Origin of the sequence: Lentzea albidocapillata (genome assembly GCF_000719115.1) — a bacterium.
Taxonomy (GTDB): domain Bacteria; phylum Actinomycetota; class Actinomycetes; order Mycobacteriales; family Pseudonocardiaceae; genus Lentzea; species Lentzea albidocapillata.
In genome coordinates this window covers 1-56,182 of the sequence record NZ_JOEA01000033.1, presented here as the reverse complement: position 1 = coordinate 56,182, position 56,182 = coordinate 1, and the positions used below count along the sequence as shown (strand labels likewise).

Below are 56,182 nucleotides of genomic sequence, written 5' to 3'. Positions count from 1 at the left end.
GTCGCCTACGGCAACCTCCTCCCGCAGCGCACGCTCGACGTGCCGAAGTTCGGCTGGGTCAACCTCCACTTCTCCGTGCTGCCCGCGTGGCGCGGCGCCGCGCCGGTGCAGGCATCCGTGCGCAACGGCGACGACATCACGGGCGCCTCGACGTTCCGCATCGTGAAGGAACTCGACGCGGGCCCGGTGTTCGGCGTGGTCACCGAGAAGGTGCGCGACCGCGACACCTCCGGCGACCTGCTGACCCGGCTGTCCGTCTCGGGAGCCGACCTCCTGCTGTCCACTGTGGACGGCATCGAGGACGGCACGCTGGTCGCCGTCGACCAGCCCGCCGACGGCGTCACCTACGCCGCGAAGATCGCAGTCGAGGACGCGCGCCTCGACTTCACCACGCCCGCCGTCGCCGTGGACCGCCTGGCGCGCGCCGTGACGCCGGAGCCCGGCGCGTGGGCCGAGTTCCGCGGCGAGCGGCTCAAGCTCGGCCCGGTGACGCCGGTGGCCGACGTGTCGCTGCCGCCGGGCGAGGTGCTCGTCGAGCGCAAACGCGTGCTCGTGGGCACCGCGACCACCGCCGTGGCCCTCGGTGAGGTCCAGGCACAGGGCAAGAAGCGCATGGCCGCAACCGACTGGGCACGCGGCGTGCGGATCGAAACAGGGGAGCGCATCGCATGACCAACCATTCGCGAGGCGCCTCGAAGCCTTCCCGCCCGAGCAGTCCGCACCCTCCACGCCGGCGCACCGGGCCCGCCCGGCCGCCCGTGGAGGACCCGGCCCGCCTCGCCGCACTGGAGACGCTGCGCGCGGTGCGCCAGCGCGACGCGTACGCCAACCTCGTGCTGCCGCAGCTGCTGCGCGAACGCCGTATCACCGGCCGTGACGCGGCGCTCGCCACCGAACTCACCTACGGCACGTCGCGAGCGCAGGGCCTGCTCGACGCCGTCATCGAGTCGTGCTCCGACCGGCCGCTGTCCGAAGTGGACGGTTCGGCGCTCGACGCGTTGCGGCTCGGTGCGTATCAGCTGCTGCGCACCCGCATTCCGTCACACGCGGCGGTCGCCTCGACCGTCGACCTCGTCCGGGCTGAGCGGGGCTCCGGGATCGCGGGCTTCGTCAACGCCGTCCTGCGCCGGATCGCGGCGCAGGACGAGGCGGCGTGGGTCGACGAGCTCGCACCCGACCCGGACACCGACCCGGTCGGCAACCTGGCCTTCACCCACGCCCACCCGCGCTGGATCGCGCAGGCGTTCGCGGAGGCCCTCGGCAGCCGCGAGGAACCGCTGAGGCGGGCCCTCGAGGCCGACGACGCGCGCCCGGCCGTGCACCTGGTGGCACGGCCCGGCGAGGTGAGCGCCGACGAACTCGCCGCGATCGTCGGCGGGGACGTGGCGCCTTACTCGCCGTATGGCGTGCACCTGGAGACCGGTGCGGGCGACCCGGGCGATCTCGAGCCCGTCCGGGAACGCCTCGCCCACGTCCAGGACGAAGGCAGCCAGCTGTGCGCGTTGGCCCTGACGCGCGCGCCGCTCACCGGCGGTGGCGACAGCGGTACGGACGGCGGCACGGACGACCGCTGGCTGGACCTCTGCGCGGGCCCCGGCGGCAAGGCCGCCCTGCTGGCCGCACTGGTCGGCCTCGAAGGCGGCGAACTGATCGCCGTCGAGAAGGCACCCCACCGCGCCGAGCTCGTGCGCAAGATCACCTCCGGCCTGCCGATCACCGTGGAGGTGGCCGACGGGCGTGAGACCGACTTCCGGGAAGGGGCGTTCGACCGCGTGCTGGTCGACGCGCCCTGCACCGGTCTCGGTGCCCTGCGCAGGCGCCCGGAGGCGCGGTGGAGGCGCCAGCCCGCCGACGTCGGCACGCTCACGAAGCTGCAACGCGAGCTGCTGACCGAGGCGCTGCGGCTGGTGCGCCCTGGCGGCGTGGTGGCTTATGTCGTGTGTTCACCTCATCTCTCCGAGACCGTAGGGGTGGTGACGGACGTCGCGGCGCGGACCGGGGCCGAAGTGCTGGACACGCGGGAGTTCTTCCCGGGAGTTCCGGACCTCGGGGAAGGACCGCACGTTCAGCTCTGGCCTCATCTGCACGGCACCGACGCGATGTTCTGCGTGGTGCTGCGACGCCCGGTTTGAGCGCTCGGGAACGACGTTAGCGACGGGGTCCGACAGTTCTCGGGCCTCGTCGCCCGCGGGCCGTGCAACGGGTCCGGAGTTCACCTGTCCGGGTGACGAGCGGGGTGTGGGGTGGCGGTGGTCCGGGTGACCGGCCTGTCCGGCACGGGGAAGTCGACCCTGCCGAACCTGTTGGCGCAGAACGGATATCGCACGGTCGACACCGTCCTGGAACGCGTCGCGAGCAGAACGCGCAATCCGTTCGGTAAAACCGAGGAAGAGCGGAACCGGATCATCGCGGACACACGGGAGATCGAGCCGCTGCTGCGCGAGCCGGCCACCGTCGAGATCGACACCGGCAGCCGCTGAACGCCGTGCTGGACCAGCTCGCCGCACTGGCGCTGGCGCCCGACCTAAGATCGTCCACATGACACGTGGGCTGCTCGGACTGGTCGCAAGCGGCTGCGGCGGTGTCGAAGGCTGGTTCCGCACCGACCTCGCCGAGCCGGCCGTGCGACTGGGGTGGCAGTTGGCCATCACCTTCACGCCGGCCGTCGTCCCATGGTTCGAGGAGGCCGGTGAACTGGACAGGCTGCAGGCGCTGACGGACCTCCCGATCCGCTGGGAGCCGAGGATGCCGAGCCAGCCCAAGCCCTATCCGACGCCGGACGCGTTCATCTTCGCCCCGGCCAGCGCGAACTCCGTGGCCAAGCTGGCCCTGGGCATCGGCGACAACCAGGCCCTGACCGCGCTGAACGAGGCCATCGGCGTCGAGAACTGCAAGGTCGTCGTCATGCCGCAGGCCAACGCGGACAAGCGCCGCCACCCCATGTGGGAGACGCACGTCACGACGCTCACCGATGCGGGTGTCGTCGTGGTCTCAGACGTGGCTCCCGGCAGGCTGCTCGACCTGCTGGACACCTAGACTTCACCCTTGTGGTCCACACGCCGATGATCGCCCCCAGCATCCTGTCCGCCGACTTCGCGCGCCTCGCCGACGAGCTCGCCGCGGTGCCCACGTCGGACTGGATCCATGTCGACGTCATGGACAACCACTTCGTACCGAACCTGACGCTCGGCCTGCCCGTGGTGAAGTCGCTGCTCCAGGTCACCGACATCCCGATCGACTGCCACCTGATGATCGAGGACCCGGATCGCTGGGCCATCGGCTACGCGGAGGCGGGCGCGTACAACGTGACCGTGCACGTCGAGGCGGCGAACGACCCGGTCGCGCTGGCCAGGAACCTGAAGGCCGCGGGCAGCAAGGCCGGTCTGAGCATCAAGCCCGGCACCCCGCTGGAGCCGTACGTCGAGTTGCTCAAGCACTACGACACGCTGCTGGTCATGTCGGTCGAGCCGGGCTTCGGCGGGCAGAGCTTCATGGCCGACGTGCTGGACAAGGTCCGCCAGGCCCGCCACCTCGTCGACACCGGGCACCTCAAGCTGCTGGTGGAGATCGACGGTGGCATCAACGCCGACACGATCGAACAGGCCGCCCAGGCCGGCGTGGACTGCTTCGTCGCGGGTTCCGCCGTGTACGACGCCGCGGACCCCGGCAAGGCCGTCGAGGCCCTGCGCGCCCAGGCAGCCGGTGCGAGATGACCCCCGAGGACGCGATGACGATCGCCATCGCGGAGAGCGAGCGGGTCCGGGGCACCACCAGCCCCAACCCGCCGGTCGGCTGCGTCATCCTCGACGAGGGCGGTAACGCGGTCGGGTTCGGTGGCACGCAGCCGGTCGGCGGGCCGCACGCCGAGGTGATGGCGCTCAAGGAAGCGGGCTCGAAGGCCCGTGGCGGCACCGCGGTCGTCACCCTCGAACCGTGTTCGCACTACGGCCGTACGCCGCCGTGTACCGAGACGCTCATCGAAGCCGGCATCAAGCACGTCATCCACGCCACCAGCGACCCCAACCCGAAGGCCGCGGGCGGTGTCGAGGTCCTGAGAAAAGCCGGCGTCACCGTCGAGAGCGGACTGCTGGAGCAGGAAGTCAGCCGAGGCCCCCTCAGGGCGTGGCTGCACTACGCGCGCACGGGCCGTCCGCACGTCACGTGGAAGTACGCGGCCTCGCTCGACGGGCGGATCGCGGCCCGGGACGGCACCAGTCAGTGGATCAGCTCGGAGACCTCCCGCAAGGAGGTCCACGACATGCGCGCCAAGCTCGACGCGATCGTCGTCGGCATGAACACGGTGAGGCTGGACGACCCCGCGCTGACGGCCAGGGACGCCGGTGGAATGCCGTTGCCCCGCCAGCCGTTGCCGGTGGTGGTGGGCACGAGCGACCTGCCGGAGGGAGCGAAGCTCCAGCACACCGCACTGCACCTGCGCACGCACGAGCCGGACGCCGTCCTGGCGGCGCTCGCCGAGCGGGGCGTGGTCGACGTGGTGCTGGAGGGCGGCCCGACGCTCGCCGGTGCGTTCTGGCGCGCCGGCCGGATCGACCGGGTCCTCGCCTACATCGCGCCCGCGCTGCTCGGGGCCGGTCCCGCGGCGGTGCTGGACGCGGGCGTGTCAACCATCACGGACGCTGTGAGGCTGACCGTGGAAGACGTCACCATGAGCGGACCGGACTTGCGGATCAGCGCGGTTCCGCGCACTTAGGAGGAGCGGTGTTCACCGGGATCGTCGAGGAACTCGGCCACGTCGAGGCGATTGAGGACCTGCCCGACGCGGCACGGATCCGCATCGCCGGGCCGATCGTGACCAGCGACGCGAAGCACGGCGACTCCATCGCGGTGAGCGGCGTCTGCCTCACCGTCGTGGAAGTCGAGAACGACAGCTTCACCGCGGACGTGATGCGCGAGACCCTCACGCGCAGCAGCCTCGCGAAGGTCGCCGCGGGCGACCGGGTCAACCTGGAGCGCGCGGCCGCGGTCGGCCAGCGCCTCGGTGGCCACATCGTGCAGGGCCACGTCGACGGCACTGGCACGATTCTCGCGCGGGACAAGGCGGAGCACTGGGAGATCGTCCACATCGGACTCCCGCCGAGCCTCTCCCGTTACGTCGTGGAGAAGGGCTCCATCACGGTCGACGGGGTCTCGCTGACGGTCGTGACCGTCTCCGAGGACCAGTTCACCGTGAGCCTGATCCCTACGACCCTCGAACTCACCACGCTCGGGCACCGCATTCCGGGCGACCTGGTGAACCTGGAGGTCGACGTGCTGGCGAAGTACGTCGAACGACTGGCGATCCCGCACCTGCGGGCCATCGCGGGCGAGGAGGCCCAGTGAGCACCGACTTCGCTGAGATCGAGCGTGCGATCAGAGACATCGCCGCCGGTCGTCCCGTGGTCGTCGTGGACGACGAGGACCGTGAGAACGAGGGCGACCTGATCTTCGCCGCCGAGAAGGCGACGCCGGAGCTGCTCGCGTTCATGGTCCGCTACACGTCCGGCTACATCTGCGTGCCGCTGACCGAGGAAGACTGCGACCGCCTCGACCTGCCGCCGATGTTCCACACGAACCAGGACGTCCGCGGCACCGCCTACACCGTCACGGTCGACGCGCGCGAGGGCGTCAGCACCGGCATCTCGGCCGCGGACCGCGCCCGGACGATCCGGCTGCTCGCGGATCCGACCGCGAAGGCCAGCGACTTCAACCGGCCTGGCCACGTCGTGCCGTTGCGGGCCAAGGCCGGTGGCGTGCTGCGCCGTCCCGGGCACACCGAGGCCGCCGTCGACCTGGCGCGGATGGCCGGGCTGTCGCCCGCGGGCGTGCTCTGCGAGATCGTGTCGCAGAAGGACGAGGGCGACATGGCCCGCCGCGACGAGCTGGAGGTCTTCGCCGCGGACCACGACCTCGCGATCATCACGATCGCCGATCTCATCGCGTACCGCCGCCGGGTCGAGACCCAGGTCGTGCGCGCCGCCGAGGCCCGCATCCCGACCGCGCACGGTGTGTTCACCGCGTTCGGCTACGACAGCCTGCTCGACGGCATCGAGCACGTCGCCCTCGTGTACGGCGAGATCGGCGACGGCGAGGACGTGCTGGTGCGCGTGCACTCCGAGTGCCTCACCGGCGACGTCCTGGGCTCGTTGCGCTGCGACTGCGGCCCGCAGCTCGACGCGGCGATGGAAGCCGTTGCGGCACAAGGACGTGGCGTCGTGCTGTACATGCGTGGTCACGAGGGCCGTGGCATCGGCCTGATGCACAAGCTGCAGGCGTACCAGCTGCAGGACGAGGGCGCCGACACCGTGGACGCGAACCTGGTGCAGGGCCTGCCCGCCGACGCACGCGACTATGGCACGGGTGCGCAGATCCTCGTGGAACTCGGCATCAAGTCCATGCGGCTGCTGACGAACAACCCGGCCAAGCGCGTCGGACTGGAGGCCGGATACGGTCTCCGGGTGCTCGACCGGGTGCCGCTGCCGGTCTCCCCGAACCCGGAGAACCTGCGGTACCTGCGCACCAAGCGCGACCGGATGGGTCACGAACTGCACCAGCTGGAGCAGTACGAGACCGTTGTTTCCGCTACGGAGGACCAGGAATGAGCGGCGAGGGCCGTCCAGACCAGACCAGGCTCGACGGCAAGGGCCTGAGCGTCGCGATCGCGGCGACGCGCTGGCACACCAAGATCACCGACCAGCTCGTCGAGCGTGCCCTGAAGGCCGCTGAGGACGCGGGCTGCGCCGACACGACGGTCGTGCGCGTGGCGGGGGCGATCGAGCTTCCCGTCGTGGTGCAGGAACTGGCGCGCCACCATGACGCGGTGGTCGCGCTGGGCGTGGTCATCCGCGGTGGCACCCCGCACTTCGAGTACGTGTGCGACTCGGTGACGGACGGGCTCACGCGCGTCGCGCTCGACGAGTCCACGCCCGTCGGGAACGGCGTGCTGACGACCGACACCGAGGAGCAGGCCCTGGCCCGGGCTGGCCTGCCGGACTCGGTGGAGGACAAGGGATACGAGGCGACCGTCGCCGCGATCGACACGGCACTGGTGCTGCGCGGCCTGCGCCAGCCCTGGACCGAGCGGGGTTTCGAATGATGACGGCGGAAGCGCTCGTCCTGCGTCCCAAGAAGATCCGCCGCGTCGCTTGGGCGTGCGCGGTCGGTCTGGTCGTGGTGTTCACGGTGGTGGGGCTGCTGCTGGGCAACACGCCGACCGGCGTGATCTTCCGGACCTCCGACCAGGTCGCCATGATCCTGCTGGGCTTCCTGCTCGCGGGCGGTGTGCTGCTGCTGACCCGTCCCCGCGTCACGGCCGATGCGTCGGGTGTCGACGTGCGCAACGTCGTGACGTCACACCACTACGACTGGAACGACGTGCGGTCGGTCAGCTTCCCGGACGGTGCCGCGTGGGCCCGGCTGGAGCTGCCGGACGACGAGTACATCTCGGTGATGGCCGTGCAGGCCGTGGACCGTGATTACGCCGTTTCGTCCGTGCGCGCGTTGCGTGAGCTGCACAAGGCGGCACGCGCCTAGTCTTCGTAAGAAGCCGAACGAGCCGCTACCCTCAGTGGTGGGGTGGTGGCGATGGACGAGACGCGCAACGAGGTCAAGGCGGCCACGATCGGCGCCGTCGTGCAGGCGGGGTCCATCGGGTCGGTGCATCTGCCCGCACAGTCGCGGCCGGTGCCCAAGCAGCTCCCCGCCGCACCGCGGCACTTCGTCGGCAGGACCGCCGAACTGGCGCTGCTGGACCGGGTGCTGGGCGGCGCGGCGGTGATCGGCGGTGCGGGCGGGGTCGGCAAGACCTGGCTCGCGCTGCGATGGGCGCACTCGCGGCTGGACGCGTTCCCGGACGGCAGGCTCCACGTCGACCTGCAGGGTTTCGCGCCCGGTGGCAGACCGTTGCCGCCGGCGGTGGCGGTCCGGTCGTTCCTGGACGCGCTCGGGGTCGCACCCGGGTCGATCCCGGTGAGCCTGCCTGCCCAGGCCGCCCTGTACCGCAGCCTGGTGGCGGGCAGGCGCATGCTCGTGGTGCTCGACAACGCGGCCGAGGAGGCACAGGTCGAGCCGCTGCTGCCGGGCAGCCCGTCCTGCACCGTGCTGGTGACCAGCCGTCGTTTTCTGCGCGGACTGGTGGCGAACCACAGTGCGGAGCCGGTGGGTCTGGACGTGCTGTCCGAAGAGGACTCCCGCGCGGTCCTGACCGGCAGGCTCGGGGAGGACCGGATCGGACGCCACGGCGACGCGGTGGACGAGTTGGTGAGCCGGTGCGGCGGGTTGCCGCTGGCGCTGGCGACGGTGGCCGCACGGGCGCGGCAGCACGGGAACTTCCCGTTGTCCGTCCTCGCGGAGGAGCTCCGCGAGGACCGGCTGGACGGGCTGCGTTCGGTGTTGTCCTGGTCCTGCAGACTGCTCTCGGACCGTGCGTCGACCTTGTTCGGTTTGCTCGGCCACGCACCCGGCCTGGACATCGGCTTCGACGCCGCGGTCAGTCTTGCCGGTCTGCCCGGACCGCAGGTGCGTGAAGTGTTGCGAGAGCTGGAAGACGCGCATCTGGTGCACGAACACGTGCCGCGCCGCTATCGGATGCACGACCTGGTACGCAGCTATGCCGCCGAACAAGCAGTGGACCACGAGCGGGGACTGCGCCGCCTCACCGACTTCTACCTGCACACCGCCCATGCCGCCGACCACCGCGTCTATTCGCATCGGCGACAGGTGGTGCTCGGCGAACCCGAGCCCGGATGCGCGCCGCTGAGTCCTCCTGATGACGTCGCAGCGCTGACATGGCTCGACGCGGAACATCGATGCCTGCTGGAAACGCAGCGAATCGCCCTCGCTCTGGGCTGGTACTTGCGGGTGGGGCAGCTCGCACACCTGTTGACCTCGTTTCACTACCGTCGTGGTCATCTGCGGGACCAGGTGACGTCGTGGGAGCGCGGCCTTGCCGCCGCCGAACGGCTGGGGGACGTGGACGCGCAAGCCAAGGCCCTGAGAATGCTCGGGAACGCGCACACCCAGACGGGTGACTACCCTGCTGCGACGGCGCGGCTGCGGCATGCGCTGGAGTTGGGAAACGACCTGTTCGCACAGGGACAAGCCTGCATGGCACTGGCCATGTTGCTGGAGATCGAGGGCGGTCTCGCCGAGGCGGTGGAGCACGGTGAGCGAGCCGTGCGGTCGTTCGCCGAGTTGGGAGACAGTCTCTGCGAGGCCGACGCTCTCGGTATGACGAGCTGGCTGCATGTTCTGGCCGGCAACCACGACGCGGCGCTGCCCATGGCACTGCGCGCTCTCGCCATGCATCGCGAACTCGGCAACAGGGCCGGAGAAGCGGTGGCGCACAACAGTCTTGGTCAGCTCGCTCAGGCCACCGGCCGGTACCGGGAGGCACTGGAGCACCACGAGCAGGCGCTGGCCCGGCACCGTCACGTCGGTGGTGACGCGTGGAGCGAGCCCAACACCCTCGACCTGATCGGCCAGGCGCACGCGGCGCTCGGCAACAGCGACGAGGCCCGCGCGGCCTGGCAAGGCTCGATCGCCATGTACGAGGAGCAGTTCCGGCTGGACATCGCCGCCAAGGTCAGGGCCCGGCTGGACGCGCTCTAGATCCACAGACCGAGGATCGCGCCCGCGAGCGTGAGCCCGACGATGTGATAGCCCGCCCCGATGGCCGCGAAGGTGATCGGGGCGGGCTTCGTCCTGTCGTAGGCCCCGGTCATGAGCCTGATCGGCAGCGCTATGCCGAGACCGACGACGAGCCCCAGCAGGATGCCTTCCATGATGTCGTCGGTGCGGGAGGCGTGGCCGATCATCGCGGTGGCGAGGGTGATGACGAAGCACGTGACCAGTGGGATGGCGTAGACGCCCACTCCGATCTTCTCGGGTGGGCTCAGGTCCCAGCCGGCCGCGCGTTGCCAGGCCCTGCCGAAGGCGTAGTCCGCGTACCAGACCAAGCCCAGCGCGAAGTACGCGATCGTGGCGACGACGACGGCCCACCAGTTGAGGTCACCGAGCACGGTCAAGCTCATGAGGGGTCTCCCGCGGTGATCAGGGTGCCTTGGCATCGCGGGGTGCACGCTCACCGTTACGGGTGCATTGACGCCGAAAGGGCCGCCCACCGGGTGGTGGACGGCCCTTTCGGTACGACGGGGACTAGCTGCGGACCATCTTGCGCAGCACGTACTGCATGATGCCGCCGTTGCGGTAGTAGTCGGCCTCACCGGGCGTGTCGATGCGGACGACCGCGTCGAACTCGACCTTCGAGCCGTCCGCCTTGGTGGCGGCGACGTGCACCGTCGACGGCGTGGTGCCGTTGTTCAGCTCCGTGACGCCGCTGAAGTCGAACGTCTCGGTGCCGTCCAGGCCCAGCGACGACGCGGTGTCGCCCGCCGGGAACTGCAGCGGCAGCACGCCCATGCCGATGAGGTTCGAGCGGTGGATGCGCTCGTAGGACTCGGCGATGACGGCACGGACGCCGAGCAGCGAGGTGCCCTTGGCCGCCCAGTCGCGCGACGAACCGGAGCCGTACTCCTTGCCCGCCAGCACGACCAGCGGCACGCCGGCCTCCGCGTACGATACGGACGCGTCGTAGATGGTGGTCTGCGGGGCGCCGTCGGCCAGGAAGTCGCGGGTGAAGCCGCCCTGGACGTCGTCGAGCAGCAGGTTGCGCAGGCGGATGTTCGCGAACGTGCCGCGGATCATCACCTCGTGGTTGCCGCGGCGGGAGCCGTAGGAGTTGAAGTCCTTGCGCTCCACGCCGTGCTCGGTCAGGTACTTGCCCGCGGGCGAGTCGGCCTTGATCGAACCGGCGGGGGAGATGTGGTCCGTGGTGACCGAGTCACCCAGCAGCGCCAGCACGCGGGCACCCGAGATGTCGGTGACCGGCTTCGGCTCCATCTCCATGCCCTCGAAGTACGGGGGCTTGCGCACGTAGGTGGACTCGGAGTCCCACTCGAACGTGTTGCCGGTCGGCGTGGGCAGCGACTGCCAGCGCTCGTCACCGGAGAACACGTTCTGGTAGCCCTTGGTGAAGCCCTCCGCGGAGATCGAGGTCGAGATGACCTCGGCGATCTCGGCCGGGGTCGGCCAGATCTCCGACAGGTACACCGGCTTGCCCTCGGGGTCGTACGCGAGCGGCTCGGTGGTGATGTCCTTGTCCATCGAACCGGCCAGCGCGTACGCCACGACCAGCGGCGGCGACGCGAGGTAGTTCATCTTGATGTCCGGGTTGATCCGGCCCTCGAAGTTGCGGTTGCCGGACAGCACCGAGACGACCGCGAGGTCGCCGTCCTGCACGCCCGCCGAGATCTCGTCCTGCAGCGGGCCCGAGTTGCCGATGCAGGTGGTGCAGCCGTAGCCGACCAGGTGGAAGCCGAGCTTCTCCAGGTACGGCATGAGGCCGGCGCGCTCGTAGTAGTCCATGACGACCTTGGAGCCCGGCGCCAGGGTCGTCTTGACCCACGGCTTGCGCTCGAGGCCGCGCTCGACGGCCTTCTTCGCGAGCAGGGCCGCGCCGAGCATCACGGACGGGTTCGAGGTGTTGGTGCACGACGTGATCGCGGCGATCGCGACGGCGCCGTGGTCCAGCTCGAACTCGTTGCCGTCGAGGGTGACCTTGACGGGCTTCGAGACCCGGCCGGTGGCACCCTCGGCGGCGGACTGGAAGACCTTGGGCGTGCCGGAGCCGTTCTGGCCCTCGTGGATGGCGACCGGGTCGCTGGCCGGGAACGTCTCGTCGACGGCCTCGTCCACGCCGGTCAGCGCCGGGGACTCGGTGTGCGCGACGTAGGCGCCCAGGGCCTGGCGGAACGACTCCTTGGCGTTCGTCAGCTCGATGCGGTCCTGCGGGCGCTTCGGGCCGGCGATGGACGGGACGACCGTCGCCAGGTCGAGCTCCAGCGTCTCGGAGAACACCGGCTCGCGGGACGCGTCGTGCCAGAGGCCCTGCTCCTTGGCGTAGGCCTCGACGAGCGCGATCTGCTCCTCGGTGCGGCCGGTCAGGCGCAGGTAGTCGATGGTCTCGCCGTCGATCGGGAAGATGCCGACCGTGGAGCCGAACTCCGGCGACATGTTGCCGATGGTGGCGCGGTTCGCGAGCGGCACGGCGCTGACGCCCTCGCCGTAGAACTCGACGAACTTGCCGACGACGCCCTGCTTGCGCAGCATCTCGGTGATCGTGAGCACGAGGTCGGTCGCGGTGGCGCCGGGGGGCAGCTCACCGGAGAGCTTGAAGCCCACGACCCGCGGGATCAGCATGGAGACCGGCTGGCCGAGCATCGCGGCCTCGGCCTCGATGCCACCGACGCCCCAGCCCAGCACGCCGATGCCGTTGACCATCGTGGTGTGCGAGTCGGTGCCGACGAGGGTGTCCGGGTACGCCTGGCCGTTGCGGACCATGACGACGCGGGCCAGGTGCTCGATGTTGACCTGGTGCACGATGCCGGTGCCGGGCGGGACGACCTTGAACTCGTCGAACGCCGTCTGGCCCCAGCGCAGGAACTGGTAGCGCTCGCGGTTGCGCTCGTACTCCAGGTCGACGTTCATCTCGAACGCGTCCGGGCGGCCGAAGATGTCGGCGATGACCGAGTGGTCGATCACGAGCTCGGCGGGCGCGAGCGGGTTGACCTTCTCGGCGTCGCCGCCGAGGTGGGTGACGGCCTCGCGCATGGTGGCGAGGTCGACGACGCAGGGCACACCGGTGAAGTCCTGCATCACGACGCGGGCAGGCGTGAACTGGATCTCGGTGCTCGGCTCGGCGGCCGGGTCCCAGTTGGCGAGAGCGCGCACGTGGTCGGCGGTGATGTTCGCGCCGTCCTCGGTCCGCAGCAGGTTCTCCAGCAGGATCTTCAGGCTGAACGGAAGACGCTCGGCGCCCTCCACGGCGCTCAGCCGGAACACCTCGTAAGAGGCGTCGCCGACGTTGAGCGTGCCGCGGGCGCCGAAGCTGTCCTTGCTAGCTGGTGCAGTCACGTGCAACTCCATAACTGGTGACAGCGCGGTGGTCGGTTCGGGATGGGGGAGAGTCTTCCTCACCGGGTCGGCCCCTGCCCCTCGACCCCAAACAGTACGCTTGTCCTGTAAGCCGGTTCAAGCCAGGTTGCCCTAAGTCACGATCCCGGTGCGGTACTCACACGAGAGCCGGCGGACCTGATCACAGCAGGATGATCGCGGACGCGATCAGCATCAGCACCGTCACGCCCTCCAGCGCGATGTAGACGAGATGCGCGCGGGACGAGCGCGAACGTGATCGCCGTGGCCGCCGCGAGCACGATCTCCGCCGAGTTCAGGGCAGGGTGGTTATCTTGGCGTGGTGCTCCTAGATCGTGTTTCGAAGCGGTACGGGCGCGGGCCCTGGGTGCTGCGCGACCTCACGCTGGAGGTCTCCGGCCTGACCGTGCTGACCGGCGCGAACGGCACCGGCAAGTCGACGTTGCTCAAGATCGCCGCCGGCGTCCTGAAGCCGACGTCCGGCCGTGTCGAGCGGCCTGCCTCGGTCGGCTACGTGCCTGAGCGGTTCCCTTCGGACGTCAAGATGTCCGCTTCGTCCTACCTCGCGCACATGGGGCGCGTTCGCGGCGCTGAGGCCGGCGATGCGCTGGAACGACTGGGATTCGTCGGTTCGCTGACGGCGCCGATGTCCGAGCTGTCCAAGGGCAACACGCAGAAGGTCGCGCTGGCACAGGCATTGGCGGCTTCCGGCGTGCTGGTGCTCGACGAGCCGTGGTCCGGGCTCGACCCCTCGGCGTCCGCCGAACTGGTGTCGTTGCTGGAGGGACGGACGGCGCTGGTGTCCGACCACGAGGGACACCTCGCGTCGGCGACGCGCGTGGACCTCTCCGGCGGGCACGTGACGATCGAGCTCAGCCGGGTCGCGGCGCCCGATGCGTTGGAGGCGCTGGAAGGCGTGCGGTCGGTGCAGGCGCGCGGGTCGTCGGTGCGGGTGGTCGTGGCGCCGGAGCAGAGCGATCAGGTGCTGGCCGAGGCGCTGCGCCTCGGCTGCTCGGTGCGGAGTGTGCGGTGATCGCCCTCGTCCGGTACCTCGCGGCCGATGTCCTTCGCGGGCAACGCTATCTGGCGCCGCTGCTGGTGTTCCTCGGGGTGATGGGGATGTTGTTCTCCAGCGACGCCGGGCAGCCACTGGAGGCGTATTCGGGTTCGTCGGCGTTGCTCTACCCGATCGCGGCGTGGATGGCCGTCGTGGTGGCGACGTCCGAGGACGTGGTGCGGCGCGAGATCACCGTGGTGAACGCCGGAGGCCGGCCGCGGGTGCTGACGGCGGCGGCGCTGGTCGCGGTGTTGTTCGCGATGGCCATGGCGGTGCTGGCGGCGGTGTGGCCGGTGGTGACGAACCCCCACCCGTACACGGCGGGCGAATTTTTTGTCGGACTGGCCGCGCATACTGGGTGTGCGTTGCTCGGCGTCGGGGTGGGCCTGCTGTTCGCCCGCCCTGTCCTCGACTCCATCGGACGCACTGTGCTGGCGGTGTTCACGGTGGTGGTGCTGACGTACCCGCTGGGGCGGATCACCCCGCTCGGGTGGGTGCTGGACGCGCTGGGCCACAACAGGGTGTCGCTGTCCCTGCTGGGGACGGCGGCGGCCGGCGTCGCGCTCGTGGCGGCCGCGGTGGTGGCCGGGGTCCGGCGGGCCTGATGCGGGTCAACGTGCTCGGGCCGCTGCAGGTCGTGTCCGCGGACGGCGCACCGGTCGAGGTGCGCGGCAGGCGGCTGCGGTGGCTGCTGATCCGGCTGGCGATGGAACCTGGCACCGTCGTCGCGCCGGACCGGCTGATCGCCGACCTGTGGCCGGACGAGCCGCCGGTCGACGGTGCCGCGGCGTTGCAGTCGCTCGTGTCGCGGCTGCGGCGGGTGCTCGGTGCCGCCGTGATCTCGTCGCACGCGGCGGGGTACCGGCTGGAGGCGGAGACCGACGTCGAGGCCTTCTCGCGGACGCGTGACGCGGCGTTGTGGCGTGGCGCGGCGTTCGAGGAGGCACCGTTCGCGGTGGACGAGGCCGTGCGGCTGGCGTTGCTGCGCGACGACCTCGCGGGCCTGGAGGCGCTGGCGGCGGCGCATCCGTGGCGCGAGGACGTGCAGGCCCGGTTGATGCTGGCGCTGAACGCCGCCGGACGGCGGTCGGACGCGCTGGCGGTGTTCGCGCGCGTTCGCACGGCTCTGGCCGACGAGCTGGGCGTGGATCCCGGTGAGGCGCTGGCGGCCGCCCACCTGACGGTGCTGCGCGAACGCGTCGCGCGCGGGAACCTGCCGGCGCCGGTCGGATCGTTCGTCGGGCGTGGCGCGGACCTGGCCGCGTTGGCCACGTTGTTGCGCGACAACCGGTTGGTGACGCTGACCGGGTTCGGCGGCGTGGGCAAGACACGCCTCGCGCTGACGCACGCCGCGTCGGTGCCGCAGGCGTGGTTCGTCGAGCTGGACTCGGCGGCCGAACCGCTGGCGGCACTGGACGCCGCCCTGGGCCCGAACCCGTTGGCGGCGCCGGTGTTCTCGCGGCTCGGGTCGTCGCTGGTGGTGCTCGACAACTGCGAGCACGTCGTGGACGCGGCCGCGGCGCTGTGCGTCCGGCTGCTGGCCGAGGCGCCCGACGCGCGCGTGCTGGCGACGTCCCGCGAGCCGCTCGGGATTCCGGGCGAGGTCGTGTGCCCCGTGGCGCCGCTCGACCTCGATCACGCCGTGCGGTTGTTCTCGGCACGGGTCGGGTCGGTGTTCGATCCCGACGTCGTGCGGCGGGTTTGTGCTGCCCTGGACGGGATTCCGCTCGCCCTGGAGCTCGCGGCGGCACGGGCCCGGTCGCTGTCGGCGGCGCAGCTGGAGTCGCGGGTGGACAGCCGGCTGCGGTTGCTCGACCGCGGCGCGCGGACCGGGCCGGCGCGGCACCGGACGTTGCGGGCGGTGATCGACTGGAGCTGGGAGCTGCTCCACGACGCCGAGCGCGGGTTGCTCGCGCGGCTGGCCGTGTTCGTCGGTGGGGCGACGGCCGCGGCGGTGCATTTCGTGTGCGGAGCAGGCTCGCGCAGGGGTACCCCCTTGCCGGGAACCCCTGCATCACAACGTACTCAGGAGGTCCGACAAGATCAGGACCTCTGGGACACCGAGGACCTGCTGGCCGCGCTCGTGGAGAAGTCGCTCGTCGTGCGGGTGGGCGAGCGCTACCGGCTGCTGGAGACCGTGCGCGAGTACGCGTTGGAGCAGGGCCAAGCCGATCCTGCGAAGCACGCCGCCTACTACGTGGAGCTGGCCGAGCGGAACGAACCGTTGCTGCGAGGCCCGGAGCAGCTGGACGCGTTGAAGGTCTTCGACGTGGAACGGTCCAACCTCGACGCGGCGCAGGCATGGGCGGTCCGGCACGACCTGGCCGTCGCACGGCGCATGATGGCCGCGCGTACGTGGCATTGGCTGGTGATGACCAAGCGGTTCGAGGAGATCCGCCGCTGGGCTTCGCTCACGCCGGACGACCCGTTCTCGGATGTGCTGGCCTCGCTCGGCACGCCGGCCGCCGTCGTCGCGGCGGAGCGGTTGTGGCAGGAGGACCTCCCGACGGCGCTGTGCGCGTTGATGCTGACGAGCGGCCAGGCCTGGGGTCAGACCGCACTGGCGGAACGGCTCGAGGTGCTGGCCGGTCGGCTGGAACGGTCGCCGGACGCCTGGATGCGCGCGTTCGCGGCGCTGGTCCGCGGGCTGGTGGCCGGTGAGTTCAGCGAGGGCTCCGCGCCGCGGGCGGAGGCCGCGTACCGGGAGGCGCTGCGCGGGTTCCGGGCGGTGGGAGACCGGTGGGCCGTGATGTTCGGGCTGTCCTGCCTGGTCATGGTGCTGATCAACCGGGGTGCGTTCGCCGAGGGCCTGCAGGCGGTCTCCGAGGCGAGACGGATGGCTGCCGAGCTGGGCGAGCCGGAGTCGGTGCTGGTGCCGATGTCCGTGCTCATGCAGGCGGCGCGCGTCAAGATCAGGATCGGCGACCTCGCCGGCGCCCGTGAGGATCTGGAACTGGTACCGCCCTCCCCGCTCGAGCTGGACCGGGCACGGGTCACGCAGGCCTACGGTGAGATGGCGTACTTCCGCGGTGACTTCGAGCAGGCCGTCACGTTGTACCGGCAGGTGCTCGACGCCACGGAGGACTCGCCCGCGAACCAGTTCCGCGCCACCGTCCACGCCGGACTGGGACTGGCGCTGACCCGACTCGGTCAGCTCGCCGAGGCGGGCGAGCACCACGGCCGGGCGCTCGACACCGTCAACAGGAGCGCTGACGGCCCGGCCCGCGCCATGGTGCTGGAGTGGTACGCGGACTGGCTGCTCGCCCAGGGCGATCCCGCCGGCGCGGGAAACACCCTGGACGAGGCCGAACGGCTACGCGGCGGACCGAGCAGCGACCCGGCGGTGGTGCAGCTGCGTGACCGGGTTCGCGCCGAAGTACGCGTCGATCGCTGACCGGCCGATCGCGGCGACGTAGCCGTCCGGGCGCACCAGCACGGGGCCGTCGGGGAAGTCGAGCGTCACGAAGTCGGGGCCGCGCAGCAGGTCGAAGATCCGGCCCTGCTCGGTGATCCCGTCGGGCATGCGGTCACCCGCCTGCAGCCCCTCGCCTTCTGTCGTCCGGTACGACAGCGAGAGCTGCAGCGTCTCGTCACCGCGGCGCTCGAACGGGTTGCCGGACATCATGATCGCGGTGGTCATGCCGAGCAGCCACTCGGCGACGGGCTTGCGCTCGGCCTCGTAGGTGTCGAGCAGCGTCTCCATCCCTAGCTTCCAGCCCAGGTTGTAGGCGTCCTGGATGCCGGTGTTCATGCCCTGCGCACCGGCGGGGGAGTGCACGTGCGCGGCGTCACCGGCGAGGAACACCCGGTCGGTGCGGAACCTGTCCACCATGCGGATGTTGGTGCGGTGCAACGACATCCACGTCGCGTCGTGCAGGATCACGTCGTCCAGGCCGGTGTGCTCGCGGACGATCCGCTGGTAGAGCGCCAACGACGGTTCGTCTTCACCGTCGCCGGTGGCCTGGAACTGGAAGAGGTCCGTGCCGGGCAGCGGGCACAGGGCGAGCCACCGGTCGGCACGGCTGCCCCACTGGTGCCAGTGGTCGCGGCCGAGACCGGAGACCCGGACGTCGCCGATGTACATCCGCAGGTCCGCGTGGGTCTCGCCGACGAACGGGACACCGAGTTCCTTGCGCACGAACGACTTGCCGCCGTCGCAGCCGACGAGGTACTTGGCCCGCACGGTCTGCGGGCCGACAACGGCCGTCACGCCGGAGTCGTCCTGGGTGAACGACGTCAGCGGCATCCCGTACTCGACGGGCTGCGGGAGTGCTTCCCGCAGGACCTGCTCGACCCGGAACTGCGGAATGAGCATGGTGCGGGCGTACGGGCGTTCGACCGTGGGGTGGCGGCCCTCGTGCGCGTCCCACTCGCGCAGCACCTCGCGGCCCTGGTAGACGCGCATGGTCAGGTCGAGCCGGCCGGACGCCAGCACGGGCTCGATCACGCCCAGGTCGTGGAAGACCTCCATGCTGCGCGGCTGGAGGCCCTTGCCGCGGGAGCCGGCGAAGGGCGCGGGCGCCGCGTCGACGATGCGGAACGGGACTCCGCGGCGGGAGAGGTCGAGGGCCAGGGTGAGGCCGGTCGGGCCGGCGCCGATGATCAGAACCTGAGTGTCCATGGGCACCAGGTTCGGCCCCGGAACTGCCACGCCCCTGTCACCGCGCTGTTGCGGGTGACAGGGGCGTGGCGGACCTGCGAAAACCTACTTCTTGATCAGCGCGATCAGCGCGTCGACGTCCTTGGGCTCGAAGCCGCGGAACAGCGACAGGGCCAGCTCGTAGTAGGAGCGGACCGGGCTGACGTACCACTTGCCGTCGACCTCGGTGGAGACGACGCCGACGCCGGCCTTCATGACCGACCCGGCCACCCGGCCGATGATCTCGACGGCCTCGGCGGGGATCTTCTTCTTGCCGCCCTGCTGCTGCAGCAGCTGCGTGATCTCGTCCGCGCACAGCTTCTGCGTGCCCTGGCCGGGCACGTCGGCCGCGTAGCAGTCACCCTCGCGGGTGATCGTCACCGTCTCGCCCTCGGCGGTGATCGACAGCTTCTTGACCGTGACCTGCTTGCCGCCGGCCACGTCCTTGACGTCGGTCTCCAGCGAGTTCAGCTTGGCGCCGGTCGGCTTCTGCTTGCCGGCCTCGGCCACCAGCAGCGGGCCGAGGTCCTGCAGCACACCGGCCTCGTCGGGCGGCAGCAGCGCGATGACCTTCGTCAGGTCGGCGTCGAGCGCGGCGTTCACCATCTGCTTCGCGGCGTCCTCGGCCGAGCTCGCGCCCTGCGGCGCGATGCCCTGCGCCGGCCACTTCTTCTTGTCCTCCTCCAGGACCGCGTTGGCGATCGTGTAGAAGGCGCTCGGGTACCACTTGTCGTCGACCTTGATCGACGCGATGCCGATCGGCGTGCCGCGCTTCTGCACCTCGGCGGTGATGTCGAAGGTCTCGGACTTCGACGAGGTGAGGTTCAGGTCGTCACCGAGCGCGTCGACGAGCTTGTCGGTGAGCGGGATCTTCGACGCGTCCGAGGTGATCGTGATCTTGCCCTCGACCAGCTTGTTGATGGTGAGGTGATCGTTGATCTTCTCGGCCTTGGCCTCGTCGAACTTGATGTTCTCGCTCTTGAACTCGACGCCGCTCAGCTTGTTCGGGTCGGCTTCGGGCTTGAGGATCTCGAGACGCTTCATCTCCTTCGTCATCGAGTCCATGTAGTCCTTCGACAACGCGGCCTCGGCCGGCGCCAGCGAGGCCATGATGCCGACGACGTCACCGCTGCCCAGCTGCTCGACGAGGTTCTTCGCCGCGACGGCGGGGGAGTCCTGGCCCGCGTTGGCAGCGGGATCCGCCTTCTGCATCGCGAAGAACGTGACACCGCCGCCGATCAGCAGCAGCACGGCGACGACGGCCGTGACCACCAGGCCGGTGCGCTTCTTCTTCGGCGGCTCGCCGCCCATCGGCGCGTAGCCGTACGGCTGCTGGGGAAAGCCCTGCGGGCCCGTCTGCGGGTAGCCCTGCTGCGGGAAGCCCTGCGGCCCGGTCTGGGGGTATCCACCCTGCTGGGGGTGTCCGCCCTGCTGCGGGTAGCCGCCGCCCTGCTGCGGGTAGCCACCCGGCTGCTGGGGCTGCTGCGGGTAGCCGCCCTGCTGGGGCTGCTGCCCGTACGGGTTGTTCTGCGGCTGCCACTGGTCGCCGCCACCACCTGGGTAGCTCACGGGTTCCCTCCTGAGGTTCTCACTGCGCTGCGCCTGGTCGAGGTGAGCACCGTGATCGCCCCCACGATCGTCAGTACGGCACCGGCAAGGGTCATGACTGGTCCGGAGGTGCTGATTCCGACCAACGCACCCTTGCTGTCCCCTTGGACTGTGGCAACCAGGGCCACGGTTCCCCCGATCGTGCCAAAGACAATGGCGGCGCACCCGGCAAACCGTGGAAATCGGACCACGTACAGCGCGATCGTGACCATCGCCAGCGGCGTCAGTCCCACCCAGACCGACGTGACGACGGTGCCCGCCACCCCGTCCAACCCGGCGAGATCACGCAGCGAAAGCACTTCGTAACTGTCTCTCGTGGTCGATCCGGATTTCAGCCACGGCAGGAAAGTCCCGACGATGGTGGTGACCAAGCCCACTGCCGCGATCGCGGCTCCCACAGCACTGCGCACGGGACTAGTGTGAACCGATGCCTTCCCAGGCGTGCGCAGAGGCACGCGCTCTGGTCGCGTCGGCGCACCGGATCACGGTGCTGACGGGGGCGGGCGTCTCCACCGATTCGGGCATCCCGGACTTCCGCGGACCGGACGGACTGTGGACCCGCGACGCCGACGCCGGGCGCGGGTCGTCGCTGCAGGCCTACCTCGCCGATGCGGAACTGCGCAGGCTCGCCTGGCGGGCGAAGCTGGACAGTCCCGTGTGGACGGCCAGGCCGAACGCCGCGCACAAGGCGCTGGTGGAACTGGAACGGTCCGGCCGGTTGCGCACCGTGGTCACCCAGAACATCGACGGCCTGCACCAGCGGGCGGGCTCCGATCCCCATCGCGTGCTGGAGCTGCACGGCACGTTGCACGCCACCGTATGCCTGGGATGTGGTGCCACGGGCCCGATGCGGGACGCGTTGAAGCGCGTGGCCGAGGGCGAGCAGGAGCCGGACTGCCAGCGGTGCCGGGGAATCCTCAAGTCCGCCACCGTCTCGTTCGGGCAGGAGCTCGACGGCGAGGTGCTGCGCCGCGCCCGGCTCGCCGCCCTGGATTGCGACGTGCTGCTGGTGGCGGGAACATCGCTGTCGGTGCAGCCCGCCGCGGGCCTCGTGCCGCTGGCGGCCAAAGCCGGTGCGCAGGTCATCATCTGCAACGCCGAACCGACGCCGTACGACGCCGTGGCGGCCGTTGTGCTGCACGAACCCGTCGGGGACGTGCTGCCGGACCTGAGTTCCGTTCCTCCATCCGGGGGAGGCCGATTTTCGTCCTGGGGAGATCCGAGCACCTGGTCGTAGGGTCGGATGCATGCGCGTACCGCTGATCACCACCGACTTTCTGGACCGGGCGTCGTTCGCGTTCGCGGCGACGACGGCGACCATCGACGAACCGGACCAGCCCGCGAAGCCGGTCGCGACGACGACGTACGCGGAGATGACGACCCGCGTGCGCGCGTGGCAGGCCGGGTTCGACGCACTGGGCGTCGGCGAGGGCGAACGGGTCGCCGTCGTCAGCCACAACTCCGCGCGGATGCTCGAACTGCTGCACGCGCTGCCCGGCAGCGGGCGGATCTGCGTGCCGGTGAACTTCCGCCTGCGCCCCGACGAGGTGAAGTACATCGTCGAGCACAGCGGCGCCTCGGCGTTGTTCGTCGATCCGGAACTGGAACTGGACGACGTCGTGGCGCGCCACCGGTTCACGCTCGGCGAGGAGTCGGAGTCGTTGCTTCGGTTCGATGTGGAGCCACGGCCGTGGAGCGCGCCCTCGGAGGACGCGACGGCGACGATCAACTACACGTCCGGCACGACCGCGCGCCCCAAGGGCGTGCAGTTGACGCACCGCAACATCTGGCTCAACGCGGTCACGTTCGCCATGCACACCCGTGCGTGGGAGGGCGACGTGTACATGCACGTGCTGCCGATGTTCCACTGCAACGGCTGGGGAATGCCGTTCGGGCTCGCGGGCCTCGGTGTGCCGCAGGTGGTGCTGCGCAAGGTCGACGGCGCCGAGATCCTGCGCCGTGTGCGCGACCACGGTGTCACGCTCATGTGCGGTGCACCGGCCGTGTGGAACGCCGTGCTGGACGCCGCTGCGTCGTGGGACGGCGAGATCCCCGGCCGTGACACCGTGCGGATCGTGTGCGCCGGTGCGCCGCCGCCCTCGCGGACGATCCAGCGCGTGACCGAGGAACTCGGCTGGGAGTTCCTGCAGATCTACGGCCTGACCGAGACGGCGCCGCTGCTCACCTTCAACCGCGCCCAGCCAGGGCCGCAGGGCGAGGAGAAGGCGAAGAAGCAGTCACGGGCGGGCGCGCCGGCGCTGGGCGCGCAGCTGCGGATCTCGGAGAACGGCGAGGTGATGGCGCGCTCGAACGTCGTCATGGAGGGCTACTGGGAGAACCCGGAGTCCACCGCGGACGCGATCGAGGACGGCTGGTTCCACACCGGCGACGGCGGCTTCTTCGACGAGGACGGCTACCTGACGATCTCGGACCGCAAGAAGGACGTGATCATCACCGGCGGCGAGAACGTCTCGTCCATCGAGGTCGAGGACTGCCTGTTCTCGCACCCGGCCGTCGCCGAGGTCGCGGTCATCGGCGTGCCCCACGAGAAGTGGGGTGAAACGATCAAGGCGCTGGTCGTGCTCTCCGGCGAGGTCACCGAGGCCGAGCTGATCAAGCACTGCAAGGAGCGGCTCGCCGGGTACAAGGCGCCGACGTCGATCGAGTTCCGTGACTCCATCCCGCGCACGGCGACCGGCAAGATCCAGAAGTTCAAGCTCCGCGAGCCGTACTGGACCGGCCGGGACCGGGGCGTCAACTAGTCCATACCGGCGACACGCCAGACTCCGATCGTCCCAAAAGGACCACCGCCCGTGTTCCACTGTGACACGAGTGGTTGACGGTGCGTTAGTTCCTGATGCGCCGGATGCGTCTGGTTGGTCTAATGCGGTTGGAGGTGATGTCCAGTGTTGACACGACTCTCCGCCGTCGTCGCGGTGTTGATGACGGTCGTCCTCACGGGGACGGCCGCTGCCGTGCCGCCACCGCCGCCGAACCCGAGCGACTCGGAGATCTCGGCGTCGCGGGCGGAAGCGGACGCGAAGGCGGCCCGCGTGGGCGAGCTGACCGGACGGCTCACGCAGGCCGAGTCACGCCTGCAGGAGCTGTTCGACGACGTCTCGTACAAGCGCGAGCTCGCCAACAAGGCCCGGGTCGACCTCGAGACGGCGATCTCCGAGGCCGAGGCCGCCCGTCGTGAGGCCGCCGCCGCCCGTGTCGAGGCCGACGCGGCCTCCGCGGCCGTGGAGAAGAGCCGTCTCGAACTGGACGAGTTCGCGGCTGCCTCCTATGCGCAGGGCACCACCGTCGGGTCGTTCTCCGCGTACATCGGCGCCAAGTCGCCCGAGGACCTGCTGGCCCGCGCCCAGATGCTGGAGGCGGTGTCGGCGTCCAGCCTGAACCGGCTCGACCAGGTCACCCGCGACCAGGGCACCGCCGCGAACCTCGACTCCGCCGCCCGTGCCGCGCTCAACAGGGCCGAGACGAAGCAGGCCGCCGCGGACGAGGCCAAGAAGGTCGCCGAGCAGGCCCAGCAGGTGGCCGTGGACGCGCACTCGGCGCAGACCGCGGCGACCGAGGAGTTGCAGTCAAACAAGGACGCCGTCGAACGTGAGCTGGCCGCCGCGCGAGGTGCGGTCAACGGACTGGAAGCGCAGCGCCAGCAGTACGACCAGTGGACCGAGGCGAAGAGGCGAGAGGACGAGGAGAACGCTCGCCGTGCCGCCGCCGCGGCCGCCGCTCAGGCCGCGCCGAAGCCCCAGTCGCCCCGCCCGATCGCGGCAGCGCCCGCGCCGTCCGGCAACCGCGTGCAGACCGTGATCAACCGGGCGCTGGCCCAGCGCGGTGTCATCTACGCGTGGGGCGGCGGAAACCACTACGGCCCGACGTACGGCGTGCGTGACGGCGGTGTCGCCGACTCGTACGGCGACTTCCGCAAGATCGGCTTCGACTGCTCCGGCCTGATGATGTACGCCTTCGCGGGCGCCGGCGTGTACCTGCCGCACTACAGCGGCTACCAGTACAACTCCGGCCGCAAGGTGCCGCTGTCGCAGATGGCACCCGGCGACATGATCTTCTGGGGACCGGGCGGCGGCACGCACGTGGCGTTGTACCTGGGTGGCGGAATGATGGTGGAAGCGCCGCATTCCGGTGCAGTGGTGCGGATCTCGCCCGTGCGATACGGCGGCATCATGCCGTATGTCACTCGCATGCTGTGACCGCGTCGCATTCAGGTCAGAGGTCGCGCGTCCACAACACCATGCGCTCGTAGCCCGCGCCTTGGGCGAACTCGACGCACGTGCTGACGAGCGCGTTGCCCGCGCCGTGGCCACGCGCGTCCGGATGCACGAGCAGCACACGCAACTTCGCGGTCGTGTCGTCCTCGCGAACGCAGAACACGCATCCGACGCGTTGGTCGTCGAGTTCGGCGATCCACGCGCCCTCTCTCGTGGGGTCGTGGTCCGCCGCGTAGTCGCCGACGATCTTGGCGACCATCGCCTCGAACGAGGTGTTCCAGGCGAGTTCGGACGCGTAGAGCTCGCCGTCCGCCCGCGAGACCGAACTGCTCGAAGCCGCCTACCGGTACGTGCTCACCCACGGCCTCGCCGACGTGTCACTGCGGCCGCCGTTGCTGACGTTGTGGCTGGAGGCGTACGCACGCTCTCTCGTGGAACCTGACGGGCCGTGGGCGGGCTTCGCTCGTGCGACCGTGGAGGACTGGCTGGAGGTGCTCAAGACCTCTCAGCCTGAGGACGTGCGCGACACCGCTGCCGGGCCGGCCCTGCGCACGCGTGAGCTCGCGTTGCTGCGGGGTGCGTTGCTGGATCTGCTGGCGACCGGGGACGGTGAGCGGGTCACCGCGGCGCCGGCGACTAGTTTGGTGCCGTGAAGATCGGGATGACGCTCGACGAGGCGATCCGCGAGTACCAGGAAGACGGGTACGAGGTCACGCACGTCGCCGAGTCCGTGTGCGGCGGATGTGGCGGCACGTCGTTCATGGTGCAGGTGACCGAGGACCAGGCGATGCGCCGGACCTGTCTCGGCTGCGGGCTCGCGGAGTTCATCGGCGACTCCGACGAGCACTGGAACCCCGACGACGCGGAGGAGTGCGCGTGCACGTGCGGCGGCGAGGAGTTCGCCGCCGCGCTCGGGTCGTCGTGCCTTCCGGACGGCGAGGTGCGCTGGCTGACCGTCGGGTTGCGGTGCCTGAAGTGCGGGCTGTGCGGCGTGTACGAGGACTGGAAGATCGACTACGTGCCGAGCACGCACCTGATCACGCGGGCTTGAACGCGTCCTCGGTCTTCACGACGCCCGCGCTGCGGCCGGGCGCGGTGTGGTTCTCCCAGTAGAGGTTGGTGTGGACGATGACCTTGTCCGGCGTGGGGGCGCCGTACTCCGACAGGTCCTCGGTCGTGTGCGCGTCGCTGACCAGCAGGGCGTCGTAGCCGCGCACGATGGCGCCGTGCAGCGTCGAGCGGATGCACTCGTCGGTCTGCGCGCCGGACACCACGAGGCTCCCGATTCCCTTGCCCGCCAGCACTTCCTCCAGGTCGGTCGCCTCGAACGAATCGGCGTAGGTCTTGTGCACCACCGGTTCGCCCTCGGCGAGCTTCAGCTCCGGCACGAACTGCCAGCCGTCGGACTCCCTGGGCATGTGCTCGGCGTTGCTGTGCTGCACCCACACGACGTCGACGCCGGCCGTGCGCGCCCTGTCGACGAGGGCGGCCACGTTGGCGACGACCGCATCGCGGTTGTGGGCGTGGTCCACCACGCCGTTCTGCACGTCGATCACGAGCAACGCGGTGTTGGGCCGGTTCACCAGAGTCGTCACCCGGCTCAGCTTAGGCCGGTTCCGATGGCGTGCAAGGGTGTTCGTCGACCGTGGACAGCTGCACGCGTGCGGCTCAGCGCGAACGCAGTCTGCGCAGCATCCGGGCGTCTTCGAAGCCGACGTTGCGCGCCGCCATCTCCACCGTCGCGCCTTGACCGATCAGGTGTTCGGCTCGTTCGACGCGCAACGCCTGCTGGTACTTCAACGGCGTCATGCCCGTCGCACGGCCGAACAACCGCGTCACGGTCCGTTCGCTGCATCCGGCGTGGATAGCGAGCTCCGAGAGAGAAAGGCGCTCGGCGAGCCGTGACTCGATGACGTCCTGAATGCGGTGCACCGTCTCGTTGATGTGCGACCGATGCCGCATCAGCACACTGTCTTGCTGGTCGTCGCCGTTCCTGCGCGCATAGATGACCATCGTCCGTGCGATCGCGGCGGCGACGGCGGGCCCATGACGTACGGCGACGAGATGCAACGCGAGGTCGATACCGCTCGCGATGCCCGCAGACGTCACGACCCTGTTGTCCTCAACGAACAAGACGTCACGCACGACGTGTGCGGCCGGGTAGCGCCGTGCGAGCTCCTCCTGCAGTTCGTGATGCGTGGTACAACGCCGTCCTTCGAGCAAACCGGCGCGCCCCAACGCATCCGCGCCGGCACACACACTCGCCACCGTGCCGCCGCCGTCGTAGTGCGCGCGCAGCCACGCCAACGCGCGTTCGCTCAAGTGACCAGTCCCCACGATCTTCGGTGACCGCCACCCCGGCACGAACACGAGGTCGTCCACCGAGAGAGAGGGCAACTCACGCGACGCACCGAGCGGCACGCCCTGATGACTGAGCACGGTGTCCGCGTCACCCACGTAGGACAACGCGTACCCGTTCACGAGATCGGCAGCGCTGGAGAACACCTGCGCCGGCCCCGCGAGGTCGAGCAGGTGCACTCCAGGTACGAGCAGGAAGACGACTCTGGTCACGATCCGGTCAGCGTAGCGACATCCGAGATCCGTGCGAACCGGCCGGCCAGCACGTACTCGGTGCGCTCGATGATCTCCTCGACCCCGAGCACCTTCCCGGTGCGCCAGTGCGGCAACGGCATGGTCGCGGTCGCATCCGTCACGAACGTCATGTCGAACCCCAGGTCCGACCCGACGCGCGTCGTGGTCTCGCAGCACTGCTCGGTCCGGATACCGCTGATCAGCAACTCCCGCACGCCCCGCGTCGTCAGCGTCTGCTGCAGGTTCGTCGTGGTGAACGCGTTGTGCGCGGTCTTGGTGAGCACCGGCTCGTCGTCGAGCGGCTTCAGCCCGTCGATCAGCCGCACGTGCCCGAGCGCGGGGTCGAACACGTCGCCGGAACCGGGCTCCGAGTGCAGCACCCACACGACGAGGTCACCGGCGTCGCGGCTCATGTCGACCAGCTGGTTCACCTTGCCGACGACGTCGGGGTCGGACACCTCGGCCCAGTTGGAGCGCCGGCGGAACGACTCCTGCACGTCGATGACGATCAATGCTCGCTTCATGGTCCCCAGCCTCGCGGCATCGAGAGGTGGGGGACAGGCACGACCCGGCCGGGGAGCGGACGGATCCGGTCACCGCGTGAAGATCACAGCGGGCGGCGGCCGGCGAAGCCCAGATCCGTCCGGTGGTACCAGCCCAGCTCGCGGTCACCCTCCAGCCAGCACAGCAGCACCGGCACACCGTCCATCTCCGACGGGAAGTCCACGAGCAACGGCGCGAAGCCCTTCAGCTCCGCCCCGGTCTGCTGCACCGCCTCCATCAGCTCGTCCAGCCGGGCCTGCGCGGCCTTGAACTCCGGCAGCCCGCCCAGCGCGGAACCCCCGGCGGCCAGCTCGGCGGCGTCGGCGCGCAGGCGCACGATCTCGTCGAGCACGGGCAACAGCCGTGCGAGTTCGGCCTGGGCATCGGAGAGCGTGAACAGTCCCACGGCGCCAAGGCTGGCACAGTGGGCGCCATGACGTGGCGACTGGGTGACCTCACCGTGAACCGGGTCGGGTTCGGCGCGATGCGACTGCCGCAGCGGGGGACGGCGTTCGATCGCCGGGCCGAGCCGCGCGACCGCGGGCAGGCGATCGAGGTGCTCCGCAAGGCCGTCGAGCTCGGCGTCGACCACATCGACACCGCCGCCTTCTACTTCTCCGCCACGCGGTCGGCGAACGAGCTGATCAACAGCGCGCTCGCGCCGTACCCGGAGGACCTGGTGATCGTCACCAAGGTCGGGCCCGGTCGCACGCCGCAGGGGGAGTGGCTGCCGCTCGCGACGCCGGAGCAGCTCAAAGGCCAGGTCGAGGAGAACCTGCGGCAGCTCGGCCGTGACCACCTCGACGTGGTCAACCTGCGGATCAGCGGCCTGGACGACCTCAGCGCGCACTTCGGGCGGCTCGCCGAACTGCAGCGGGACGGGCTGGTCCGGCACCTCGGGCTGTCGAACGTCAAGCCGCACCACCTCGACCAGGCGCAGCGCATCGCCGAGGTCGTGTGCGTGCAGAACTCCTATGGGCTCGGCCACCACCCCGAGCAGGACGACTTCGTCGGCGTGTGCCGGGAGCGGGGCATCGCGTACGTACCGTTCTTCGCGCTCACCGGTGCCAACCAGGAGGCCGGGACGTCGGCCGAGGACGACGTCGTCACGGAGATCGCGCACGCCCGCGGCGCCTCGCCCGCGCAGATCAGGCTGGCGTGGACGCTGGCGCGCGGGCCGCACGTGCTGGTCATCCCCGGGACGGGCGATCCGGCGCATCTGCGGCAGAACGTCGAGGCGGGCGAGATGGACCTCACCGCGGACGAGTTGACCCGCCTCGACGCCGCGCACCTCAGCGGCGGTTGATCCGGCCGAACAACCAGGTGGCCCAGCCGAACGCCGCGACCAGCAGCCCGCCGGACCACGCCAATGCGAGCCATCCCGAGGTCACGGGCTGATCGTTCAGCAACGCCCGCACGGTCTCGATGACCGGTGTGATGGGCTGGTGTTCGCTGACGGCGCGCAGAAAGGACGGCATTGTCTCCACCGGCACGAAAGCGCTGCTCAGATACGGGATGAACAGCATGAAGAACCCGAGCAGGCTGGCCGACTCGACGCTTCGCGCGACCACGCCGAAGGCTGCCGCGAGCCACGACAGCGCCAGCACGTAGAGCAGCAGCAAGCCCATCGCCAGCACCCATCCGGCCAGCGAGGCAGCGGGCCGGAAGCCCATCAGCAGCGCGACCAGCACCACGGCGAACGTCGCGAGGGCGTTGCGGGCGACCGAGGCGACGACGTGGCCGGTCAGCACGGAGAACCCGCTGATCGGCATCGAGCGGAACCGGTCGACCACGCCCTTCTTCATGTCGTCGGTCACCGACATCGCGGTGGACGTGGCGCCGTAACCCGTGCACAGCACGAGGATGCCGGGCACCACATAGTCCACATAGGACTGCGTGGAGCTGATCGCGCCGCCGAACACGTACACGAACAACGCCATCATCAGCACCGGCAGCACGATCGCCATGATCACGAGGTCGAAGTTGCGGCGGCTCAGCCGGATGCTGCGGCCGATCATGGTCAACGAAGCCGTCATGCCGCCACCGCCGCTGCGTCCGGAAGTATCAGCGAGGTGAAGACGTCGTCCAAGGTCGGGCGGTGCGTGGACACCCGCAGCACGCTCACCCGTGCGGTCAGCAGGTCGTCCAGTACTCGGTGCAGGTGGACCGCGCTGCCGTCGGACGGCACGCTCAGCGTCACCCCGTCGGCCACCCCGCCGGTCACGGACCGTGCTCGCAGCGCGTCCTCGGCGCACGAGAAGATCAGGTCCAGGCGGGTGCCGCCGACCGAGTTCTTCAGCGCGTCCGCGGTGCCGTCCGCGACGACGCCCCCGTTGTGCAGCACCAAGATCCGGTCGGCGAGGCGATCGGCCTCCTCCAGGTACTGGGTGGTGAGGAAGATCGTCACGCCGTCGCGCACCAGGTCACCGATCGCGTCCCACATCGTCGTGCGGCTGACCGGGTCGAGGCCGGTGGTCGGCTCGTCCAAGAAGAGCAGCCGCGGCCGTGCCACCAGGCTCATCGCCAGGTCCAGGCGCCGGCGCATGCCGCCGGAGTACGTGCGCACCCGCCGGTCCGCCGCGTCCACGAGCTCGAACCGCTCCAGCAGTTCGAGCGCCCGTGCGCGAGCCGCCGGCCTCGCGAAACCGCGCAGACGGGCGATCATGACCAGGTTCTCGCGCCCGGTCTGCTCCTCGTCCACCGCCGCGTACTGCCCGGTCAGGCTGATCACGCCACGCACGGCGGCGGCCTCGCGCACCACGTCGAACCCGCACACCTGTGCCGTGCCGCCATCGGGCCTGGTCAGCGTGCTCAGGATGCGGATCGTGGTGGTCTTGCCGGCGCCGTTCGGCCCGAGCAGCGCGAGCACGGACCCTTCCGCGACCTTCAGGTCCAGGCCGCTGAGCACCGTCGCGGAGCCATATCTCTTCGTCAGACCCTCTGTCTCGACGATCATCGAACCCCCTTTATGCGTACCTCATACGCAAAACCTGAATTAGCGTATGTCATACGCATCTGTTTGACTAGAGGGCATGAAGAGGGGGCGCAAGCCGACCATCGACGCCGCCGACATCACGCGGGCCGCCATCGCGGTCGCGGACGCCGAGGGGCTCGCCGCCGTGTCGATGGCACGCGTCGCGCAGGAGATGGGCAACGCCACGATGGCCCTCTATCGGCACGTGAAGAGCAAGGACGAGCTGCTCACGTTGATGGGCGACGCCGCGTTCGACGAGCCGCCCCCGCTCCCCGACGGCGAATGGCGTGACAAGCTTGAGGTCTGGGCGAAGGAGCTGCTCAAAGGCGTCCGCAAGCGTCCGTGGTTCCTGCAGATCCCGATGAGCGGCCCACCGACCGGCCCTCGGAGCCTCGCCTGGTTCGACAGCGCGCTGGGCGCGCTCGAAGGCACGCCGCTGGAGGCGGGGGAGAAGGTCGGCGTGGTCATGGGCCTGATGACGTTCGTGCACGGCGAGGCGTGGCTGAGCGTCGCGCTGACGAAGGGCTTCGAGGACGACCCGGCCCGGTTCAGCCGCCAGTACGGGCAGAGGCTGCGCGAGATCGTCGACCCGCGCCGGATGCCCGCGCTCGCGAAGATCGTCGCGGCCGGTGTCTTCGACATGGACGACCTCTTCGACGCCGACGACGTCGCCGCCGAGTTCGACTTCGGCCTGCACCTGTTCCTGGAAGGCGTCGCGGCGCACATCGGAGGCCGGTCATGACGTACGCGGTGATCATCCTCACCGGCGGCAAGGGCGAGCGGCTCGGTGGCGTCGACAAGGCCGCGCTGTCCTTTCGGGACGCGACGCTGCTCGACCACGTGCTGTCCGTTGTGGACGACGCGGCGCAGAAGGTCGTCGTGGGCCCGGAGAAGGACCTGCCCGGTGTCATCTGGGCACGCGAGGACCCGCCGGGCGGAGGCCCGCTCGCCGGTCTGGCCGCCGGACTGGCGAAGATCACCGAGGACTGGGTCGCGGTGCTCGCCGTCGACCAGCCAGGCCTCACCGCGGACACCATCGCGAGACTGCGCGCACCCGGCCGCAACGCCGTGCTCAAGGACGACAGGGTGCAGTGGCTGATCGGCTACTGGAACGCCGCCGACCTGCGCGCGGCCCTGCCCGAAGATCCACGGAACCTGCCGCTGCGCAGGACTCTTCTGCGGCTCGACCCCGTCGAGGTGTCCGCTTTGCCCGGTGAGGCGAGGGACGTCGACACACCCGCCGACCTGGACACCCTTCACAGCGGTTGAACAGGCGGGGAGTAAGACTGTTCGACGATCGGTAAACCCTGTTCCGCATGGAGGCCCGCACGTGACCGAGCCCGCCGCCGAGGCAACGCCGAACGCATCGGCGCCCGTCACCCCGGCTCGTGACGCCCAGCTGCTCGAACGCACCGTGTTCGAGGTGAAGCGGGTGATCGTCGGCCAGGACCGGCTCGTCGAGCGGATGCTCGTGGGGCTGCTGGCCAAGGGCCATCTGCTGCTCGAAGGTGTGCCGGGCGTCGCCAAGACGCTCGCCGTCGAGACGTTCGCCCGCGTGGTCGGCGGCTCGTTCTCCCGCGTGCAGTTCACGCCCGACCTGGTGCCCGCCGACATCCTCGGCACCCGCATCTACCGGCAGTCCACCGAGACGTTCGACGTCGAGCTCGGACCTGTCGTCGCGAACTTCGTGCTCGCCGACGAGATCAACCGCGCGCCCGCCAAGGTGCAGTCGGCGATGCTCGAGGTCATGGCCGAACGGCACGTGTCGATCGGTGGCCGGACGTTCCCGATGCCGAACCCGTTCCTGGTGCTGGCGACGCAGAACCCGATCGAGAACGAGGGCGTGTACCCGCTGCCGGAGGCGCAGCGCGACAGGTTCCTGTTCAAGATCCAGGTCGAGTACCCCACCGCCGAGGAAGAGCGCGAGATCGTCTACCGGATGGGCGTCGAGGCGCCCACGCCGAGCCAGGTCCTCTCGCCCGAGGAGCTGGTGCGCCTGCAGGGCGTGGCGTCGCGCGTCTTCGTCCACCACGCGCTCGTCGACTACGTGGTCCGCCTGGTGATCGCGACCCGCGCGCCCGGCGAGCACGGCCTCACCGACGTCGCCGGCTGGGTCGCCTACGGCGCCTCGCCGCGTGCGTCGCTCGGCATCATCGCCGCCGCGCGTGGCCTCGCGCTCGTGCGCGGCCGTGACTACGTGCTGCCGCAGGACGTCGTGGACGTCGTCCCGGACGTGCTGCGGCACCGCCTGGTGCTCTCGTACGACGCGCTGGCCGACGGCGTGCCGATCGACCACATCATCACCCGAGTGCTGCAGATCGTGCCGTTGCCGCAGGTGTCGGCCCGTCCGCAGCAGCCGGTTCCGGCTGGTAGGCCGTGAGCAGGGACAAGGCCGAGGAGGAGCGCCCGTCCTGGGCGCCGCCCGTCCTGCGCGGCGTCAAGATGGAAGCCGCGCTGCGCATGCTGGAGCTCGAAGTCCGGCGCCGTCTCGACGGCCTGCTGCAGGGCAACCACCTCGGCCTCGTGCCGGGGCCGGGCTCCGAACCGGGCGAGGCCCGCACCTACCAGCCCGGCGACGACGTGCGCCGGATGGACTGGGCGGTCACGGCCCGCACGACGGTCCCGCACATCCGCGAGACGGTCGCCGACCGCGAGCTGGAGACGTGGCTGGCGATCGACCTGTCGCCGTCGCTCGACTTCGGCACCGCCGCGTGCGAGAAGCGTGATCTCGCCATCGCCGCGTCGGCCGCGGTCGCCCACCTGACGCGAGGCGGCGGCAACCGGATCGGCGCCGCGGTCTCGACGGGCGCGGACAACGTCCGCATCCCGGCGCGCGGCGGCCTGGCCCACGCGCGCGGCATGATCCGCAAGATCGCCGAGATCGAGCGGGCGCCCGAGGGCACCCGCGGAGACCTGGCCGCGTTGCTCGAACAACTGCGCCGCCCGCCGCGCCGGCGCGGCCTGATCGTGGTGATCTCCGACTTCCTCGGCGAGATGGAGTGGCAACGGCCGTTGCGCGCTCTGTCCGCGCGCCACGACATCGTGGCCATCGAGATCGTCGACCCGCGTGACGTCGACCTGCCCGAGGTCGGCACCGTCGTGCTGTCCGACCCCGAAAGCGGGCGGCAGCGCGAGGTGACCGCGTCCGCGTTGCTGCGCAAGGAGTTCAACGCCGCGGCCGCGGAACACCGGGCCGATGTGGCGGCGGGGCTGCGGCGCGCGGGCGCCGGGCACCTGGTGCTGCGGACCGACTCGGACTGGATCGCCGACACGGTTCGTTTCGTGGTGGCGCGCAAGCGCCGCTGGTCTGGGGGTGTCGCGTGAGCTTCTCGAACTTCGTCGCCCCGTGGTGGTTCCTGCTGCTGCTCGTCGTGGCGCTGCTCACCGCCGGATACGTGGTGGCGCAACGGATCCGCCGCAAGCGGGTGTTGCGGTTCACGAACCTGGAACTGCTGGAGAAGGTCGCGCCCAAGCGGGAACGCTGGTCGCGCCACGTCCCGGGGGCGTTCCTGCTGGCCGCACTGGCGTTGCTGACGGTCGCGCTGGCCGGTCCGACGTCCGAGCAACGGGTGCCGCGCAACCGGGCGACCGTGATGCTCGTGGTCGACGTGTCGCTGTCGATGAAGGCCACCGACGTGAAGCCGTCGAGGCTGGAGGCCGCGCAGGTGGCCGCCAAGTCGTTCGCCGAGGGCCTCACGCCGGGCATCAACCTCGGCCTCATCTCGTTCGCCGGCTCGGCCACCGTGCTGGTCGCGCCGACCACCGACCGCGCCGCCGTCACGCAGTCGATCGACGGGCTCAAGCTCGCCCAGTCGACCGCGACCGGTGACGCACTGGTGGCCGCGATGGCGTCGATCGACTCGTTCGGCAAGGTCGTCGGCGGCGCCGAGGGCCCGCCGCCCGCCCGCATCGTGCTGATGACGGACGGCAAGGAGACCGTCGGCACCCGCAAGGCGTTCGACGCGGCCGAGGACGCGAAGAAGGCCGGGACCCCGATCTCCACGATCTCGTTCGGCACCGAGGACGGCGTGGTCGACATCGAGGGGCGGCAGCAGTCCGTGCCCGTCGACGACGACTCGATGAAGGAGATCGCGAAGATCTCCGGAGGCGAGTTCTTCAAGGCCGCCTCCGCCGAGGAACTGCGGCGCGTCTACGACACGCTCGGCGAGCAGATCGGCTACGAGAAGAAGCAGGCGGACGCGTCGAAGCCGTGGCTGTTGCTCGGCACGATGACGGCGATGTTCGCGGCCGCCGCCGCTTTGCTGCTCGGTCAACGCCTCCCGTAGATCAGTTCGACCACACCTGCCCCGAACGCCCTGGTGCTCTTGAGTGCCAGGGCGATCGGCTTCTTGAAGAACGGCGTGCCCTCGCCGATCGCGACCGGGTTCAGGTAGAGCCGGACCTCGTCGATCAGGTCGTGCTCGAAGAACGAGCCGACCAGCTGCGCGCCGCCGACCATGCTGTCGCCGGGCAGCGCCCTGATCTCGTCCGGCACGACCTCGCGCTTCACCGTGGTGTTCCACTCGGTGGTGTCGAGCGTCCGCGAGTAGACGATCTTGGGCATGTCCCGCCAGATCCGGCCGAAGTCGTGCATCGGCTGCGGCCACTCGGGGTGGTCGTCGGTGTGCGGCCACGCTTCGAGCATCGTCTCGTGGTTGCGGCGACCGTCGATGAACCTGCTCATCCGCGCGAGCCCGGTGTTGAAGTGCTCGTGCAGCTCGTCGTCGACGACGTGCCAGCTGATGTCGTGGCCGGGGCCTTCCATGAACCCGTCCAGCGAGACCGACGCCATCGTGATGATCATCCGTGGAGCCTCCGGTATTCCGCTGCCGCACCTGGGTGCAGGGGCACTTTGCCCGTGTCGATGAGACTGCGCACGTCGAGGTACTGGGTGCCGAGTGCCTGCTCCGGCACGAGCTCGGCCGCCCTGCCCACGAGCAGCCGCACGACGGCGCCCGCGTACTCGGTGCTCAGATCGGGGCGGCACACCAGCAGGTTGGGCGTGCCGATCGTGGGGATGTCGACGGGGGAGCCGTAGACGCCCATGCGGACGTCCACGCGTTCGTAGACCTTGCCGTAGTCCTGGCGCAGCCTCGGGAGGAAGCGGTCGAGCGGCAGCAGTCTGATGCCGCTGGCCTTGTCGAGTTCCGGGGTTGGGACGCCGCCGGACCACAGCAGGGCGGCGATCTCGCCGGCTTTGAGGGCGTCGACGGCGTTGCGCAACGGGTAGTGCTCCTCCCGCACGCCCAGCGCGAGTCTGGAGCCCTGCAGGGCGGCGCCGGAGCCGTCCGCGCCCAGCGACACCGGCCTGCCGATCAGGTCGGCCGCTGTCGTGTACGGCGAGGACTGCAGGACCACGAGCTGCAGGTAGTTCTCGTAGACGCGGCCGAGAGCGACCAGGCCGGGTTCCATGTGGGCGCTGTCGCTGAGGGAGAGGCCGATGTCGGCGCCGCCCTCGCGGAGGTGCTTCAGGTTGTCCGCGCTGCCGCCGGTCTCGATCGGGGTGATGGTCAGCGGGCTGGGCGCCAGGCGGGAGAACAGCCCGGCGAAGTCGTTGTAGAAGCCGCCGGGCTCGCCTCCCGCGATCCTGATCGTGCCGTCGGGTTCGCTGGTTCCGCACGCGGTGAGAGCGAGTGTCCCTAGCAGGAACGTCCGGCGCCTCACAGCAGTGGCTCCTTCGGCAGTTCCACCGTCACGACGAGGCCCTTGTCGGTGCGCAGCCGCAGGTTTCCGTCGTGCGCGGTGACGATGCGTTCCGCGATGGCCAGGCCCAGGCCGGTGCCGCGCCGGGAGTCGTCGCCGCGCCAGAACCGTTCGGTGGCGCGCTCTATGTCCTTTTTGGACAAGCCCGGGCCGTTGTCCCGGACGGTCAGGGTGGCGCGGTCGCAGATCACGGTGACCTCGGTTCCGCCGTACTTGATGGCGTTGTCCAGCAACACGTCCAGCACCTGCGCGAGGTCCGACACCGCGCACCGCACGAGTCCGGGCGCGCGGTCGTCGACGGTGATCGTGACGCCGTCGGCCTGGGCCGCCGCGCGCCAGGCGTCGACGCGGTCGTGCGCCACGACCTGGAGGTCGGCGAGTTCGGGTTCGATGCCGCCCGCGGCGCGTTCGGTGGCGGTGCTCTCGGCGGAGGCCAGCGCCAGGAGCCCGTCCAGCAACGATTCGAGGCGTTCGACCTCGGTCAGCAGCGAGCCGTTGGACGGCAGCATGTCGACGCGCAACCGGAGTGCGGCCATGGGGTTGCGCAGCTGGTGCGAGGCGTCGGCGATCAACCGTCGTTGCTGGTCGGCGGCCTCGGCGACGGCGTCGGACATGCGGTTGAACGACTCCGACAACGCCCTCAGTTCGGCCGGGCCGGCGGTGTCGGCGACGTGGGTGCGCCGTTGCCCTTCCGCGACCGCGCGGACGCCCCGATCCAGTTCTTTGAGAGGCCGCAGCAGCCAGCGGGACACGACGAGCGCCAGCAGCACGCACGCGCACGCCGCCAGCAACGCTCCGGCCAGCACCAGGGCCCACCGCCGTGCCACGTCCAGAGCGGCCACGCGCGTGGAGGCCCGCAACACCACGGCGCCCGCGACCTTCGTGCCGATGCCGACGGGCCGGGCGAACAGGACGTCCCCGCCGCTCCACGGCAGCACCGTCGGCACGGACGCGGCGGGCTGGTTGCGCAGCGCGGCGTCGATCTGCGCGGACACGTCCTGCGCCGTCATGCCCGACTCGACGACGGGCGTGCCGGACGCGTCGACGACCACTATCTCCTCGCCGTAGACCTCGGCATAACGTTCCGCCTCGGACACGACGACGTCGACCGGCAGCGTGGCGAAGCGGTCCAGGTCGGCGGTGCGGCTGATCACGAACTGCTGGGTGCGTTCCGAGGCCGTGCTCATCAGCAACGGGAAGGCGAACGCCGTGACGGCCGAGAGCGAGAACAGCAGCAGCACCAACAGAAGCCGTCGCCGCATCTATTCACCGAGCCGGTAGCCGAAACCGCGGATCGTGTGCAGCAGCCCCGGCCGGTCGAGCTTGGCGCGCAACTGCGTGAGGTGGACGTCGAGCGTGCGCGACACCGCCACGAAGGCGTTGCCCCACACCTCGTCCATCAGCTGCTGCCGGCTCACCGCCGTGCCGGGCCGGCGCGCCAGCACTGCGAGCACGTCGAACTCCTTGGTGGTCAACGAGATCTCGCGCCCGCCGACCACGACCTGACGGCTCTTCAGGTCGATCTCCACATCGGACACCCGCACGAGCTCGCCCGGTTCCTGCGACCGGGCCGCGCTGCGCCGCGCCACCGCGTCGATGCGCGCCAGCAACTCGGCCAGCCGCACCGGCTTCACCAGGTAGTCGTCCGCGCCGAGCCGTAGCCCGCGCACCACCGTGCGTTCGTCACCGCGCGCCGTCAGCACGAGCACCGGCACCGGGTCGATCTTGCGGAGCTTGCGCAGCACCTCCAGGCCGTCCTGGTCGGGCAGGCCCAGGTCGAGCAGCACGACGTCCGCGTCGCGGTGGGCGATCAGGGCGTCGGAGCCCCTGCGCACGCGGGAAGGCCGGTGCCCGTTCGCCCGCAATGCCTCCACCAGGGCGTTCGCGACACCGTCGTCGTCTTCGACCAGCAGTACCCGCATTTGAGCAGTATCGCCCCAGAAGGTCGTTTCCGGGGTGTGTCGACGCGCCTAAGTGACTGTAAAGAAGGTTCCGCTCAGGTTGTGACGGCTGCGGTGCCGTCGCGAGCCACGCGGAGGGCGGTCCTGCGGCGACCGCCCTCCGCCTTCCGCTCCTAGCAGCGTTCCGCGGTCGAACCAGAGGCGTTGTAGCCGGAACCGAACACACTGCCGGCCGCGTAGGTGCACACGCTCAGCGTGTTCGCACCGTTGGACCACAGTTCCTGCCTGCTGCCGTCGTGACCTGCGTAGTCGACCGCGCCATCACTCGTGCGCGTCCAGATGCCGGCGCGGATGTGGTTGGTCCCATGCTTGGCCATCCACGAGTCCCAGACGTAGACGTACGCCCAGTTCTTGTTGCAGCCCTTGAACTGCTTGAGCGACGCCACGGTCTCGGTGCCGTGCTTGAGATACTTGGTGGCGCCCATCTGCGTGACGCCGCTGGAACACTTCGGGTTCGTTTCGGCCTGCGCCACGCCGGTGAACGTCATGGCGATCGCCGCGGCCGCCAGCACCGCGGCACCAATCCTCTTCTGCATGTGCACGACACTGGTCGTGCCCGGTTAGTCAGCGGTTAATCACACCCAGGCGGGCCGCCAGCGCGCTGGCCAGGTGGACCGGTTCGCGTTCGGTGGTGTGGCGGATCTGCGTGCGGCAGCTGAAGCCGTCCGCGATCACCAGCGCGTCCTCGTTGTCCCGCAACGCCGGCAGGAGGTCCTGCTCGGCGCACGCGATCGAGACGTCGTAGTGGCCCTGTTCGAAACCGAAGTTGCCGGCCAGGCCGCAGCAGCCCTCGACGACCTTCGGCTGGAGACCCGCCCTGGCCATGGCCTCGCGGTCCGAGTCGAAGCCGAGTTCCGCGTACTGGTGGCAGTGGGTCTGCACGACGGCCTCGCGGGTGCCCTCCACCTCGGGCAGCATCGGCGCGACGTGCTCGGCGAAGGTCCGGGTGGCCTGCGCAAGCGCTTGTACGGCGGGTTCGTCGGACAGCTTCGGTGCCTCCACGCGGAGGAACGCCGTGCAGCTCGGTTCCAGGCCGATCACCGGAACGCCCCGGCTCGTCCACGGCAGCAGCGCCCGCGCGGTGCTTTCGACCACCCGGCGCGCCTTGCCGAGCTGGCCGGTCGAGTGCCAGGTCAGTCCACAACAGACGTTCGCGGACGGCACCTCGACGTGGTTTCCCAGATGTGCCAGCACGTTCGCGGCGTCGAGGCCGATGCCGGGCTCGAAGAAGTTCGTGAACGTGTCGGGGAACAGCAGTACCGGATCGCCCTTGCCGAGCGGGTGGAGCTGGCGGACCAGGGGAGTGGTCTGGCGCGGCAGCTCGCGTTCCGGCGTGATGCCCGCGAACCGGCCGAGGCGGGCCGTGAACCTGTTGACCAGGCCGTACTTCAGCCACGTCGGCAGCCATCCCATGGCGTAGTGCGCACGCGGCCTGATCCGGCCCTTGTAGTGCTCGTGCAGGAACTCGGCCTTGTAGCTCGCCATGTCGACGTCGACCGGACAGTCGCGCTTACAGCCCTTGCACCCCAGGCAGAGGTCCAGCGCCTCGGCGACCTCGGCCGAGCGCCAGCCGTCCTTGATCACGTCGCCGTTGAGCATCTCGAACAGCAGGTGCGCGCGGCCTCGCGTGGAGTGCTTTTCCTCCTTGGTGACGCGGTAGCTCGGGCACATGACGCCGCCCTGGGTGTTCAGGCACTTGCCGACACCGACGCACCTGCGCGTGTCGCTCGCGAACTCCGCACGTGTCGGGATCTTCGGTGGTGCGACGAGGACCCGCAGGTCGTCGTCGAGCTTCAGCGGCTCCACGATCCGGCCGGGGTTGAGCAGGTTCCGCGGGTCGAACGCGCGCTTGAACTCACCGAACGCCCTGATCGCCGCGGGCGGGTACATCCGGCCGAGCAGCTCGGACCGCGCCTGGCCGTCGCCGTGCTCGCCGGACAGGCTGCCGCCGTGGCTGACGACCAGGTCGGCCGCGTCCTGCAGGAACTCGCGGTACCCGTGGGCCAGGTCGAAGTCGATGCGGACGTGCAGGCACCCCTCGCCGTAGTGGCCGTAGGTGATGCCGCGCCGTCCGTACCTGGTCAGCAGCTGGTCGAACTCGCGCAGGTAGGTGCCGAGCCGCTCCGGCGGGACGGCCGCGTCCTCCCAGCCCGACCACGCCTCGCTGCCGTCGGCCATGCGGGTGGCGAGCCCGGCGCCGTCCTCGCGGATCCGCCACAGCGCACGCTGGTGCACCGGGTCGTGGATGATCATCGAGTTCCTGGTGATCCGGGCGACCCGCTCCGGGTGGTCCTCGACCTCGACGAACAGCCAGCTGCGGCCTTCCGGCAGGTCGGGGCGGGTACGGACACTGTGCACCAGCGCCTCGTTCAGGCCTTCGATCGCGAGCGCGTCCTCGATCTGGGTGACCTGGTCGGCGGCTTCGTAGGTGTCCGCGAACCCGAGCACGACCAGGACGCGGCGTTCCGGCCTGCGGACCAGCTTCAGTTCCGCGCCCAGCAGCACGACACAGGTGCCCTCGGTGCCGACGAGCTGCTGCGTCAGCGTCGGGGCGTCCAGCGCGTACCCGCTGACGCGGCGGCTGAGCTGGGGAAACCACGCCGGGTCGTGAGCGGGCAGGGCCAGTTCCGGCGGGTTCGTGGTGTCGAACGTGCGGCCATCGACGGTGAGGACGCTCAGGTTCGTGACGTTCTCGCTGGTCTTGCCCCACTTCACCGAGTGTGCGCCGCACGCGTTGTTACCGATCATCCCGCCGATCGTGCAGCGCGAGTGAGTCGACGGATCGGGGCCGAACAGGTAGTCGCCGGCCTGGGCGTTGATCTTGTCGAGCACCGCTCCCGGCTGGACCAGCGCCCGGTCGCCGGAGATCTCGAACGCGTTCAGATACCGGCTGAAGTCGATCACCAGGCCGGTACCGCACGCGTTGCCCGCGATGGACGTTCCCGCGCCCCGGCTGGTGATCGGCACGCCGTGCTCCGCCGCGATCGCGACGGCCGTCACCACGGCGTCCGTCGTGCGTGGACGGACGACCACCCGCGGCACGTGCCGGTAGTTCGACGCGTCGGCCGAGTACAGGGCCCGGCTCGCCGGGTCGTCGAGGACGTCACCGTCCACCTGGCGCCGGAGCTGATCCAGAAAGGCCCGCATCACCCGATCATGCCCGGATGGATGTGACATGGCTCCGCCGATGCCGGACTACCTGCCGGTAGCCGATAACCTCACCCGGTCAACCAGCAGCGATTCTCAGGAGAGCTAGTGAGTCGGTCCGTTCTGGTCACCGGAGGCAACCGCGGCATCGGCCTCGCGATCGCGCAGGCGTTCGCGGCGCAGGGCGACAAGGTCGCGGTGACGCACCGCGGGTCCGGCGCTCCCGAAGGTCTGCTCGGCGTGAAGTGCGACGTGACGAACTCTGCGGAGATCGACGCCGCGTTCACCGAGGTCGAAGCCGCGCACGGTCCCGTCGAGGTGCTCGTCTGCAACGCGGGCATGACGCAGGACACCCTGCTGCTGCGCATGAGCGAGGAGCAGTTCACCCAGGTCGTCGACGCGAACCTGACCGGCGCGTTCCGCTTCGCCCAGCGCGCCTCCCGCGGCATGCTGCGCAAGAAGTTCGGCCGCATCGTCTTCATCTCGTCCGTCGTGGGCCTGACCGGTGGCGCCGGCCAGGTGAACTACGCCGCCTCCAAGGCCGGCATGGTCGGCATGGCGCGCTCGATCGCGCTGGAGCTCGGCTCGCGCAACATCACCGCGAACGTCATCGCCCCCGGCTTCATCACCACGGACATGACCGCGGAGCTGCCCGAGGCCGTCCGCGAGGCAGCGCTCAAGCAGATCCCGGCCGGCCGTTACGGTGCGGCCGACGAGATCGCGCGCGCCGTCACGTTCCTCGCGGCGACCGAGTCGGGCTACATCAACGGTGCCGTGCTGCCCGTCGACGGCGGCCTCGGCATGGGCCACTGACTTTCTCGAACCACGGCTGGTTTCCCGTACTGCGAAAGGGTTGGATCAAGTGACCGGACTGCTCGAAGGCAAGCGACTGCTGATCACGGGTGTGATCACCGACGCGTCGATCGCCTTCCACGTCGCACGCGTCGCCCAGGAGCAGGGCGCCGAGGTCGTGCTGACCGGGTTCGGCCGGATGAGCCTCGTGACGCGCATCGCGCAGCGTCTGCCCAAGCCCGCGCCGGTCGTCGAGCTCGACGTGCAGAACCAGGAGCACCTCGACACGCTCGCCGACCGGGTGCGTGAGCACGTCGACGGTCTCGACGGCGTCGTGCACGCCATCGGCTTCGCCCCGCAGAGCTGCCTCGGCGCCCCGTTCATGGACGCGCCGTGGGAGGACGTCTCGGTCGCGATGCACGTCTCCGCGTACTCGTACAAGGCGCTCGTGCAGGCCACCCGCCCGTTGCTGTCGCACGGCTCGTCGGTCGTCGGCCTCGACTTCGACGCCCGCCAGGCATGGCCCGCCTACAACTGGATGGGCGCGGCGAAGGCGGCGTTCGAGTCGATCAACCGCTACATGGCGCGCGACCTCGGCCCGGACGGCATCCGCGTGAACCTGATCTCCGCCGGCCCGGTCCGCACCATGGCCGCGAAGTCCATCCCGGGCTTCGGCGAGCTGGAGAAGATGTGGGGCGAGAAAGCTCCGCTGAGCTGGGACGTCGACGACCCCACGCCGGTCGCGAAGTCCGTCTGCGGCCTGCTCTCCGACTGGTTCCCGGCCACCACGGGCTCGATGGTGTTCGTCGACGGCGGCGTGCACTTCCTCGGTCTCTGAGGTCACATCCGTTCGTCATGTGAGGCGTTCGGGCGTCTGATTGGATGGAGTGGTGAGTTTCGATGCGCTGCTCTGGCTGTCGTTCGGCGGCCCGGAAGGTCCTGAGGACGTCCGTCCCTTCCTCGAGAACGTGGTTCGCGGACGTGGCGTGCCGCCGGAGCGGCTGGACGAGGTCGAGGCCCACTACCAGCACTTCGGCGGCGTCTCGCCGATCAACCGCCTGAACCTCGAGGCCATCGACGCCGTGCGGGCCCGTGGCTTCGAGCTGCCGATCTACTTCGGCAACCGCAACTGGCACCCGATGGCCGAGGACGCCGTGGCGCAGATGAAGGCCGACGGCGTGCGCAGGGCGTTGGTGTTCCCGACGAGCGCGTACGGCGGCTACTCCGCGTGCCGGCAGTACGACGAGGACATCGTGCGCGCGCTGCAGGCCGTGCCCGACGGCCCCGAACTCGTGAAGCTGCGCCAGTTCTTCGACCACCCGCTCTTCATCTCCTCGTTCGCCGACGGAGTGCGCGCCGCCGCCGCGACCCTGTCCGGCCCGTACCGCCTGGTGTTCACCGCGCACTCGGTGCCGGTGTCCGCCGACAAGGCCGCCGGACCGCCCGCGGAAGGCGGCTACCGCTACTCGCGCCAGATCGTCGAGGCCTCCCGGCTCGTGGCCGCGGAACTGGGCATCACCGAGTACGACGTCGTGTGGCAGTCGCGGTCCGGCCCGCCGCAGATCCCGTGGCTCGAGCCGGACGTCGTCGACCACATCGACGCCCTGCACGCCAAGGGGGTCACCGGGGTCGTGGTGTGCCCGATCGGGTTCGTGTCCGACCACCTCGAAGTGGTGTGGGACCTCGACACCGAGGCCCGCGACCGCGCTCTGGAGCTCGGGATGGAGTTCGCCCGCGCCGCCACGCCGAACGGGGACCCGCGCTTCGCCGAGCTCGTGACCGAACTGGTCGCTGAGCACACTTCCGGCGCTCCGGTGCGGAAGTTGTCGTCGTTCGTGGTGGCGGGATGCACGGTGAACGGTGCGCCTTGTGCGCCGCTGTGCTGCGAACCGGCGAACAGGCCTGCCCGCGCTTAGCGGCCCTGTAAGGCTGCGGTCAGCGACTCCTCGGCGTTGCCGGGCAGGGCGCCGTCGTGGTCGAGGGCATAACGGACGATGGTGCGGAACTCGTCGCTGAAGCGTGAGTAGTACGGCGTGACCGGGCGCAACCGGGCGTCCTCGATCGCCTTCAGCAGTGTGCGGGCGTAGGGGTGCTCCGTGGCGACCCGGCTGTCCTGGTAGACGATGCCGCGGGTGGCGGCGAGGCCTCCTCGTTCGAAGAGGAGCTGCTGGCTGCGGGGGCCGGTGAGGAACTCGATGAGTGCCTGGGCGGCGCGTGGTTTCGTGGACTTCGCGGAGATGGCGAGGTTCTGGCCGCCGAGGACGCTCGGGCCGGGCAGCTGCGCCACCTCGAAGTCGATGCCGGGACGGCCCGCGGACTCGCCGCGGTTGCCCTGCAGGGTGCGGTGGGCCACGGGCCAGTTGCGCATGAACGCGATCTTGCCGTCGCGGAACGCCTGGGTGGTGAGCTCCTCGCTCTGCGTGCGGGATTCGGGTAGCACCACGGGCTTCTCGCCCTTGAGGCCGTCGGCGAGCCAGCGCAGGGCGCGGCGGGTGCGGTCGGAGTCGATCACGACCTTGCCGGTGTCGTCGACCACGTCGCCCTTCTCCGCCCAGATCAGTTCCAGGGCGTTCACGGTGAGGCCCTCGTAGTCGAGGAACTGGCCCGCGTAGCCGGCGGTGAGGCGGGCGTCCCGCGCCGCCCGCAGCGCGCGGGTGGAGGTGTCGGCGATGTCGTCGAGGCCGAGCGGTTCGTCCTGCACGAGGTCCTTGCGGTAGAAGAGCAGACCCGCGTCCGTGTTGAACGGCAGCGCCCACAGCACGCCCTGGTAGCGGCAGCTCTCCAGCGGACGGCGCAGGAACCCGCTGGTGTCCACAGCGGACAGTGGACGCAGATAACCGGACTGGGCGAACTCCGCGGTCCAGGTGACGTCCAGGTTGTAGACGTCCGCGTTCTCGGCCTTCTCCCTGGCCCGCGCGACCATCTCGCTGCGCTGGCCGTCCGCCTCCGTCGGCAGCTCGACGATCTCCGCGGGCTGTTCGGGGTGTTCGGAGTTCCACTGGTTGATCAACGCGCGCCGCTGGCCGCCGTCGCTCTGGTCGCGGCCGCTGAGCACGACGAGCTTGCCCTTCTCCCACTCGGCCGACTCGCGGAAGAGCGGCTGGATCCCGCTGGTGAACAGGATCGTCAGCACGATGCCGACGGCCAAGCCCATCGCGAGCCACGACCGGTTCGCCCACACCACGCCGGGCGGGCCCAGCCTCGGCAGGGCCGCCCACGTGCGCCTCAACCACCTCATCCGGCACCTCCCCACACCCGGCGGAACAGCGCCGCCAGGTCGTCGCCGAGCGTGTCCGTGGTCGAGTCGCGGCACTCACCGCCGGCCGCGTCCGTGATCGAGGTCAGCGCGTGCGCCGCACAGCTGGCCTCGCCGACGGCGATCACGAACACCCGGATCCCCTTCTGCCGCACCGCGTTCACCACGTCCTGCCGGGTCTGCGCGCTCGTCGTGTCCTCGCCGTCGGTCAACGCGATCACCGCGCTCACGTGGTCCGCGTCGTCGGCACCGACCCGGTCGAGGCTGTCGAGGATCGCCTGGTGCAGCGGCGTGCCACCGGAGGGCTGCACCGCGTTCAGCGCGGCGGCCGTGGCCTCCTTGTCACGCCTGCCGAGGGAGATGAGCGGCCGGACCTCGTTGTTGTTGAACACCGACAGGCCGTACGTGTCCCTGACACCCATCTGCGTGAGCGCCTTGCGGACACCGTCGACCGCCACGGCGAACCGCTTCTCCCCGGTGGCTGTCGGCTCGACCATCGACCCGGACGCGTCGAGCGTGAGCCAGACCCGGCCGTCCCTCTTGGCCTGCTCGTACTTCTTGAAGAACGCGGTCTGGGCCTCCTCGCCGGGCGCCGCCTCGGCCCGGTCGAGCGCCAGACCGGCCCGCACCCCCAGCTCCTCGCGGAACTCGGCTCCCGCGGCCTGCCGGGCGGGACGCAGGCCGGCGGCGTTGAGCGCCGTCATGCCCTCCTGCGTGCCGAGCCATGCCTGGAACGCCTTCGACGGCGCGCGGGCGGCGAGGTTCGACACGCCCTGCGCGTCCCACTCGACGAGGTTCACCGGGTAGTCGGCGCGGTAGGTGTCCGACGGGTACAGCGCGGTGAGGCACGGCTTCTGCGCGCAGCTGGTCTTGTTGTGCCGCAACAGGACCTGTTCGGTCGTGATCATCGCGGCGCCCGGCTGCGGCCGGTCGGCCTCCGTGACCCGGCGCTCGACGACGGCCGGCTCGAGCGTCTCGTACAACGCCGCCGTGGCAAGCCTGCCGTCGATCGCCGTCAGCGGGTTCGGTCTGCCGATCTCGGTCCCGGTGCTGCCGACCTTGGTCAGCAGGTCACCCCACCGCTCCGGAGAGCCGGACACGACGTCCTGCGCGATCGGTGCGGGCACCGCGAGCACGACGGGCGAGAACGCGACCGAGTCGCCCGGCGTGACGCGCACCGCCGAGCCGATGCCGCCGGTGCGGCGCACCACCTCGTTCGTCTCCGTGGTCGAGTCCGGTAACCACACGTCCGGATGCGGCCCGATCTCCCGCAGGTCCTGCGACGACCACGAGGACCGCAGCGCGATCGCACCCCTGTTGCCCGGCGCCGAGAACACGTAGAGCCGCGCCGTGCGGCACCCGTGGTTCTTCGCCGCCGTGTGCTGCTCGAACTTGCGCGCGACCTCACCGATCGCGGGCGCCGCGTCCTGCGATGTCAGAACCCGCACCTCGGTCGGTTGTGGACAGCCGAGCAGCAGCACCCGGCCGTACGCGACCACCGGCGGCGCCGCGACCGCCACCAGCCCCGCCGCGGCCACCAGCACGGCCGTGAACACGATCCAGCGCAACCGGATGCGTTTGACCAGCTGGTTCAGCCTGTCGATCGCGGACGCGGACAGCACGAGGAGCGTGGCGCCGATGCCGTAGAGCACCCACGACTGCCAGGTCGCGAGCGCTCCCGTGGCCGTCTCGGACAGCAGGTGCCCGGCGACCGCGGTCAGCATGAGGGCGCCCGCGTACCTGGGCGCTGTGCTCGACCGGCGCTGGTCGACGTCCTCCATCCGGCGTCCTCCCCACCGGCACCATATGCGGGAGCACCGACGCTTCCGGGGGAGTTGCCCGCTCAGGAGGGGTCGCGGATGGAGAACCACTCGTTTGGGCCAGTGGCCGTCCGAACACCTGGACGAATGTCAGTGCCGGCCCGCGCCGCTGTCCGCCAGGACACGCACGGCCTCGTCGACCGCCGCGCACCGTGCGCGGCGCACGGCTTCGGAGACCGGGCGCAGCGCCTCGGTGCGAGCGGTCATGGCCGACGCCGACAGCGCGCCGCCGGGGGCGTCGGAACTGGCCACGGACACGATCGCGGCCACCTCGGCGGCCCGTTGCAGCACCCGCAGCGCTCGCGGTGGCATCGCGTCCGGCCACGGCAGCGTGGAGTTCTCGGCCGCGAGGTCGGCGATCTCCTTGCGGACGTTCGGGCGGTGCTTGGCCACGTCCAGCGTCGCCAGTGCGGCCGTCGCCTCGCGCAGTGCCGCGCCCAGGCCGTGCTCGGCCTCGCCGATCGGGATGTGTTCGAGGCCGTTGGACGACGGCAGGTCGAACACCGTCCAGCGCATCACGCCGTCGGCCACGATCTTCGGCACGAGCCCGATGTGCACGGACGGCACAACAAGCGCCTCACCGGAGCGCAGCGCGCACGTCGAGAGGGTGCCCTTGCCGCCAAGGCCCCGCACATCGCCCGGTACCGGTAGCACCAGCCGGGCGGAGGTGGCACCCGCGCGCCGCAGGGCGGCCAGCAGCAGGGCGGGGCCCACGGGGGCCTCGTCGGGACCGGGGAGGTCGAGCGCCGTGGCGGTGCCGTCGTCGTCGGCCACCACCTCGTGCTGCTCGGCCCACGTGTGCAGGGCGTCGAGGACGTCGTCGGCGGCGGCTAGACCGTGCAGCCAGCCCGACGTCCACACGACCAGCGTGGCACTTGCACAGGACACCCGACGAGATTACGTGGCCTGCCCCTGGGAGCCCCACCCGGTGTGCCCGATCCGAGACACCTACTTGGCCGGACCGATGTGCTCCTCGAGCAGTGACCGGAACGACGCCAGGTCCTCATCGGACGCGAAGGCCCGGTGCGGCACGGACAGCGACGCCGCGCCCTCGTCCAGCGTCTCCAGCACGAAGCCCTGCCGCGTCTCGGTCCAGGCGGGCAGTTCCTCCCAGGCGATCTCCTCGCGCACCGCGTTGCCCACGGCCATCCGAAACGACCGCGCGTCGGCGCTGCCCATCACGGTCCGGCTGATCATCTCGTCGGACGTGAAGCGCCACCACACCGCGACCGGCTCCATGAAACCGATGACCAGCGCGCACACCAGGCCGAAGAGTGCAACGAACAGCGTGTCCTCGAAGCCCAGCAGCAGCACCATGGAGAACACCGCGAGCACGAGCGCGAACCACGGCGCCCACTTGAACATCGGCACCATCGCTCGCAGGCTGGCCCGCCAGTCCGCGGGTGACGGGGCCCATCTGAAATCGACACAGTTGCTCATAACGCCTCGCATTGTGCTGCACGATGCCCGCATGCATCTGGGGGATGACGAAAAGGGATCCGTCGCACGCCGGACCGTCCTGAAGGGCACGGCGGCCGCGCTCGCCGGGGTCGCGCTGGCGGCAGGTCAGCAGCCGGTCGCACACGCCGTGGCCCCGGACGATCCGGAACAGCGGCTGCTGCAGATCGTGCCCGGAGGCAACGGGATCATCTACACGCTGCACGCCGACGGCCGCATCAAGTGGTTCAAGCACCTGGGGCGCGACAACGGCACCTACGACTGGGCCAGCGGTGCCGGCCGTGAGATCGGCGGCGGCTGGCAGATTCACACGAACGTGCTGGCGGACCAGAGCGGGCAGCTCTTCGGCCTCTGCGGCGACGGCACGATGTGGTGGCACAAGTGGGTTCTCACGAACCCCGCCAACGGCGAGGGCTACTGGGCGCCCGGCACGAACAACATCATCCACCGCGGTTTCGGCCAGTACTCCTACGTCTTCGGTGGCTGGGACGGCGTGTTCTACGCGGTGGACGCCCACGGCGACATGTACTGGTTCCGCTACGTCGCCGGTGACGGCTCGAGCGGCCCCGGTGCGTGGGAGAACAACGGTGCCGGGCAGAAGATCGCGAGCGGCAAGCGCGACTACGACATGTTCTTCGCCGACCAGGACGGCGTGATCTACGGCATCCGGCACGGTGCGGTGCTGCAGTGGTTCCGCTACCTCGCGGGCGACGGCTCGAACGGGCCCCGCGCGTGGGCGAACAACGGCAACGGCATCACCATCGGCTCCGGCTGGGACTTCGGCTCGTGTGCCGAACGGTTCGCCGAGAACGGCGTCATCTACGCCGTGTGGGTCAACAAGGACCACCGGCAGACCGACCACGAGCTGCGCTGGTACCGGCTCGCCAACCACAAGGCGATCGACGCCGCCGGCGTGTACTGGCCCAACGGCTCCGGCGCGCTGGTCGGCACCGGCTTCAGCGTGACCAGGGGCGCGAACCTGCAGGGCTACGCGAGCTGGTCGGTCGTCCCGGGCCAGACCCTCGACGTCGCCGTGTCGACGACGTTCGACCAGTTCACCGCCAGCGTGCTGCGGCTGACCGGCCCGCTCGAGCAGGGCGGTGCGACGCAGGTCAGGGCGCCACAGACCTACCAGGGGCAGCGGCACCTGCTCAGGTCCGGCTACCGGGCGACCGGGCCGGCGTGGCCGGTGTCGTTCTCCTTCACCGTGCCGGACGACTGGAAGTCCGGGTTCCACGTCGTGAAGCTCGAAGGCCCGCACGGCCTGAGGCAGTACATCCCGTTCGTGGTGAAGCCGAGGCAGCCGCGAGAGAAGGTGGCGCTGCTCCTGCCGTACCTGACGCACAACGCCTACAACCACTGGGGCGGCCACTTCCAGTACTCGTGGGAACCGGATTACGGGCGGCGCCAGATCTCCACGCGCCGGCCGTTCGCGAACGCCTACATCGAGGCTCCCGGCTTCATCGACGTCCGGTTCTACGGCGACCTACTACTGATGAAGTGGTTCGCGGACAACAACGTCTCCTACGACTGCTACCAGGACCTCGACCTGCACGACCCGTCCTGGCTGGCGCAGTACAAGACGCTTGTGCTCGCCACGCACCCCGAGTACTGGACGCCGCAGATGCGTACGGCGCTGGAGACCTACCTCGCCAACGGCGGCCGTGTGATCTACACGGGTGGCAACGGCATGTACGAGCGCGTCGAACACGACGCCGCCGGTGGATTCGTGCTGCACCGCCACGAGCGCGGCCACCGCTGGACGTGGCGTGAGCAGGGCCTGCCGGAGTCGCAGGTGCTCGGCGTCGCGTACGACAGCCACTCCTACATGGAGATGTACCCGTACGTCGTCAGTGCTGACCACCCGTTCCTGGAGGGCACCGGGCTCGCGGTCGGCGACAGGTTCGGCGAGACCGGGTACAACTTCGCGGCCAGCGGCTGGGAGGTCGACACGAGGGCCGGCGCGGGCCCGGAGGCACCCGGTGTCGTCCAGTTCGCTCATGGAGAACAGGCGCACGGCGCCGAGATGTGCGTGCTGCCGAAGCCGAACGGTGGATGGGTGTTCAGCGCGAGTTCCCTGTGTTTCAACGGTGCTCTCGCCCACGACCCGAAGATGTCGCGGATTCTGCTCAACGCGATGAACGCCGCCCAGCTCTAGAAGCTGGAGTCGCTCCACGTCGACGGGTCAGGTTCGGGTGCGTAGCGTCGTCCGCGTGACCCAGAACCTGGCCCGCACGGCGGGCGAACTGCGCGCCGCCGGGCACCTGCCGCGCGGCGTCAAGACCGAGATCAGGGAGAACCTCCTCGCGGCCCTGCGCGAAGGACGCAACCCGTGGCCGGGCATCGTCGGTTTCGACCGCACGGTGCTCCCGCAGCTCGAACGCGCGCTGCTCGCCGGCCACGACGTCGTCCTGCTCGGCGAGCGCGGGCAGGGCAAGACCCGCCTGTTGCGCAGCCTGGTCTCGTTGCTCGACGAGTGGACGCCCGTCATCGAGGGCTCCGAGCTGGGCGAACACCCGCTCGACCCGATCACGCCGGAGTCGCGCAGGCGCGCTGCCGAGCTCGGCGACGACCTGCCGGTGGCGTGGCGGCACCGCGACGAGCGCTACGCGGAGAAGCTCGCGACGCCCGACACGTCCGTCGGTGACCTGGTCGGCGACGTCGACCCGGTGAAGGTGGCCGAAGGCCGGTCGCTCGGCGACCCGGAGACCATCCACTACGGCATGCTCCCGCGTGCCCACCGCGGCATCATCGCCATCAACGAGCTCCCTGACCTGGCCGAACGCATCCAGGTGTCGCTGCTCAACGTCATGGAGGAGCGCGACATCCAGGTCCGCGGCTACACGCTGCGGCTGCCGCTGGACGTGCTGCTCGTGGCGACCGCGAACCCCGAGGACTACACGAACCGCGGCCGCATCATCACGCCGCTGAAGGACCGCTTCGGCGCCGAGGTGCGCACGCACTACCCGTTGGAGATCGAGGCCGAGGTCGACCTGGTCCGCCAGGAGGCAGGCCTGGTCGCCGAGGTGGGCGACCACCTGCTGGAGATCATCGCCCGGTTCGTCCGGCACCTGCGCGAGTCGTCGTCGATCGACCAGCGCTCCGGCGTCTCGGCCCGGTTCGCGGTCGCGGCGGCGGAAACCGTTGCGGCGTCGGCACTGCGCCGGTCCGCGCTGATCGGCGAGACGCCGCCGATCGCCCGTCCGGTCGACCTGGAGTCGGTGCCGGACGTGCTGCGCGGCAAGCTCGAGTTCGAGGCGGGGGAGGAGGGCCGCGAGGACGAGGTCCTGGTCCACCTGCTGCGCCGCTCGATCGCCGACACCGCGCGGGCCCGCCTGGCCGGGCTGAACCTGCGCGCGCTGGCCGAGGTCGTCTCGGACGGCCACCCCGTCGCCACGGGAGACCGCGTGCACGCCGGTGACCTGCTGGCCGCGTTGCCCGAGCTCCCGATCCTGCACGAGGTCGCCGCACGGCTGGGCGCCGGCCCGAAGGACCCCGTCGGCCGCATCGCCTCGGCCGTGGAACTGGCCCTGGAATCGCTGTACCTGACGAGGCAGCTGTCGAAGGACAACTCCTCCGACGACGACCGATCGGTCTACGGATGAGGTATCGCTACGGACGCTGGGGCGGCGGCGCCGATCCGCTGGCGCCCCCGGTCGACCTCCGCGCGGCCGTGGACGAACTCGGCCGCGAGATCATGGAGGGCGCCTCACCGTCGTCCGCCCTTCGCGAACTGCTGCGCCGCGGCGTCGACGGCACCCGCGGCCTCGACGACCTGACCTCGCGCCTGTGGCAGCGCCGTGCGTCGATCCAGCGCCGGCACCGCCTGGACGGCACGCTGACCGAGGTCAGGCAACTGCTCGACAAGGCCGTCGAAGCCGAGCGCCGCGCGCTGTTCCCGGACCCGTCCGACGACGCGCGCTTCCGCGAGGCCCAGCTCGACGCCCTGCCGCCGGGCACCGCCGCGGCCGTGCAGGAGCTCGCTTCCTACGACTGGCGTTCCGCCGAGGCGCGCGAGGCGTTCGAACAGATCCGCGACCTGCTCGGCCGCGAACTGCTGGACCAGCGCTTCCAGGGCATCAAGGAAGCACTGTCCAACGTGGACTCGGAGGACGTGCGCCGGATCCAGCGCATGCTGCGAGACCTCAACTCGCTGCTGGAGGCGCACGCGTCGGGCTCACCGGACACGCCGCGCATGTTCGACGACTTCATGCGCAAGCACGGCGAGTTCTTCCCGGAGAAGCCCCGCGACGTCGACGAGCTCATCGACGCCCTGGCCGCCCGTTCGGCCGCCGCCCAACGCATGATGAACTCGATGACCGAGGCCCAGCGCGCCGAACTGTCCGCGCTGTCCCAGCAGGCCTTCGGCGGCATCGGCTCCTCTCTGTCCACTCTGGACTCCCTGTTGCAGCGCCTGCGACCGGGCGAGGACTGGACGTCGTCCGCCCGCTTCCGCGGCCAGGACCCGCTGGGCCTGGGCGAGGGCGCGCAGGCGATGTCGGACCTCGCCGAGCTCGACGCCCTGGCCGAGCAGCTCTCCCAGTCGTATCCGGGCGCCCGCCTGGAGGACATCGACCTGGAGGCGCTGGAACGCCAGCTGGGCGAGTCGGCCACCGTGGACGCCCGCCGCCTCGCGGAGCTGGAAAAGGCACTGCGCTCGCAGAACATCGTGGAACGCGCCCCCGACGGTTCTCTGAAGCTGACGCCGAAAGCGTTGCGGCGCCTCGGTGAAACGGCTCTGCGCGGCGTCGTGGACCAGCTGCGCTCGTCGCAGGGCTCACGCGAGACCACCTCGGCCGGCGCCGCGGGCGAGTTGATCGGCTCGACCCGCCCGTGGCAGTTCGGCGACACCGAACCCTGGGACGTGCCAAGAACCCTCCGCAACTCCGTGCTGCGCTCCGGCACGATGTCCCTGGACGTCGTGGACCTCGAAGTGTCCGAGACCGAACACCGCACCCGTGCGGCCGTCGCGTTGTGCGTGGACACCTCCTGGTCGATGGTGCAGGACGGCCGTTGGGTGCCGATGAAACGCACGGCTTTGGCGTTGCATCACCTCGTGCGCACCCGTTTCCGGACGGATGCCCTGCAACTGGTGACGTTCGGGCGCTACGCCGAAGCCGTGGACATCGGACAGCTGACGGCTTTGGAGGGTGTGTGGGAGCAGGGCACGAACCTGCACCACGCCTTGTTGCTGGCCGGGCGCCATGTCCGTCGCCATCCCGATGCGCAGCCCGTGGTGCTGGTCGTGACCGACGGCGAACCCACCGCGCACCTCGAACCCGAGGGCGACGCGGAGTTCAACTATCCGCCGCTGCCCCGGACGCTGGCCAAGACCCTGAACGAGGTCGACGCGCTCGCCCGGCTCGGGGCGACGATCTCGGTGTTCAAGCTGGGTGATGACCCGCGGTTGGCCGCCTTCGTCGACATCGTGGCCCGGCGGGGTGGCGGGCGCGTGGTCTCGGCGGACGAGGAAGGCCTTGGGGCGGCCGTGGTCAGCGACTATCTGAGGTCTCGCCGGCGGCGGCGGTGATGCGTCGGTACCTCCTCGCGGTCGTGCTGAGCGGCGTGCCGTCCACCGTGCACGCGCTGGTGACGGGCGACGACGTGCTGCGTGCCACTCGGGCTGCCGGGTCGCTGGTCGGCGGTGGGGTGCGCGAGGGCGTGGTGGTGCACCTCGCCGTGTCGGCGTTCTGGATGTTCGTGCTGACGCGGCTTCGAGTGCGGGGTGCCGTGGCGGGGGCCGTGGCCGGGTTGCTGATCGCCGCCCTCGACCTGGAGGTCGTCGGGCGGCACAACGCGCAGATCCGCGCTCTGCCCCGCGTTCCCCAGTGGCTGGACCACGTGGCGTTCGGGGTGCTCGTCGGTCAGAGGTCGTAGAGCGCGGCCAGGCGCGGCAGGCGGGTGGCCAGTTCGGCGCTGTCGTCGAAGTCGAAGTCCCAGTCCGGGTCGAGGGCCGGGTAGCGGATGCGGAAGGCGTCCTGCGGCAGCTGCATGCCCGTCGCCTTGATGTGGGCGTTCCAGGCGATCGAGAGGGCGTCCTCGCACTCGAACTCGTCGCCGGACTCGGCGGCTGCCACGACCGCCGGTAAGGCCGCCAGCGAGTCGGGGTCGGCGAGGGTGGCCGTGTAGATCTCCTCGCCCTGGGTCAGCAGCCAGCCGCGGAAGTAGTCGAAGGCGTCGTCCGAGCAGCCGCCGTTGATCAGGTAGGCCGCGCCCCACAGCGGGTTCCGGTACGACGCCGTCAGCAGCTCCCACAGGACCTGCTGGGCCGCCACGATCTCGGCGGGCGGCCGGGCGGCGAGCAGGGTGGCGGCGGCGGCCGCGACGGCGTGGCCGTCGGACGGGTCGGAGACGCTCGCGCGGGCGTCGGCGATGAGCTTCCAGAAGGTGTTCGGGTCCACATCTCGGAGCTTGGCAGAGGGGTCTGACAATTTTTGGCGCCTGACTTACGAGCCGGGACGTTCTAGGTTGTAGACATGATCAGGACTTTGTTTCGTTCGCTCGAGGCCGTGCACGCAATGATCTACTTCGCCCCCGAGGCCGACGCGCGGTACGCGAGCGCCGGGCTCGACCGGCCCGGCGGGTACTTCGCGTCACGGGCGGCGGCGCTGGGGGCGGTCGGGGCCGAGGTCGTGATCGCGACGTTCTACAACTTCAACCCCGCGATCGTGCGGGCGTGCATCCCGCAGGCGTGGGAGAAGGTGTCGCCGCAGCGCATGCTCGAGCTGCGGTGGGAGGCGGCGGACGAGGCGTTGGCCAAGGTCCTGCCGGACGACCTCAAGGAGATCAACGAGCTGGCGAAGCGGGCCGCCGAGCGGTCCAAGGAGATGCCGCACGGCCGCACGTTGTTCGCCGCGAACGCTGCCCTGCCGTGGCCGGACGAGCCCCGCCTGCAGCTGTTCCACGCCCAGACGCTGCTGCGTGAGTTCCGCGGCGACGGGCACCTCGCGGCCCTGCTGCGGCACAACGTCACCGGCATCGAGGCGCTCGTGCTGCACGCCGCGACGGGTGACATGCCGGCCGATGTGCTGCGCAAGACGCGTGCGTGGTCCGAAGAGCAGTGGGCGGCGACGCTGGAGGACCTGCGGAAGCGCGGGCTCGTCGGCGAAGACCAGCTGCTCACGGAGAAGGGACGCGAGCTGCGGCAGGGCATCGAGGACGACACGGACCACATGGCCGCGCCGGCCTACGACGTCCTGTCCGACCAGGAGAAGCAGCGGTTCGTCGAGCTGGCCTCGCCGCTGAGCAAGGCCGTCCTCGAAGCCGGGATGGTCCCCGGCCGCCGCTAGTGGCGCGACTCTCATCGAACCAGACTTCGATACAGGCCCTAGGTGTACTGATCGGAGAGGTTAGGAACGCGGCTGGCGGGTGGTTGGCCTGCGAGTGCGGTGTGGCCGCGGTGGTGATTGT

At 70.3% G+C, this 56,182-nt stretch carries 56 protein-coding genes (1 of these 56 cut by a window edge); 33 read left to right on the top strand and 23 right to left on the bottom strand.

Annotation, left to right across the window (positions count from 1 at the left end):
- The 11 genes from fmt to IG04_RS0139460 all read left to right on the top strand — a co-directional run.
- On the top strand, positions 1 to 672 hold the 3' portion of the coding sequence (gene fmt, locus IG04_RS0139510; RefSeq protein ID WP_030481881.1) for a methionyl-tRNA formyltransferase. It extends 255 nt beyond the left edge of the window; only the last 672 of its 927 coding nucleotides appear in the window; its start codon lies off the left edge, out of view; the stop codon is at positions 670 to 672.
- Complete coding sequence (locus tag IG04_RS0139505) at positions 669 to 2,132, top strand: RsmB/NOP family class I SAM-dependent RNA methyltransferase (protein WP_030481880.1); 1,464 nt, start codon at positions 669 to 671, stop codon at positions 2,130 to 2,132. Before fmt ends, IG04_RS0139505 begins: the two co-directional genes overlap by 4 nt.
- A 111-nt stretch (positions 2,133 to 2,243) precedes the next feature.
- Positions 2,244 to 2,480 (top strand): hypothetical protein, encoded by a 237-nt coding sequence (locus IG04_RS0139500; RefSeq protein WP_030481879.1) that lies wholly within the window; start codon positions 2,244 to 2,246, stop codon positions 2,478 to 2,480.
- Positions 2,481 to 2,538: 58 nt separating this feature from the next.
- A complete protein-coding gene (locus tag IG04_RS0139495; RefSeq protein WP_030481878.1) occupies positions 2,539 to 3,036 on the top strand; it encodes a flavoprotein in 498 nt (165 codons plus the stop codon).
- A 26-nt stretch (positions 3,037 to 3,062) separates the two neighbouring features.
- On the top strand, positions 3,063 to 3,713 hold the full coding sequence (rpe, locus tag IG04_RS0139490; RefSeq protein WP_030481877.1) for a ribulose-phosphate 3-epimerase: 651 nt from the start codon (positions 3,063 to 3,065) through the stop codon (positions 3,711 to 3,713).
- On the top strand, positions 3,710 to 4,711 hold the full coding sequence (ribD, locus tag IG04_RS0139485) for a bifunctional diaminohydroxyphosphoribosylaminopyrimidine deaminase/5-amino-6-(5-phosphoribosylamino)uracil reductase RibD (protein WP_030481876.1): 1,002 nt from the start codon (positions 3,710 to 3,712) through the stop codon (positions 4,709 to 4,711). Before rpe ends, ribD begins: the two co-directional genes overlap by 4 nt.
- Before the next feature lie 8 nt (positions 4,712 to 4,719).
- Positions 4,720 to 5,340: a riboflavin synthase gene (locus IG04_RS0139480; protein ID WP_030481875.1), complete on the top strand. Its 621-nt coding sequence runs from the start codon at positions 4,720 to 4,722 to the stop codon at positions 5,338 to 5,340.
- A complete protein-coding gene (locus IG04_RS0139475; RefSeq protein WP_030481874.1) occupies positions 5,337 to 6,599 on the top strand; it encodes a bifunctional 3,4-dihydroxy-2-butanone-4-phosphate synthase/GTP cyclohydrolase II in 1,263 nt (420 codons plus the stop codon). Before IG04_RS0139480 ends, IG04_RS0139475 begins: the two co-directional genes overlap by 4 nt.
- Positions 6,596 to 7,093 (top strand): 6,7-dimethyl-8-ribityllumazine synthase, encoded by a 498-nt coding sequence (ribH, locus tag IG04_RS0139470; RefSeq protein ID WP_030481873.1) that lies wholly within the window; start codon positions 6,596 to 6,598, stop codon positions 7,091 to 7,093. The genes IG04_RS0139475 and ribH overlap by 4 nt, the downstream gene beginning before the upstream one ends.
- Positions 7,090 to 7,530 (top strand): PH domain-containing protein, encoded by a 441-nt coding sequence (locus IG04_RS0139465; protein ID WP_030481872.1) that lies wholly within the window; start codon positions 7,090 to 7,092, stop codon positions 7,528 to 7,530. The genes ribH and IG04_RS0139465 overlap by 4 nt, the downstream gene beginning before the upstream one ends.
- Before the next feature lie 51 nt (positions 7,531 to 7,581).
- Positions 7,582 to 9,606 carry an ATP-binding protein gene (locus tag IG04_RS0139460; RefSeq protein ID WP_144065784.1) on the top strand — a complete coding sequence of 675 codons (2,025 nt, stop codon included), beginning with the start codon at positions 7,582 to 7,584 and terminating at the stop codon, positions 9,604 to 9,606.
- Here IG04_RS0139460 and IG04_RS0139455 read toward each other — a convergent pair.
- Positions 9,603 to 10,028 (bottom strand): DUF1761 domain-containing protein, encoded by a 426-nt coding sequence (locus IG04_RS0139455; protein WP_030481870.1) that lies wholly within the window; start codon positions 10,026 to 10,028, stop codon positions 9,603 to 9,605. The genes IG04_RS0139460 and IG04_RS0139455 overlap by 4 nt on opposite strands.
- A gap of 124 nt (positions 10,029 to 10,152) precedes the next feature.
- Entirely contained in the window at positions 10,153 to 12,969 is a 2,817-nt protein-coding gene (locus IG04_RS0139450; protein ID WP_030481869.1) for an aconitate hydratase, read from the bottom strand.
- A gap of 340 nt (positions 12,970 to 13,309) precedes the next feature.
- Between IG04_RS0139450 and IG04_RS0139445 the strand changes: the two genes are divergently transcribed.
- Genes IG04_RS0139445 through IG04_RS0139435 form a run of 3 tightly spaced genes read left to right on the top strand, consistent with a single transcriptional unit; the run spans position 13,310 to position 17,438 of the window.
- Positions 13,310 to 14,020 carry an ATP-binding cassette domain-containing protein gene (locus IG04_RS0139445; protein WP_030481868.1) on the top strand — a complete coding sequence of 237 codons (711 nt, stop codon included), beginning with the start codon at positions 13,310 to 13,312 and terminating at the stop codon, positions 14,018 to 14,020.
- Positions 14,017 to 14,649 (top strand): hypothetical protein, encoded by a 633-nt coding sequence (locus IG04_RS43370; protein ID WP_051771778.1) that lies wholly within the window; start codon positions 14,017 to 14,019, stop codon positions 14,647 to 14,649. Before IG04_RS0139445 ends, IG04_RS43370 begins: the two co-directional genes overlap by 4 nt.
- Positions 14,649 to 17,438, top strand: a complete 2,790-nt coding sequence (locus IG04_RS0139435) for an ATP-binding protein (RefSeq protein WP_051771773.1) — start codon at positions 14,649 to 14,651, stop codon at positions 17,436 to 17,438. Before IG04_RS43370 ends, IG04_RS0139435 begins: the two co-directional genes overlap by 1 nt.
- Here IG04_RS0139435 and IG04_RS0139430 read toward each other — a convergent pair.
- The 3 genes from IG04_RS0139430 to IG04_RS0139420 all read right to left on the bottom strand — a co-directional run bounded on the left by IG04_RS0139430 (position 17,358) and on the right by IG04_RS0139420 (position 20,701).
- Positions 17,358 to 18,665 carry an FAD-dependent monooxygenase gene (locus tag IG04_RS0139430; RefSeq protein ID WP_051771770.1) on the bottom strand — a complete coding sequence of 436 codons (1,308 nt, stop codon included), beginning with the start codon at positions 18,663 to 18,665 and terminating at the stop codon, positions 17,358 to 17,360. The genes IG04_RS0139435 and IG04_RS0139430 overlap by 81 nt on opposite strands.
- An 84-nt stretch (positions 18,666 to 18,749) precedes the next feature.
- Positions 18,750 to 20,252 carry a hypothetical protein gene (locus IG04_RS47850; RefSeq protein WP_030481864.1) on the bottom strand — a complete coding sequence of 501 codons (1,503 nt, stop codon included), beginning with the start codon at positions 20,250 to 20,252 and terminating at the stop codon, positions 18,750 to 18,752.
- Positions 20,249 to 20,701, bottom strand: coding sequence for a hypothetical protein (locus IG04_RS0139420; RefSeq protein WP_036016802.1), 453 nt, complete (start codon positions 20,699 to 20,701; stop codon positions 20,249 to 20,251). Before IG04_RS0139420 ends, IG04_RS47850 begins: the two co-directional genes overlap by 4 nt.
- Before the next feature lie 17 nt (positions 20,702 to 20,718).
- Between IG04_RS0139420 and IG04_RS0139415 the strand changes: the two genes are divergently transcribed.
- From IG04_RS0139415 to IG04_RS0139405, 3 genes are all read left to right on the top strand, one after another.
- A complete protein-coding gene (locus IG04_RS0139415; RefSeq protein ID WP_030481862.1) occupies positions 20,719 to 21,528 on the top strand; it encodes an SIR2 family NAD-dependent protein deacylase in 810 nt (269 codons plus the stop codon).
- A gap of 10 nt (positions 21,529 to 21,538) precedes the next feature.
- Positions 21,539 to 23,053 carry an AMP-binding protein gene (locus IG04_RS0139410; protein ID WP_030481861.1) on the top strand — a complete coding sequence of 505 codons (1,515 nt, stop codon included), beginning with the start codon at positions 21,539 to 21,541 and terminating at the stop codon, positions 23,051 to 23,053.
- Positions 23,054 to 23,197: 144 nt separating this feature from the next.
- Positions 23,198 to 24,508 (top strand): NlpC/P60 family protein, encoded by a 1,311-nt coding sequence (locus tag IG04_RS0139405; RefSeq protein WP_030481860.1) that lies wholly within the window; start codon positions 23,198 to 23,200, stop codon positions 24,506 to 24,508.
- Positions 24,509 to 24,524: 16 nt separating this feature from the next.
- On the opposite strand, the gene IG04_RS0139400 is transcribed toward IG04_RS0139405, so the two are convergent.
- Positions 24,525 to 24,785 (bottom strand): GNAT family N-acetyltransferase, encoded by a 261-nt coding sequence (locus tag IG04_RS0139400; protein ID WP_051771764.1) that lies wholly within the window; start codon positions 24,783 to 24,785, stop codon positions 24,525 to 24,527.
- A gap of 91 nt (positions 24,786 to 24,876) precedes the next feature.
- On the opposite strand from IG04_RS0139400, the gene IG04_RS0139395 reads away from it, so the two are divergent.
- Positions 24,877 to 25,179, top strand: coding sequence for a hypothetical protein (locus tag IG04_RS0139395; protein WP_245816751.1), 303 nt, complete (start codon positions 24,877 to 24,879; stop codon positions 25,177 to 25,179).
- Positions 25,176 to 25,577 carry a hypothetical protein gene (locus IG04_RS0139390; RefSeq protein WP_144065785.1) on the top strand — a complete coding sequence of 134 codons (402 nt, stop codon included), beginning with the start codon at positions 25,176 to 25,178 and terminating at the stop codon, positions 25,575 to 25,577. Before IG04_RS0139395 ends, IG04_RS0139390 begins: the two co-directional genes overlap by 4 nt.
- Here the strand turns inward: IG04_RS0139390 and IG04_RS0139385 are convergent.
- From IG04_RS0139385 to IG04_RS0139370, 4 genes are all read right to left on the bottom strand, one after another.
- Entirely contained in the window at positions 25,564 to 26,121 is a 558-nt protein-coding gene (locus IG04_RS0139385; protein ID WP_030481856.1) for an isochorismatase family protein, read from the bottom strand. The two genes, IG04_RS0139390 and IG04_RS0139385, sit on opposite strands and share 14 nt — an antisense overlap.
- Before the next feature lie 73 nt (positions 26,122 to 26,194).
- Entirely contained in the window at positions 26,195 to 27,097 is a 903-nt protein-coding gene (locus IG04_RS0139380; protein ID WP_030481855.1) for a GlxA family transcriptional regulator, read from the bottom strand.
- Positions 27,094 to 27,642 carry a cysteine hydrolase family protein gene (locus IG04_RS0139375; protein ID WP_030481854.1) on the bottom strand — a complete coding sequence of 183 codons (549 nt, stop codon included), beginning with the start codon at positions 27,640 to 27,642 and terminating at the stop codon, positions 27,094 to 27,096. Before IG04_RS0139375 ends, IG04_RS0139380 begins: the two co-directional genes overlap by 4 nt.
- 83 nt (positions 27,643 to 27,725) lie before the next feature.
- Positions 27,726 to 28,067 carry a DUF2203 domain-containing protein gene (locus tag IG04_RS0139370; RefSeq protein ID WP_030481853.1) on the bottom strand — a complete coding sequence of 114 codons (342 nt, stop codon included), beginning with the start codon at positions 28,065 to 28,067 and terminating at the stop codon, positions 27,726 to 27,728.
- 27 nt (positions 28,068 to 28,094) lie between these two features.
- On the opposite strand from IG04_RS0139370, the gene IG04_RS0139365 reads away from it, so the two are divergent.
- Entirely contained in the window at positions 28,095 to 28,967 is an 873-nt protein-coding gene (locus tag IG04_RS0139365; RefSeq protein WP_030481852.1) for an oxidoreductase, read from the top strand.
- Here IG04_RS0139365 and IG04_RS0139360 read toward each other — a convergent pair.
- Positions 28,954 to 29,697 (bottom strand): ABC transporter permease, encoded by a 744-nt coding sequence (locus IG04_RS0139360; RefSeq protein ID WP_030481851.1) that lies wholly within the window; start codon positions 29,695 to 29,697, stop codon positions 28,954 to 28,956. The two genes, IG04_RS0139365 and IG04_RS0139360, sit on opposite strands and share 14 nt — an antisense overlap.
- Positions 29,694 to 30,617 (bottom strand): daunorubicin resistance protein DrrA family ABC transporter ATP-binding protein, encoded by a 924-nt coding sequence (locus tag IG04_RS0139355; RefSeq protein WP_036016798.1) that lies wholly within the window; start codon positions 30,615 to 30,617, stop codon positions 29,694 to 29,696. The genes IG04_RS0139360 and IG04_RS0139355 overlap by 4 nt, the downstream gene beginning before the upstream one ends.
- 76 nt (positions 30,618 to 30,693) lie before the next feature.
- Here IG04_RS0139355 and IG04_RS0139350 point away from each other — a divergent pair, with 76 nt between their 5' ends.
- The 5 genes from IG04_RS0139350 (at position 30,694) to IG04_RS0139330 (ending at position 34,921) form a co-directional block, all read left to right on the top strand.
- Positions 30,694 to 31,377 (top strand): TetR/AcrR family transcriptional regulator, encoded by a 684-nt coding sequence (locus IG04_RS0139350; protein ID WP_051771761.1) that lies wholly within the window; start codon positions 30,694 to 30,696, stop codon positions 31,375 to 31,377.
- The gene (gene mobA / locus IG04_RS0139345) at positions 31,374 to 31,904 is read left to right on the top strand and encodes a molybdenum cofactor guanylyltransferase (protein WP_030481848.1); all 531 of its coding nucleotides are present in this window, start codon (positions 31,374 to 31,376) and stop codon (positions 31,902 to 31,904) included. The genes IG04_RS0139350 and mobA overlap by 4 nt, the downstream gene beginning before the upstream one ends.
- A gap of 61 nt (positions 31,905 to 31,965) precedes the next feature.
- Positions 31,966 to 33,015, top strand: coding sequence for an AAA family ATPase (locus IG04_RS0139340; RefSeq protein WP_030481847.1), 1,050 nt, complete (start codon positions 31,966 to 31,968; stop codon positions 33,013 to 33,015).
- 62 nt (positions 33,016 to 33,077) lie between these two features.
- The gene (locus IG04_RS0139335; protein ID WP_084402251.1) at positions 33,078 to 33,959 is read left to right on the top strand and encodes a DUF58 domain-containing protein; all 882 of its coding nucleotides are present in this window, start codon (positions 33,078 to 33,080) and stop codon (positions 33,957 to 33,959) included.
- Positions 33,956 to 34,921: a VWA domain-containing protein gene (locus tag IG04_RS0139330; RefSeq protein ID WP_030481845.1), complete on the top strand. Its 966-nt coding sequence runs from the start codon at positions 33,956 to 33,958 to the stop codon at positions 34,919 to 34,921. Before IG04_RS0139335 ends, IG04_RS0139330 begins: the two co-directional genes overlap by 4 nt.
- On the opposite strand, the gene IG04_RS0139325 is transcribed toward IG04_RS0139330, so the two are convergent.
- The 6 genes from IG04_RS0139325 to IG04_RS0139300 form a co-directional block, all read right to left on the bottom strand.
- Positions 34,906 to 35,439, bottom strand: coding sequence for a dihydrofolate reductase family protein (locus IG04_RS0139325; protein ID WP_030481844.1), 534 nt, complete (start codon positions 35,437 to 35,439; stop codon positions 34,906 to 34,908). The genes IG04_RS0139330 and IG04_RS0139325 overlap by 16 nt on opposite strands.
- Positions 35,436 to 36,299 (bottom strand): TAXI family TRAP transporter solute-binding subunit, encoded by an 864-nt coding sequence (locus tag IG04_RS0139320; RefSeq protein WP_030481843.1) that lies wholly within the window; start codon positions 36,297 to 36,299, stop codon positions 35,436 to 35,438. Before IG04_RS0139320 ends, IG04_RS0139325 begins: the two co-directional genes overlap by 4 nt.
- Positions 36,296 to 37,600, bottom strand: coding sequence for a sensor histidine kinase (locus IG04_RS0139315; RefSeq protein WP_030481842.1), 1,305 nt, complete (start codon positions 37,598 to 37,600; stop codon positions 36,296 to 36,298). Before IG04_RS0139315 ends, IG04_RS0139320 begins: the two co-directional genes overlap by 4 nt.
- Positions 37,601 to 38,260, bottom strand: a complete 660-nt coding sequence (locus IG04_RS0139310) for a response regulator transcription factor (RefSeq protein ID WP_030481841.1) — start codon at positions 38,258 to 38,260, stop codon at positions 37,601 to 37,603.
- A 152-nt stretch (positions 38,261 to 38,412) separates the two neighbouring features.
- Positions 38,413 to 38,835 (bottom strand): hypothetical protein, encoded by a 423-nt coding sequence (locus tag IG04_RS0139305; RefSeq protein WP_144065786.1) that lies wholly within the window; start codon positions 38,833 to 38,835, stop codon positions 38,413 to 38,415.
- A gap of 28 nt (positions 38,836 to 38,863) precedes the next feature.
- Positions 38,864 to 41,446 carry an FAD-binding and (Fe-S)-binding domain-containing protein gene (locus tag IG04_RS0139300; RefSeq protein WP_036016796.1) on the bottom strand — a complete coding sequence of 861 codons (2,583 nt, stop codon included), beginning with the start codon at positions 41,444 to 41,446 and terminating at the stop codon, positions 38,864 to 38,866.
- A gap of 108 nt (positions 41,447 to 41,554) precedes the next feature.
- Here IG04_RS0139300 and fabG point away from each other — a divergent pair, with 108 nt between their 5' ends.
- The 3 genes from fabG to IG04_RS0139285 are packed head-to-tail and all read left to right on the top strand — an operon-like array spanning position 41,555 to position 44,154.
- Positions 41,555 to 42,259, top strand: coding sequence for a beta-ketoacyl-ACP reductase (gene fabG, locus IG04_RS0139295; RefSeq protein ID WP_030481838.1), 705 nt, complete (start codon positions 41,555 to 41,557; stop codon positions 42,257 to 42,259).
- A gap of 49 nt (positions 42,260 to 42,308) precedes the next feature.
- Positions 42,309 to 43,076 (top strand): enoyl-ACP reductase FabI, encoded by a 768-nt coding sequence (gene fabI, locus IG04_RS0139290; RefSeq protein ID WP_030481837.1) that lies wholly within the window; start codon positions 42,309 to 42,311, stop codon positions 43,074 to 43,076.
- Between the two features lie 52 nt (positions 43,077 to 43,128).
- Positions 43,129 to 44,154, top strand: coding sequence for a ferrochelatase (locus IG04_RS0139285; RefSeq protein WP_030481836.1), 1,026 nt, complete (start codon positions 43,129 to 43,131; stop codon positions 44,152 to 44,154).
- Here the strand turns inward: IG04_RS0139285 and IG04_RS0139280 are convergent.
- From IG04_RS0139280 to IG04_RS47440, 4 genes are all read right to left on the bottom strand, one after another.
- Positions 44,151 to 45,476, bottom strand: a complete 1,326-nt coding sequence (locus IG04_RS0139280; protein ID WP_030481835.1) for an extracellular solute-binding protein — start codon at positions 45,474 to 45,476, stop codon at positions 44,151 to 44,153. The two genes, IG04_RS0139285 and IG04_RS0139280, sit on opposite strands and share 4 nt — an antisense overlap.
- Complete coding sequence (locus IG04_RS0139275) at positions 45,473 to 47,275, bottom strand: vWA domain-containing protein (protein WP_030481834.1); 1,803 nt, start codon at positions 47,273 to 47,275, stop codon at positions 45,473 to 45,475. The genes IG04_RS0139280 and IG04_RS0139275 overlap by 4 nt, the downstream gene beginning before the upstream one ends.
- Positions 47,276 to 47,404: 129 nt before the next feature.
- Positions 47,405 to 48,202, bottom strand: coding sequence for a hypothetical protein (locus tag IG04_RS0139270; protein ID WP_030481833.1), 798 nt, complete (start codon positions 48,200 to 48,202; stop codon positions 47,405 to 47,407).
- A 60-nt stretch (positions 48,203 to 48,262) separates the two neighbouring features.
- Positions 48,263 to 48,688, bottom strand: a complete 426-nt coding sequence (locus tag IG04_RS47440) for a YcxB family protein (protein WP_030481832.1) — start codon at positions 48,686 to 48,688, stop codon at positions 48,263 to 48,265.
- 97 nt (positions 48,689 to 48,785) lie between these two features.
- Between IG04_RS47440 and IG04_RS0139260 the strand changes: the two genes are divergently transcribed.
- Genes IG04_RS0139260 through IG04_RS0139245 form a run of 4 tightly spaced genes read left to right on the top strand, consistent with a single transcriptional unit; the run spans position 48,786 to position 54,649 of the window.
- Positions 48,786 to 50,930 carry a N,N-dimethylformamidase beta subunit family domain-containing protein gene (locus IG04_RS0139260; RefSeq protein WP_051771759.1) on the top strand — a complete coding sequence of 715 codons (2,145 nt, stop codon included), beginning with the start codon at positions 48,786 to 48,788 and terminating at the stop codon, positions 50,928 to 50,930.
- Between the two features lie 55 nt (positions 50,931 to 50,985).
- Positions 50,986 to 52,377 carry a sigma 54-interacting transcriptional regulator gene (locus tag IG04_RS0139255; RefSeq protein WP_030481830.1) on the top strand — a complete coding sequence of 464 codons (1,392 nt, stop codon included), beginning with the start codon at positions 50,986 to 50,988 and terminating at the stop codon, positions 52,375 to 52,377.
- Positions 52,374 to 54,302, top strand: coding sequence for a vWA domain-containing protein (locus tag IG04_RS0139250; RefSeq protein ID WP_030481829.1), 1,929 nt, complete (start codon positions 52,374 to 52,376; stop codon positions 54,300 to 54,302). Before IG04_RS0139255 ends, IG04_RS0139250 begins: the two co-directional genes overlap by 4 nt.
- Positions 54,302 to 54,649, top strand: a complete 348-nt coding sequence (locus IG04_RS0139245; RefSeq protein WP_030481828.1) for a hypothetical protein — start codon at positions 54,302 to 54,304, stop codon at positions 54,647 to 54,649. The genes IG04_RS0139250 and IG04_RS0139245 overlap by 1 nt, the downstream gene beginning before the upstream one ends.
- Here the strand turns inward: IG04_RS0139245 and IG04_RS0139240 are convergent.
- Complete coding sequence (locus IG04_RS0139240; protein ID WP_030481827.1) at positions 54,637 to 55,173, bottom strand: DUF4240 domain-containing protein; 537 nt, start codon at positions 55,171 to 55,173, stop codon at positions 54,637 to 54,639. The genes IG04_RS0139245 and IG04_RS0139240 overlap by 13 nt on opposite strands.
- A gap of 75 nt (positions 55,174 to 55,248) precedes the next feature.
- Between IG04_RS0139240 and IG04_RS0139235 the strand changes: the two genes are divergently transcribed.
- Entirely contained in the window at positions 55,249 to 56,061 is an 813-nt protein-coding gene (locus IG04_RS0139235) for an SCO6745 family protein (protein WP_030481826.1), read from the top strand.
- Positions 56,062 to 56,182 lie beyond the last annotated feature (121 nt).

Coding starts and splice junctions, on each gene's coding strand:
- IG04_RS0139365 (WP_030481852.1), top strand. CDS start 28,095: ATGACGTGGCGACTGGGTGACCTCACCGTGAACCGGGTCGGGTTCGGC.
- IG04_RS0139335 (WP_084402251.1), top strand. CDS start 33,078: ATGGAAGCCGCGCTGCGCATGCTGGAGCTCGAAGTCCGGCGCCGTCTC.
- IG04_RS0139325 (WP_030481844.1), bottom strand. CDS start 35,439: ATGATCATCACGATGGCGTCGGTCTCGCTGGACGGGTTCATGGAAGGC.
- IG04_RS0139305 (WP_144065786.1), bottom strand. CDS start 38,835: ATGCAGAAGAGGATTGGTGCCGCGGTGCTGGCGGCCGCGGCGATCGCC.
- IG04_RS0139260 (WP_051771759.1), top strand. CDS start 48,786: ATGCATCTGGGGGATGACGAAAAGGGATCCGTCGCACGCCGGACCGTC.
- IG04_RS0139505 (WP_030481880.1), top strand. CDS start 669: ATGACCAACCATTCGCGAGGCGCCTCGAAGCCTTCCCGCCCGAGCAGT.
- IG04_RS0139280 (WP_030481835.1), bottom strand. CDS start 45,476: ATGAGGTGGTTGAGGCGCACGTGGGCGGCCCTGCCGAGGCTGGGCCCG.
- IG04_RS0139455 (WP_030481870.1), bottom strand. CDS start 10,028: ATGAGCTTGACCGTGCTCGGTGACCTCAACTGGTGGGCCGTCGTCGTC.
- IG04_RS0139350 (WP_051771761.1), top strand. CDS start 30,694: ATGAAGAGGGGGCGCAAGCCGACCATCGACGCCGCCGACATCACGCGG.
- IG04_RS0139430 (WP_051771770.1), bottom strand. CDS start 18,665: ATGGACACTCAGGTTCTGATCATCGGCGCCGGCCCGACCGGCCTCACC.
- IG04_RS0139495 (WP_030481878.1), top strand. CDS start 2,539: ATGACACGTGGGCTGCTCGGACTGGTCGCAAGCGGCTGCGGCGGTGTC.
- IG04_RS0139310 (WP_030481841.1), bottom strand. CDS start 38,260: ATGCGGGTACTGCTGGTCGAAGACGACGACGGTGTCGCGAACGCCCTG.
- rpe (WP_030481877.1), top strand. CDS start 3,063: ATGATCGCCCCCAGCATCCTGTCCGCCGACTTCGCGCGCCTCGCCGAC.
- IG04_RS0139360 (WP_030481851.1), bottom strand. CDS start 29,697: ATGACGGCTTCGTTGACCATGATCGGCCGCAGCATCCGGCTGAGCCGC.
- ribH (WP_030481873.1), top strand. CDS start 6,596: ATGAGCGGCGAGGGCCGTCCAGACCAGACCAGGCTCGACGGCAAGGGC.
- IG04_RS0139275 (WP_030481834.1), bottom strand. CDS start 47,275: ATGGAGGACGTCGACCAGCGCCGGTCGAGCACAGCGCCCAGGTACGCG.
- ribD (WP_030481876.1), top strand. CDS start 3,710: ATGACCCCCGAGGACGCGATGACGATCGCCATCGCGGAGAGCGAGCGG.
- IG04_RS0139315 (WP_030481842.1), bottom strand. CDS start 37,600: ATGCGGCGACGGCTTCTGTTGGTGCTGCTGCTGTTCTCGCTCTCGGCC.
- IG04_RS47440 (WP_030481832.1), bottom strand. CDS start 48,688: ATGGTGCCGATGTTCAAGTGGGCGCCGTGGTTCGCGCTCGTGCTCGCG.
- mobA (WP_030481848.1), top strand. CDS start 31,374: ATGACGTACGCGGTGATCATCCTCACCGGCGGCAAGGGCGAGCGGCTC.
- IG04_RS0139465 (WP_030481872.1), top strand. CDS start 7,090: ATGATGACGGCGGAAGCGCTCGTCCTGCGTCCCAAGAAGATCCGCCGC.
- IG04_RS0139435 (WP_051771773.1), top strand. CDS start 14,649: ATGCGGGTCAACGTGCTCGGGCCGCTGCAGGTCGTGTCCGCGGACGGC.
- IG04_RS0139300 (WP_036016796.1), bottom strand. CDS start 41,446: ATGCGGGCCTTTCTGGATCAGCTCCGGCGCCAGGTGGACGGTGACGTC.
- IG04_RS0139245 (WP_030481828.1), top strand. CDS start 54,302: ATGCGTCGGTACCTCCTCGCGGTCGTGCTGAGCGGCGTGCCGTCCACC.
- IG04_RS0139410 (WP_030481861.1), top strand. CDS start 21,539: ATGCGCGTACCGCTGATCACCACCGACTTTCTGGACCGGGCGTCGTTC.
- IG04_RS0139355 (WP_036016798.1), bottom strand. CDS start 30,617: ATGATCGTCGAGACAGAGGGTCTGACGAAGAGATATGGCTCCGCGACG.
- IG04_RS0139460 (WP_144065784.1), top strand. CDS start 7,582: ATGGACGAGACGCGCAACGAGGTCAAGGCGGCCACGATCGGCGCCGTC.
- IG04_RS0139375 (WP_030481854.1), bottom strand. CDS start 27,642: ATGAAGCGAGCATTGATCGTCATCGACGTGCAGGAGTCGTTCCGCCGG.
- IG04_RS0139250 (WP_030481829.1), top strand. CDS start 52,374: ATGAGGTATCGCTACGGACGCTGGGGCGGCGGCGCCGATCCGCTGGCG.
- IG04_RS0139235 (WP_030481826.1), top strand. CDS start 55,249: ATGATCAGGACTTTGTTTCGTTCGCTCGAGGCCGTGCACGCAATGATC.
- IG04_RS0139415 (WP_030481862.1), top strand. CDS start 20,719: ATGCCTTCCCAGGCGTGCGCAGAGGCACGCGCTCTGGTCGCGTCGGCG.
- IG04_RS0139400 (WP_051771764.1), bottom strand. CDS start 24,785: ATGGTCGCCAAGATCGTCGGCGACTACGCGGCGGACCACGACCCCACG.